The sequence below is a fragment of the Acholeplasma oculi genome, assembly GCF_900166985.1.
Taxonomy (GTDB): domain Bacteria; phylum Bacillota_I; class Bacilli_A; order Acholeplasmatales; family Acholeplasmataceae; genus Acholeplasma; species Acholeplasma oculi.
On the sequence record NZ_FUZK01000004.1, the window covers coordinates 1 to 57,671 of the forward strand.

Annotated in this window: 62 protein-coding genes, 1 tRNA gene, 1 rRNA gene, 1 other RNA gene, 1 pseudogene and 1 other annotated feature (1 of these 67 running past the window's edge); of the genes and pseudogenes, 4 read left to right on the forward strand and 62 right to left on the reverse strand. The window is 31.7% G+C overall.

What is annotated here, in order from left to right; all coding sequences use genetic code 11:
* From B5X49_RS06730 to B5X49_RS07630, 33 genes and pseudogenes are all read right to left on the reverse strand, one after another.
* Positions 1-216 (reverse strand): 16S ribosomal RNA (locus tag B5X49_RS06730); the annotation flags it as partial.
* 181 nt (positions 217-397) lie between these two features.
* Positions 398-481 (reverse strand) — tRNA-Tyr (locus B5X49_RS06735).
* A gap of 237 nt (positions 482-718) precedes the next feature.
* The gene (locus tag B5X49_RS06740; RefSeq protein ID WP_079560774.1) at positions 719-892 is read right to left on the reverse strand and encodes a DUF951 domain-containing protein; all 174 of its coding nucleotides are present in this window, start codon (positions 890-892) and stop codon (positions 719-721) included.
* A gap of 10 nt (positions 893-902) precedes the next feature.
* A complete protein-coding gene (gene rsmG, locus B5X49_RS06745) occupies positions 903-1,595 on the reverse strand; it encodes a 16S rRNA (guanine(527)-N(7))-methyltransferase RsmG (protein ID WP_045749865.1) in 693 nt (230 codons plus the stop codon).
* Positions 1,588-3,441: a tRNA uridine-5-carboxymethylaminomethyl(34) synthesis enzyme MnmG gene (gene mnmG / locus B5X49_RS06750; protein WP_045749866.1), complete on the reverse strand. Its 1,854-nt coding sequence runs from the start codon at positions 3,439-3,441 to the stop codon at positions 1,588-1,590. The genes rsmG and mnmG overlap by 8 nt, the downstream gene beginning before the upstream one ends.
* A gap of 26 nt (positions 3,442-3,467) precedes the next feature.
* Positions 3,468-5,423, reverse strand: coding sequence for a transketolase (tkt, locus tag B5X49_RS06755; RefSeq protein ID WP_045749867.1), 1,956 nt, complete (start codon positions 5,421-5,423; stop codon positions 3,468-3,470).
* An 8-nt stretch (positions 5,424-5,431) separates the two neighbouring features.
* Positions 5,432-6,094 carry a hypothetical protein gene (locus tag B5X49_RS06760; protein WP_045749868.1) on the reverse strand — a complete coding sequence of 221 codons (663 nt, stop codon included), beginning with the start codon at positions 6,092-6,094 and terminating at the stop codon, positions 5,432-5,434.
* 74 nt (positions 6,095-6,168) lie between these two features.
* Positions 6,169-6,262: signal recognition particle sRNA small type (gene ffs / locus B5X49_RS06765), an RNA gene on the reverse strand.
* 15 nt (positions 6,263-6,277) lie between these two features.
* Positions 6,278-6,733: a tRNA adenosine(34) deaminase TadA gene (tadA, locus tag B5X49_RS06770; RefSeq protein WP_045750099.1), complete on the reverse strand. Its 456-nt coding sequence runs from the start codon at positions 6,731-6,733 to the stop codon at positions 6,278-6,280.
* On the reverse strand, positions 6,723-7,313 hold the full coding sequence (locus B5X49_RS06775; protein WP_045749869.1) for a thymidine kinase: 591 nt from the start codon (positions 7,311-7,313) through the stop codon (positions 6,723-6,725). Before B5X49_RS06775 ends, tadA begins: the two co-directional genes overlap by 11 nt.
* 63 nt (positions 7,314-7,376) lie before the next feature.
* On the reverse strand, positions 7,377-7,631 hold the full coding sequence (locus tag B5X49_RS06780; protein ID WP_045749870.1) for a type B 50S ribosomal protein L31: 255 nt from the start codon (positions 7,629-7,631) through the stop codon (positions 7,377-7,379).
* Positions 7,632-7,760: 129 nt separating this feature from the next.
* Positions 7,761-8,276: a Gx transporter family protein gene (locus B5X49_RS06785; protein WP_045749871.1), complete on the reverse strand. Its 516-nt coding sequence runs from the start codon at positions 8,274-8,276 to the stop codon at positions 7,761-7,763.
* Positions 8,273-8,737, reverse strand: coding sequence for a NusG domain II-containing protein (locus tag B5X49_RS06790; protein WP_079560778.1), 465 nt, complete (start codon positions 8,735-8,737; stop codon positions 8,273-8,275). Before B5X49_RS06790 ends, B5X49_RS06785 begins: the two co-directional genes overlap by 4 nt.
* A gap of 3 nt (positions 8,738-8,740) precedes the next feature.
* Positions 8,741-9,832: an FAD:protein FMN transferase gene (locus B5X49_RS06795; protein ID WP_045749873.1), complete on the reverse strand. Its 1,092-nt coding sequence runs from the start codon at positions 9,830-9,832 to the stop codon at positions 8,741-8,743.
* Positions 9,833-9,853: 21 nt separating this feature from the next.
* Complete coding sequence (locus B5X49_RS06800) at positions 9,854-10,411, reverse strand: hypothetical protein (protein WP_045749874.1); 558 nt, start codon at positions 10,409-10,411, stop codon at positions 9,854-9,856.
* Positions 10,401-10,967, reverse strand: a complete 567-nt coding sequence (locus B5X49_RS06805) for an Rnf-Nqr domain containing protein (protein ID WP_045749875.1) — start codon at positions 10,965-10,967, stop codon at positions 10,401-10,403. Before B5X49_RS06805 ends, B5X49_RS06800 begins: the two co-directional genes overlap by 11 nt.
* Positions 10,967-11,884: a hypothetical protein gene (locus B5X49_RS06810; protein WP_045749876.1), complete on the reverse strand. Its 918-nt coding sequence runs from the start codon at positions 11,882-11,884 to the stop codon at positions 10,967-10,969. Before B5X49_RS06810 ends, B5X49_RS06805 begins: the two co-directional genes overlap by 1 nt.
* Positions 11,881-12,822, reverse strand: coding sequence for a hypothetical protein (locus tag B5X49_RS06815; RefSeq protein WP_045749877.1), 942 nt, complete (start codon positions 12,820-12,822; stop codon positions 11,881-11,883). Before B5X49_RS06815 ends, B5X49_RS06810 begins: the two co-directional genes overlap by 4 nt.
* Complete coding sequence (locus tag B5X49_RS06820) at positions 12,819-13,889, reverse strand: RnfABCDGE type electron transport complex subunit D (RefSeq protein ID WP_045749878.1); 1,071 nt, start codon at positions 13,887-13,889, stop codon at positions 12,819-12,821. The genes B5X49_RS06815 and B5X49_RS06820 overlap by 4 nt, the downstream gene beginning before the upstream one ends.
* Before the next feature lie 2 nt (positions 13,890-13,891).
* Entirely contained in the window at positions 13,892-15,190 is a 1,299-nt protein-coding gene (locus B5X49_RS06825) for an RnfABCDGE type electron transport complex subunit C (protein ID WP_045749879.1), read from the reverse strand.
* An 11-nt stretch (positions 15,191-15,201) separates the two neighbouring features.
* Positions 15,202-16,437 (reverse strand): serine hydroxymethyltransferase, encoded by a 1,236-nt coding sequence (gene glyA / locus B5X49_RS06830; protein WP_045749880.1) that lies wholly within the window; start codon positions 16,435-16,437, stop codon positions 15,202-15,204.
* 559 nt (positions 16,438-16,996) lie between these two features.
* Positions 16,997-17,485, reverse strand: a complete 489-nt coding sequence (locus B5X49_RS06835) for a hypothetical protein (RefSeq protein WP_045749881.1) — start codon at positions 17,483-17,485, stop codon at positions 16,997-16,999.
* A 3-nt stretch (positions 17,486-17,488) separates the two neighbouring features.
* Positions 17,489-18,127, reverse strand: coding sequence for a hypothetical protein (locus B5X49_RS06840; protein WP_045749882.1), 639 nt, complete (start codon positions 18,125-18,127; stop codon positions 17,489-17,491).
* Positions 18,128-18,243: 116 nt separating this feature from the next.
* Entirely contained in the window at positions 18,244-18,387 is a 144-nt protein-coding gene (locus tag B5X49_RS07865) for a DUF4368 domain-containing protein (RefSeq protein WP_079560791.1), read from the reverse strand.
* A 55-nt stretch (positions 18,388-18,442) separates the two neighbouring features.
* Positions 18,443-18,661: a recombinase zinc ribbon domain-containing protein gene (locus B5X49_RS07870; RefSeq protein ID WP_079560783.1), complete on the reverse strand. Its 219-nt coding sequence runs from the start codon at positions 18,659-18,661 to the stop codon at positions 18,443-18,445.
* Positions 18,662-18,747: 86 nt separating this feature from the next.
* Positions 18,748-19,137 (reverse strand): annotated as a pseudogene (locus B5X49_RS07615) (recombinase family protein); the annotation flags it as partial.
* 85 nt (positions 19,138-19,222) lie between these two features.
* Positions 19,223-19,624 carry a recombinase family protein gene (locus tag B5X49_RS07620; RefSeq protein WP_052670136.1) on the reverse strand — a complete coding sequence of 134 codons (402 nt, stop codon included), beginning with the start codon at positions 19,622-19,624 and terminating at the stop codon, positions 19,223-19,225.
* Positions 19,605-19,760 (reverse strand): hypothetical protein, encoded by a 156-nt coding sequence (locus B5X49_RS07695; RefSeq protein WP_159444503.1) that lies wholly within the window; start codon positions 19,758-19,760, stop codon positions 19,605-19,607. The genes B5X49_RS07620 and B5X49_RS07695 overlap by 20 nt, the downstream gene beginning before the upstream one ends.
* A gap of 398 nt (positions 19,761-20,158) precedes the next feature.
* Entirely contained in the window at positions 20,159-20,473 is a 315-nt protein-coding gene (locus B5X49_RS06860; RefSeq protein ID WP_045749883.1) for a hypothetical protein, read from the reverse strand.
* Positions 20,474-20,489: 16 nt separating this feature from the next.
* A complete protein-coding gene (locus tag B5X49_RS06865) occupies positions 20,490-21,152 on the reverse strand; it encodes an RHS repeat-associated core domain-containing protein (protein WP_143228548.1) in 663 nt (220 codons plus the stop codon).
* The gene (locus B5X49_RS07625) at positions 21,149-21,298 is read right to left on the reverse strand and encodes an RHS repeat-associated core domain-containing protein (protein ID WP_308506982.1); all 150 of its coding nucleotides are present in this window, start codon (positions 21,296-21,298) and stop codon (positions 21,149-21,151) included. Before B5X49_RS07625 ends, B5X49_RS06865 begins: the two co-directional genes overlap by 4 nt.
* Before the next feature lie 480 nt (positions 21,299-21,778).
* Positions 21,779-22,267 carry a hypothetical protein gene (locus B5X49_RS06870; RefSeq protein ID WP_045749885.1) on the reverse strand — a complete coding sequence of 163 codons (489 nt, stop codon included), beginning with the start codon at positions 22,265-22,267 and terminating at the stop codon, positions 21,779-21,781.
* On the reverse strand, positions 22,267-22,470 hold the full coding sequence (locus B5X49_RS07630; RefSeq protein WP_143228549.1) for a hypothetical protein: 204 nt from the start codon (positions 22,468-22,470) through the stop codon (positions 22,267-22,269). The genes B5X49_RS06870 and B5X49_RS07630 overlap by 1 nt, the downstream gene beginning before the upstream one ends.
* A gap of 334 nt (positions 22,471-22,804) precedes the next feature.
* Between B5X49_RS07630 and B5X49_RS07800 the strand changes: the two genes are divergently transcribed.
* A complete protein-coding gene (locus B5X49_RS07800; protein ID WP_281491757.1) occupies positions 22,805-22,930 on the forward strand; it encodes a hypothetical protein in 126 nt (41 codons plus the stop codon).
* A 311-nt stretch (positions 22,931-23,241) separates the two neighbouring features.
* On the opposite strand, the gene B5X49_RS06880 is transcribed toward B5X49_RS07800, so the two are convergent.
* The 6 genes from B5X49_RS06880 to B5X49_RS06905 all read right to left on the reverse strand — a co-directional run bounded on the left by B5X49_RS06880 (position 23,242) and on the right by B5X49_RS06905 (position 30,633).
* Positions 23,242-23,760 carry a hypothetical protein gene (locus B5X49_RS06880; RefSeq protein ID WP_045749887.1) on the reverse strand — a complete coding sequence of 173 codons (519 nt, stop codon included), beginning with the start codon at positions 23,758-23,760 and terminating at the stop codon, positions 23,242-23,244.
* Between the two features lie 23 nt (positions 23,761-23,783).
* Complete coding sequence (locus B5X49_RS06885; RefSeq protein ID WP_045749888.1) at positions 23,784-24,275, reverse strand: polymorphic toxin type 24 domain-containing protein; 492 nt, start codon at positions 24,273-24,275, stop codon at positions 23,784-23,786.
* Between the two features lie 196 nt (positions 24,276-24,471).
* Positions 24,472-25,035, reverse strand: coding sequence for a DUF6560 family protein (locus B5X49_RS06890; protein ID WP_045749889.1), 564 nt, complete (start codon positions 25,033-25,035; stop codon positions 24,472-24,474).
* Positions 25,036-25,046: 11 nt separating this feature from the next.
* Complete coding sequence (locus B5X49_RS06895) at positions 25,047-29,297, reverse strand: RHS repeat-associated core domain-containing protein (RefSeq protein ID WP_045749890.1); 4,251 nt, start codon at positions 29,295-29,297, stop codon at positions 25,047-25,049.
* Between the two features lie 73 nt (positions 29,298-29,370).
* Complete coding sequence (locus B5X49_RS06900; protein ID WP_045749891.1) at positions 29,371-30,087, reverse strand: YebC/PmpR family DNA-binding transcriptional regulator; 717 nt, start codon at positions 30,085-30,087, stop codon at positions 29,371-29,373.
* Between the two features lie 6 nt (positions 30,088-30,093).
* Positions 30,094-30,633: an inorganic diphosphatase gene (locus B5X49_RS06905; protein ID WP_045749892.1), complete on the reverse strand. Its 540-nt coding sequence runs from the start codon at positions 30,631-30,633 to the stop codon at positions 30,094-30,096.
* 258 nt (positions 30,634-30,891) lie between these two features.
* Between B5X49_RS06905 and B5X49_RS06910 the strand changes: the two genes are divergently transcribed.
* Positions 30,892-31,305: an OsmC family protein gene (locus B5X49_RS06910; protein WP_045749893.1), complete on the forward strand. Its 414-nt coding sequence runs from the start codon at positions 30,892-30,894 to the stop codon at positions 31,303-31,305.
* Positions 31,306-31,314: 9 nt separating this feature from the next.
* Here the strand turns inward: B5X49_RS06910 and B5X49_RS06915 are convergent, their stop codons facing one another.
* The 9 genes from B5X49_RS06915 to pflB form a co-directional block, all read right to left on the reverse strand.
* The gene (locus tag B5X49_RS06915; protein ID WP_045749894.1) at positions 31,315-32,436 is read right to left on the reverse strand and encodes a glycerophosphodiester phosphodiesterase family protein; all 1,122 of its coding nucleotides are present in this window, start codon (positions 32,434-32,436) and stop codon (positions 31,315-31,317) included.
* On the reverse strand, positions 32,433-33,269 hold the full coding sequence (locus B5X49_RS06920; RefSeq protein ID WP_045749895.1) for a bifunctional 5,10-methylenetetrahydrofolate dehydrogenase/5,10-methenyltetrahydrofolate cyclohydrolase: 837 nt from the start codon (positions 33,267-33,269) through the stop codon (positions 32,433-32,435). The genes B5X49_RS06915 and B5X49_RS06920 overlap by 4 nt, the downstream gene beginning before the upstream one ends.
* On the reverse strand, positions 33,266-34,852 hold the full coding sequence (locus B5X49_RS06925) for a formate--tetrahydrofolate ligase (RefSeq protein WP_045749896.1): 1,587 nt from the start codon (positions 34,850-34,852) through the stop codon (positions 33,266-33,268). Before B5X49_RS06925 ends, B5X49_RS06920 begins: the two co-directional genes overlap by 4 nt.
* Before the next feature lie 83 nt (positions 34,853-34,935).
* A complete protein-coding gene (locus tag B5X49_RS06930; RefSeq protein WP_045749897.1) occupies positions 34,936-35,634 on the reverse strand; it encodes a YaaA family protein in 699 nt (232 codons plus the stop codon).
* A 25-nt stretch (positions 35,635-35,659) separates the two neighbouring features.
* Entirely contained in the window at positions 35,660-36,406 is a 747-nt protein-coding gene (locus tag B5X49_RS06935) for an amino acid ABC transporter ATP-binding protein (RefSeq protein ID WP_045749898.1), read from the reverse strand.
* The gene (locus B5X49_RS06940) at positions 36,396-37,073 is read right to left on the reverse strand and encodes an amino acid ABC transporter permease (protein ID WP_045749899.1); all 678 of its coding nucleotides are present in this window, start codon (positions 37,071-37,073) and stop codon (positions 36,396-36,398) included. The genes B5X49_RS06935 and B5X49_RS06940 overlap by 11 nt, the downstream gene beginning before the upstream one ends.
* Positions 37,073-37,870: a transporter substrate-binding domain-containing protein gene (locus B5X49_RS06945; RefSeq protein WP_052670137.1), complete on the reverse strand. Its 798-nt coding sequence runs from the start codon at positions 37,868-37,870 to the stop codon at positions 37,073-37,075. The genes B5X49_RS06940 and B5X49_RS06945 overlap by 1 nt, the downstream gene beginning before the upstream one ends.
* A 57-nt stretch (positions 37,871-37,927) precedes the next feature.
* Positions 37,928-38,147 (reverse strand) — a binding site (T-box leader).
* A 199-nt stretch (positions 38,148-38,346) separates the two neighbouring features.
* Entirely contained in the window at positions 38,347-39,102 is a 756-nt protein-coding gene (gene pflA, locus B5X49_RS06950; RefSeq protein WP_045749900.1) for a pyruvate formate-lyase-activating protein, read from the reverse strand.
* Complete coding sequence (gene pflB, locus B5X49_RS06955; RefSeq protein ID WP_045749901.1) at positions 39,089-41,359, reverse strand: formate C-acetyltransferase; 2,271 nt, start codon at positions 41,357-41,359, stop codon at positions 39,089-39,091. The genes pflA and pflB overlap by 14 nt, the downstream gene beginning before the upstream one ends.
* Positions 41,360-41,551: 192 nt before the next feature.
* On the opposite strand from pflB, the gene B5X49_RS06960 reads away from it, so the two are divergent.
* The gene (locus B5X49_RS06960; protein WP_045749902.1) at positions 41,552-42,505 is read left to right on the forward strand and encodes an AAA family ATPase; all 954 of its coding nucleotides are present in this window, start codon (positions 41,552-41,554) and stop codon (positions 42,503-42,505) included.
* Positions 42,506-42,550: 45 nt separating this feature from the next.
* Entirely contained in the window at positions 42,551-43,207 is a 657-nt protein-coding gene (locus B5X49_RS06965) for a DUF2238 domain-containing protein (RefSeq protein ID WP_045749903.1), read from the forward strand.
* Here B5X49_RS06965 and cls read toward each other — a convergent pair.
* The 14 genes from cls to B5X49_RS07030 all read right to left on the reverse strand — a co-directional run.
* On the reverse strand, positions 43,199-44,704 hold the full coding sequence (cls, locus tag B5X49_RS06970; RefSeq protein WP_045749904.1) for a cardiolipin synthase: 1,506 nt from the start codon (positions 44,702-44,704) through the stop codon (positions 43,199-43,201). The two genes, B5X49_RS06965 and cls, sit on opposite strands and share 9 nt — an antisense overlap.
* A gap of 433 nt (positions 44,705-45,137) precedes the next feature.
* Positions 45,138-45,578, reverse strand: a complete 441-nt coding sequence (locus B5X49_RS06975; protein WP_045749905.1) for a hypothetical protein — start codon at positions 45,576-45,578, stop codon at positions 45,138-45,140.
* Between the two features lie 192 nt (positions 45,579-45,770).
* Positions 45,771-46,178, reverse strand: a complete 408-nt coding sequence (locus B5X49_RS06980; protein ID WP_045749906.1) for a hypothetical protein — start codon at positions 46,176-46,178, stop codon at positions 45,771-45,773.
* Positions 46,179-46,373: 195 nt separating this feature from the next.
* Positions 46,374-46,691: a hypothetical protein gene (locus tag B5X49_RS07640; protein WP_045749907.1), complete on the reverse strand. Its 318-nt coding sequence runs from the start codon at positions 46,689-46,691 to the stop codon at positions 46,374-46,376.
* Complete coding sequence (locus tag B5X49_RS06985) at positions 46,675-47,283, reverse strand: sugar O-acetyltransferase (RefSeq protein WP_045749908.1); 609 nt, start codon at positions 47,281-47,283, stop codon at positions 46,675-46,677. The genes B5X49_RS07640 and B5X49_RS06985 overlap by 17 nt, the downstream gene beginning before the upstream one ends.
* A complete protein-coding gene (locus B5X49_RS06990) occupies positions 47,276-48,466 on the reverse strand; it encodes a pyridoxal phosphate-dependent aminotransferase (protein ID WP_045749909.1) in 1,191 nt (396 codons plus the stop codon). Before B5X49_RS06990 ends, B5X49_RS06985 begins: the two co-directional genes overlap by 8 nt.
* A 9-nt stretch (positions 48,467-48,475) precedes the next feature.
* Positions 48,476-49,708, reverse strand: coding sequence for an adenylosuccinate synthase (locus B5X49_RS06995; RefSeq protein WP_045749910.1), 1,233 nt, complete (start codon positions 49,706-49,708; stop codon positions 48,476-48,478).
* A gap of 97 nt (positions 49,709-49,805) precedes the next feature.
* Positions 49,806-50,996 carry a coenzyme F420-0:L-glutamate ligase gene (locus tag B5X49_RS07000; RefSeq protein ID WP_045749911.1) on the reverse strand — a complete coding sequence of 397 codons (1,191 nt, stop codon included), beginning with the start codon at positions 50,994-50,996 and terminating at the stop codon, positions 49,806-49,808.
* Positions 50,993-54,418, reverse strand: a complete 3,426-nt coding sequence (gene mfd, locus B5X49_RS07005) for a transcription-repair coupling factor (protein ID WP_052670138.1) — start codon at positions 54,416-54,418, stop codon at positions 50,993-50,995. Before mfd ends, B5X49_RS07000 begins: the two co-directional genes overlap by 4 nt.
* A 38-nt stretch (positions 54,419-54,456) precedes the next feature.
* Positions 54,457-55,029 (reverse strand): aminoacyl-tRNA hydrolase, encoded by a 573-nt coding sequence (gene pth / locus B5X49_RS07010; protein WP_045749912.1) that lies wholly within the window; start codon positions 55,027-55,029, stop codon positions 54,457-54,459.
* Complete coding sequence (locus B5X49_RS07015; protein WP_045749913.1) at positions 55,026-55,994, reverse strand: ribose-phosphate diphosphokinase; 969 nt, start codon at positions 55,992-55,994, stop codon at positions 55,026-55,028. Before B5X49_RS07015 ends, pth begins: the two co-directional genes overlap by 4 nt.
* 300 nt (positions 55,995-56,294) lie before the next feature.
* Positions 56,295-56,579, reverse strand: a complete 285-nt coding sequence (spoVG, locus tag B5X49_RS07020) for a septation regulator SpoVG (RefSeq protein WP_045749914.1) — start codon at positions 56,577-56,579, stop codon at positions 56,295-56,297.
* A 104-nt stretch (positions 56,580-56,683) separates the two neighbouring features.
* Positions 56,684-57,472, reverse strand: a complete 789-nt coding sequence (rsmA, locus tag B5X49_RS07025; protein ID WP_045749915.1) for a 16S rRNA (adenine(1518)-N(6)/adenine(1519)-N(6))-dimethyltransferase RsmA — start codon at positions 57,470-57,472, stop codon at positions 56,684-56,686.
* Positions 57,459-57,671, reverse strand: partial view of a ribonuclease M5 gene (locus B5X49_RS07030; protein ID WP_045749916.1) — the end only. Its footprint extends 330 nt past the window's final position; the window shows 213 of its 543 coding nt (coding positions 331-543); its start codon lies beyond the right edge, outside the window — the gene reads right to left on this strand; its stop codon occupies positions 57,459-57,461. Before B5X49_RS07030 ends, rsmA begins: the two co-directional genes overlap by 14 nt.

Genomic DNA, 57,671 nt, shown 5'->3' on the forward strand with positions numbered 1-57,671 from the left:
CCCTCTAAAACCGATTAATCTTTAAATGTAAGAAAATCATCCTTACATCCTATCCAGTATTAGCACCAGTTTCCCGGTGTTATCCTCGAGTTTTAGGCAGGTTATCTACGTGTTACTCACCCGTTCGCCACTAACCACCGAAGTGGTTCGTTCGACTTGCATGTATTAGGCACGCCGCCAGCGTTCATCCTGAGCCAGGATCAAACTCTCCATTTAATGTTTTTGTTTGATTTTAGCTCTTTGCTTTTTGTTATCTCTTGTTCATCATCATTCAGTTTTCAAAGACTTTTTTGCTCACTTCTTTTGAAGCGCTTATTCATTCTATCATTATAAAATAACCTTGTCAACAACTTTTTTATAAATGAACAAGGTGTTCCTTTATGATAGTAAATTTAAGTGGTGGAGGGGGACAGATTCGAACTGCCGAACCGTTAGGAACAGATTTACAGTCTGCCGCGTTTAGCCACTTCGCTACCCCTCCGAATTTCAGTTGCTTATTTATTCTATCTTAAGCGATTTAAAAAAGCAACCACTTTTTTATTTTTTTAGTATAAATTGATTTTTTCAGGTGTGAATCATATATATTATATATATAGAACTTTTTTACCTGCTCAATTTTGTCCAATAAACATATTACGACAATTCAACTTATAAGTCAAATATTATTTTAACTTTTTTTAAAAATTGTGAAATCTCTGTTATATTTCTTAAAAAGCTCTTACTTTTTAATTAAACGTTTATCCAGTTCATACTTTAACATCATGATTTCTCTACCACATCCGACACATTTTAATTTAATGTCCACACCTGTTCTTAAAACTTCCCAGTCCTTAGAACCACACACATGTGGTTTTTTTGTTTGAATGATTTGGCCTAATACATAATTACCCATAAGTTACTCCTTATAATGGTTTTTTAATCATGACTGCATAAGGTCTTGGATATCCTGATGCATGCTTTTCTTTTTGAAATAACAGATTCATTCGAAATCCACTTTCATCAGGAAGTTCAACCTCCATAGATGAAATTTGTTTCATATGTAGCTTTCTTAATGCTTCTTTTGCTTGATCTAACTCTTCTTGATATTTAGAACCCTTAGGGGCGATAAAATATCCTCCCACCTTTAATAAGGGTACACCAAACTCAAGAATTAATCTAAGTTCACCTAATGCTCTAGCTGTTACGATATCAAATGTTTCTAAATGATTTTGTGCATAAACCTCAGCGCGCTCATGAACAACTTCAAAATCTAGATTAAGAACCTTTTTTAAATGTAATAAGAAATTGACTCTCTTAATTTGTGATTCAACTATGACTACTCTAAGATTCGGATAACAAATAAGTAGCGGAATCGATGGAAATCCTGCACCAGCACCCATATCACATAATCGGTAGGGTTGATCTAGGGGATAGAGCTTACTTAATAATAAAGAATCTAAAAAGTGTTTAATATCAGCATCTTGTCTGGATGTGATTCTGGTGAGGTTGGTATGTTCATTATATGATACAAGTGTTTCATAATATAAATCAAATAACTCAACTTCTTGATTGCTAAGTTCTTTATTTAAATGTTTTAATATGATTTCTTTAAGCATATTTAGACTCAAGATAAACCAATAACATCGAAACATCAGATGGACCTACACCAAGAATTCTTGCTGCTTGTCCTAAGGTTTCTGGTTTAATTTTTGATAATTTTTCTTTCGCTTCTGATGAGATATTGTGTATTTCTTTATAATTAATATCTCTTGGTATATATCTAGATTCAAATCTTAATAGTTTATCCGCTTCTCTTTTAGCTTTATCAATATACCCATGATATTTAATATGAATTTCTAATTGTTCATATACTTCATCACTATAATCACCTTTTAGGAAGTACTTTAATGTATCCATTCCTAATTCTGGTCTTTCAAGTAATTTAAAGATTGTAACACCTTCATAAATAGGTGCTGAATTCATTGATTTTAAATAAGAAAGCACCTCATCTGTTGGATTAATTCTTGTTGTTTTAGATAATTCAATTAAATGATGGATTGCTTCTTTTTTATTTAAGAAATTTTGATAGACAGAATCATTAATTAAACCCACTCTATGACCATAGTCTCTTAATCTTAAATCTGCATTATCATGTCTAAGTAAAAGTCTGTGTTCTGCTCTTGATGTTAATAATCGGTAAGGTTCTTGAGTTCCTTTCGTAATTAAATCATCAATTAAGACACCAATATATGCCTCATTTCTTTTTAAAATGAGTGGTTCTTTACCTAAAACATTTAATCCTGCATTAATACCTGCCATTAATCCTTGTCCTGCTGCCTCTTCATAACCGGATGTTCCATTAATTTGTCCAGCACAGTAAAGATTTTTAATAACTTTTGTTTCTAAAGTTTGATAGAGTTGTCTTGGGTTAATTGCATCATATTCAATAGCGTATGCATATTTAACAATGACAGCATCCTTCATACCTGGAAGTGAACGAACCATTTGTTCTTGTACTTCTCTTGGCATGGATGTTGAAAAACCTTGAATATAGACTTCATTTAACGATAAGGATTCTGGTTCAATAAATATTTGATGACGCTCTTTATCGCTAAAACGTACGAATTTATCTTCAATGGATGGACAATATCTAGGTCCAACCCCTTCAACAACACCACCATACATGGCAGAGTCATCTAAGTGATCAAAAATAATATCTTTCGTTTCAGGAGTGGTATGAATTAAATAACATACCTCTTGATGTCCAATTTCTGTTCTAGGAGATTCATAGGAGAAATTTTGCAAAATCATATCTCCTGGTTGAATACTTGCTTCTTTATAATCTATAGTGTCTTTTTTAATTCTTGGAGGTGTACCTGTTTTTAAGCGTAACATTTCAAATCCAACGTTTTTTAGTTGATTTGAAATACCACGTGTGGTTTTTTCGCCATTTGGGCCACTAGGTGTTTTTTCATGGCCAATTAAAATTTGTGAACCTAAATAAGTTCCTGTTGTAATAATAACTGTTTTACCAAAAACCTTCGTTCCATCCATCAAATAAACACCTATAACTTGTTGATCTTCAATAATTAAGGTATCCACCAATGCTTCAAGTAAGGTTAAATTCTCTTGATGTTCTAAAACATTTTTCATGATTTTAGGATATTCTAGTTTATCAATTTGAGCTCTTAATGCACGAACTGCTGGACCTTTTGATGAATTCAACATCTTCATTTGAATTTGTCCTAAGTCAGCTGATTTTGCCATTTGCCCACCTAATGCATCAATTTCTCTTACAACAATACCTTTAGCCGGTCCACCAATTGATGGATTGCATGGTAAAGTAGCAACCTTATTTAAGTCACCTGTAATTAAAATTGTATTGAGTTTCATTCTTGCCATTGCAAGTACAGCCTCAACGCCTGCATGTCCTGCTCCTACAATAATACCATCATAAATCATGTTTTTCTTTAACCTCTAAATTTTACTTAAATTTCTAAAAATCTCTTAGCAACATTTTCTTTAGTAAATCCAAAATGTGCTGTCACTTGTTCTAGGTTACCAGATATACCATATGTATCAATACCCATCACATGTTGTGTAAATCGATACCATGAATAACTAGATCCTAGTTCCACTGCCAATGTTTTAACATTTGCAGGTAATATTTGTTGTTGATATGCAGGATCTTGTAATAAGAATCGGTCCATCGATGGCATTGAAACCACACGAATATCTAATCCTTTTTCTTTAAGTAATGCTTTAGCTTCAACTGCAAGAGAAACCTCAGAACCTGCAGCGAGTATAATACCATCTAATCTAGATGTTTCAGCATCTATGATATAAGCACCTTTTAAAACACCTGATTTATGTGTTGTTGAAAGATTTTTTACAGATTGTCTGGTTGTTATAATTGCTGTTGGTTTATTTTTTGTTTCAAGTGCGATTTCAAGCGCTGCTTTAGTTTCATTCGCATCTGAAGGACGAATCAATTGTAATCCTGGAATTGTTCTTAATCCAATTAACTGCTCAATCGGTTCATGGGTTGGGCCATCTTCACCGACCATCACAGAATCATGAGAAAACACAAATAAACTCGGTATTTGCATCATGGCTGCTAATCGGATTGGTGGTTTCATATAATCTGAGAAGACAAAGAATGCGCCACTAAATGCTCTTAATCCTCCATGTAAAACCATACCATTAACAATTGCACCCATCGCATGCTCTCTAACACCAAAATTAATGTTTCGACCTAATCTTGTAGATTTAGAAAAATGTCCGTCTAAACCTTTTGCTTTAGTCGATGATGTTAAATCCGCTGAACCACCTATTAGGTTTAGATTTTGCTTAGATGCTAAATCGAGTGCTTTACCAAATACGTTTCTTGTTGCCTCTTTAGAACCTGCTTCATAGTTTAGACTACTTAAATCTAACTGGATGTTTCCTTTAACAAAATCGTTGAATTGTTGATAAAGTTCCGGATACTCCACTTTGTATTGTTCCATCATTTGATTCCAGTTTTGATATTGTTTTTTTCCACGATTAAATACTTTAGATTTGTAGTATTTATAAACCTTTTGATCCACTTCAAAAGGTGCATAAGGGTACTCTAATTTTTTAGCAAACTCATTTCTTTCATCAAGACCAATTGGTGCACCATGCACTTTTGAAGTACCTTGAAGTGATGTACCTTTACCAATGATTGTTTTAACTTCAATTATGGATGGTTTATCTAAGCATTGTTTAGCTTTTTTAATTGCTTTATCAACGGCGTTTAAATCATCACCATCTTTAACTAATTGATAATGGAATCCTTGGGATTCAAACTTACGTTTTACATCATCTGATATTGCTAAATGGGTTGCACCATCTAATTGAATATCATTGGAATCATATAAGACAATAAGTTTCCCTAATCCTAAATGTCCTGCAAGTGATATTGCTTCTAAAGCAACCCCTTCCTGCAAGTCACCATCACCTACTAATACATAGGTAAAGTGGTCAATGATGTTAAATCCTTCTTGATTAAAACGAGCACTTAAATGTGCCTCAGCAATTGCCATACCTACAGCATTAGAAATACCTTGTCCAAGGGGACCCGATGTTGTTTCTACTCCGTCGGTATGACCGAACTCAGGATGCCCCGGTGTAATACCTGGAAAACTTCTAAATTTCTTTAAATCATCTATTTTAATTTGATAGCCTGATAAGTGATTTAATGCGTAAAGTAACATAGAACCGTGACCAGCAGATAATATAAAACGGTCACGATTGATCCAATTTGAAACTTTTGGATATACGGATAAATGTTTAGTAAATAAGGCATGTGCCATTGGTGCTGCACCAATAACGATCCCTGGGTGACCACTATTTGCTTGATTAATAGCGTCCACACCTAATAAACGAATTGTATTAATTGAAAGTTGGTCCATTGGTTTCATATTGGATTTTACTCCTTATCCTTCGGTTCTTCTAATGTCTTAACTTCTTCTTCGTTGACTTCTACTTCAGTAACTTCCTCTGTGGAACTATCTGTTTCGGTTTTAAAGTATGCTTGGTAGTAAGCTTCTTGATTTGCAAGAATTTCTTTAAATCCTGCTTCTCCTACAACATCTTTAATTAAAGCTGTTGCTTTTTGGTTTTCTTCATTCACATATGCTTTTAATCTCTTTTGTTGTTGACCAGATGAATAGAATAATCCAATAAATAAGACAACCATTGAAGCTAGGAATACGTTATTTGCTTGTTCAGGAAATAACGCTTGAATCACATAAGATGCGATTAAAACGATTGCTAATACTGCAAATGAAATAAACATATATTTCTTAGACATCTTTTGTTGTTCTGCATAAATACTATTGGTAAAGTCTAACCAAATATCATTGACTTCATTGATGTATAATCCACTGACTGCTTGATAGTATCCTTTATCTACAAAAAGTCTATAATTGACTCCATCTGATGTCCAAACTGAAAATCGTCCTCTAGATGCGAATTTTCCATAGTCACTTCTGTCATCTAAATAAAACATTTCTAATTTTGCACCTTTATAATCTTCAACTCTAAACGGTTCACCTACTGCCTTAGCATATTCTTTAGGTAACATTTTCATAATTTTAGTCCTCCAACTTTGTTCGTCTATTTTTTATTATATCATAAGGATATAAGAGATGAATAAAACATCCCTTTAGGGTATCCTCACCCACACATCAGGTAACTTATGGCTGCTCCACTCAAGGCCTGACCAGGTTCGTTCCTTAATGTTGAATGAGAATACCCTAAAGGGACGTTTCTTTCAAGATCTTAATTTTTTGAAGAAATCTTTTAAGAGTTCGGATGCCGATTCAAAAAGAATATCTCCTTCATAATGAATTTGGTGATTAAAAGGGTTATCAAGCAATTTTAGCACACTACATACAGCACCTGCTTTAGGATCTTTGGCACCGAAGTAGAGATCTTTAATTCTTGATTGAATCATAGCTCCTGCACACATTGGGCAAGGTTCTAACGTTACATAGATGGATACATCTTCTAAACGCCAACTACCTAATTTTTTTTGTGCCTTTTGCATCACGATAAATTCTGCATGCGCTGAGAAGTCTTGTTTACTTTCACGCAAATTATGGGCTCTAGCTATTATTTTACCATGTTTTACTGCAATTGCACCCACTGGAACCTCATCTTTTAAAAAAGCTTTTTTTGCTTCTTTAAGCGCTTCGTTCATAAAGTAATTGTGGTCTTTATTTTTCATCTTTTCCAGGTACTTCATGTGCGTGTCTCGCACGTGGTTCATAGAATTCTGTTGCACCCACAACAATCAAAGGATCTTTATAACTTGCAGGTTTTCCATCAATGATTCTTTGCGTTCTGGTTGCTGGCATTCCTGTTTTAACACAGATTGCAGTAAGTTTAGTCACAAACTCTGCAAGTGCTAATAACTCAGGCATTGGACCAAAAGGTTCACCTTTAAAATCTCTATCCAGTCCACCAATAATCACTCTGAGCCCTCGGTCTGCTAAATCATCTGCAATTTGGATAATTGCTTTATCAAAGAACTGTGCCTCATCAATAATGACAGCATCTAAATCATATGTAATATATGGCAGTATTTCACTTGCTTCTTTAATTAATATCGCATTTTCAGTTAATAAACTGTGTGATACAATTTCAGGTTTTAAACTATAGCGATTATCAATAACCGGTTTAAAAACAAGATAATGCTGTTTTGCATATTTTAAACGCTTAGCTCTTCTAATTAGTTCTTCTGTTTTACCTGCAAACATTGGTCCACAAACAACTTCAATAAAACCATTTTTGTACGTATGATACATAATAACCCCTCGCTTTAATTTATTATAACAAAAAGCGAGACATTTTATCCCGCTTCTTTTAGATTATTTTTTACTTTTTTCTAAACGCTTATTGAACTTATCAACTTGACCTGCTTGAGCAACAAATGTTTGTTCGCCAGTGTAGAAAGGATGTGTTTCAGAAGTGACTTCTAAACGAACAACCGGGTAAGATTTACCGTCTTTTTCATATACTGCAGTTTCTTTTGAGTTGATGGATGATTCAATTAAAAACTGTTTCTTAGTTTGAGCATCTTCGAAGATAACAAGTCTAGTTTTTGGATGAATATCTGGTTTCATAATTTTCTCCTTCCGCCATGAGTGTTTCTACTCATAGTAAGTTTCGCCTATTTATTATATCATTCACATATCTTTTATGCAACTCCATAATTTCACAATTTCATTTGAAGATTAAGAAGTCGTTTGGATTTATGAAAAACGTGTATTTTGCTTATTTTTAGGGTTAAATATTTTAAAGAATCGAGTCGAGATGATACCAATTAAAATACCTGCTGGAATACTGATTAATAACATCAGTGGTAAATAAAGTATGAGTAGTTCCGTTTCTAGTAAATATATACCTACAAGTACTTGTCCAATGGTATGGGTAATTGCACCTAATACAGAGACTGTTACCATATGAACCTTTAAGAAATTCTTTAAAACACCCATAGTTATAATAGAAAGAACAGCTCCGCCTAACCCCATCCAAAATGTTACGGTAAAGGAACGGTAAAGTAATCCAATCAGTAATACTCTTAAAATTGTGACTAAACTTGCTTCTTTAAATCCATACATATATAAAATGATAACCGTTACTAAGTTTGCAAAACCAATCTTAGCACCTGGTACAGGGATGACATTAATAGACATCTCAATGACATTTAAAACAATCGCTCCTGCGAGTAACATCGATAGTGTTGTTAATTTTTTTATATCTTTCATATCACACCATCTAAGCCTTGGTCATCTTCTATTTCAAATACAATAAACACTTCAGATGGTAATGATATCGCCGGTAACCCTTTACCGTTATACCAATTTCTATTCACACCGATTTGTTTAGGTGTATCGTCTTTTGCGATACGAATACTGGATGTATCAAAATCAATTTCTACAATCACTTCCGTGAAGTTTCCATCTATTTGATATGAACCCAGTAATATAAAAGCTACATCTCCACCTTCACCTGCTATAGGTTCAGTCGTTTTGGGATAATTTGAATCTTTTATTTGTGGGGTTACTTCATATGTCTTTTTTTCAAAATCAACTGTAACTACAATTTGATTTCCTTGATAAATATGTGCAACCGTTGATACTTCTGGACCAAAGAATGTAAATATCACATAAGCAATACTTACAACCAATAGTAATCCCCCAATAATTAAGTAATCTCTTAGTTTCATAGCTTATAAGATCCTAATACGTTCAGTTGGGTTTACTCGAATGATTTCACCTTCAAATGTATAAATGATTGCCTCAATATCGGTATCTTTTAATACCTCTTTAATCATCTCAATTGGCATTGAAAATAATGCTGTAGATAACCCATCCATTAAACCTGCATCATTTGCTGTAACGGTTATACTTAAATAATGATTTTCAGGTTTTTTAGTGATTGGGGAAATAATATGGTGAAACCAAGTTCCTTGATGTTTGATAAATTGTTCATAGCTTCCACTTGTGGTTACATTTGAATTGATTCCAGAATAGATCGCATATAATTTAGCTTCATGTCCAAAGATATCTAAATTTTCTACCACATCTAGTGGGTCTTTTAATCCGAAATTAAAGACACCTTCTTCATTTCTTCTGTTTCCTTCGCCAAAGACTATAGAGGAGGATCCTCCATTAATTAAAAACTCTTTATATCCCAACTCGTTTAAATAATTTGCAACCTTTTGTGTTGCAAAACCTTTAGCAATCGCGCCTAAATCAATTTTAGCTCCATATTTTAATGTCACGTAATACTTGCCATCAACTTGACTTAATGATAATGCATCTTCGATAATGGGTGTTTCATTTGCAAGATTTGTAACAAGTGAAACCGCCTCACTACTTACCTCTTCAGCAACATCATATTCATCAATGAAGTTTTTCCATACATCAATGAGTTTACCTTGTGCCATATCAAAATAACCACCGGTTAACTCACGTATATATAATCCTTGTTCTAATAGTTCATATAATTCATATTCAATTTCAACTGTTTTTGCTTCTTGGCTTTGATCAACTAATTGGTTGATATAATAAATTCCTTTAACCCCATCCTCTTGCGGTATATAATTATCCGTTAGTACATGGTATGTTTGATAAATATCTTTAATATGTTCAAAGACTTCAGGCCATTTATGGTTTTCAACATAAACATATCCTTCGATAAATGTATTCATCGTAGAGATGGCTATGGTTTTTCTAGTAAGATTTAAAGGACTTTCCTGACATGCAGATAAAAGGATGCTTACCATGATGAAATTAATGATTAAAAAGATACGTTTCATATATAAACATCCTCATTTTGTTTAAAATATACCGGATAATCCGTTTAGAATTAATGCAATTAAACCTAGAATAATTAAAAGGATTGGTAATCCTTTAAATGATTTGATTAAAGGATTTACTCTCATACGAGATTTTATCATAGTTAATAGTAAAGTGAAACCAATAAACCCTAATAATGAACCAATCACTTCAATAAATGCTAAATCAAAGGATTGTTGTCCAAGTGCCATAAACCCAACTAAGAAGACAACAGAGTGAAGTGAAAAGTATGTATCTTTTGGTAGGTTGAATTTGATTTTTGAGACAACATATTGATAAGCCTCATTCATCAAGATAACTAACACAGTTAAGATCACAAGATTTAAATAGTCTAAAGATAATGGTTTTAAAATAAATGTAACAACCAAATAATCTATTAGAAAGATGAGTGTTGCAATGATACTGATGATTCCTGCATGAATCCATGCATTTTTAACTCTAATCTCTTTTTGGCTAATAGATTCAAGTCCAATACCTTGTAGGATGACATTTGAAACAATTGTTGCACCTAAAATACTTGATAATAAACTAAACAACATCGTTTCTCACCTCTCTTTGAAAAGGAATAACTTGGATAAATGCAAAGATAAATCCTGCTAAGATAAATCCACCGGAATTATCTTTAAAGAATGTAATTGCATACTTACCATCAAATATTTGAATATTGGATTCAAATAGATTGATAGCACCCGTACTTAATACTTCTCTAAATAATCCAATAAGGATTAATGTCAGTAAGGATACACCTAGCATAAACAATTGATTCCATACACTGATGGGTTCTTTTTGTTCTTTTAATGTCGGTATTAAGAATAGTGTGAGTGCAACATATATACCAATCCATTGATTGATTTCAACATAGGCAGTTAGAATTGTCATGGTGATGGTAATGATTGCTGCCATGAGTATTAAATATGTATAAATACGTATACGTCCATTTAGATACTTATCAATTAAGATACCCAAACCTATAACGACAAGTGTTAATACTGAATATATTAATCCCATCCATAGTGCAATACTTAGTTGTGTTGAAAGATATATCAGAGGCAATAAACTTAATAAAATAAACGGTTTTAAATCATTTCTTTTCATCATGCAACCTCCTGAATATCTTTAAGTAGTAAGTTCACTAAGAATTGTGAACCATTTGAATTTGCTGTTGGACCTGTTGTTGAGTCTGGCATATTACTTGATATTTGTTGATCTAAAACAGATTCTAAGAATGCTTTTGTTTGATTATAGAAATTACCACCTGAGTGACCATAAAGTGTTTCAGGCATTGAAACAAATTTAATTGTTCCTGTTGTATCGATTGCAACATAGATTGTAATTTCACCTTCATTGGTACTTTGGAAATCATAATATGTTCCAGAATCCTTAGCCTCAAAGACTCTATAACTAACGCCATCTACTGAAACATTATATAGATTCACATGACCAAAGGTTTCTGTGGACACTAAATCATAATCCTTACCAAATAATTCTTTAACATAGTCTACTGGCTCACCTACATGGAATAAAACCACTCTGCTGACTGTATTTTTAATAATAGATCTTGAAACGGTAATGGTGGTTGCACCTGCAGCACCATCAATGTATTTAATATTTTCGTAATATAACCCACTATAGTTTTTAAGTAGATATTCTCTAACGATTGGGAAATAACTTTGTGAAGTTGAATCCTTTGTACGTACGACTTTATCTCTTGCATAAACTTTACCTGATGCATCAATGGCAACATATAGTTCCATATAGAAATAGGTGTGATCAACTCTTACTGTGTATAAATCCGCTAACTTAGCACCACCTAAAGTAGATACATCTGCTTTCGATACGATGTTTACAAACTCAGGGTCTACGACTGCTTGTTCGTTGCTTACAACAACTTTTTGGTTAAACATTTTATCTAGTTCTGTTGTAGGGAAAAATCCTTGAATACCTAACATAATGATACTAAGAATAACCATCAGTCCAAATGCTAACACTAAAATTATATTTTCTTTTTTCATGCTAAGTAATCCCCCTTAGCGATTAGAAGTATATCTAAAATTAAACTTCTTGAATTAAATGCACCTGGATCAGTTGTTGCTCCAGCTTGACCATCTAAGACGTCATCAAATGTTTTACCAACAAATGATTGTGCAAATTCTAACGCATTATTATAGAAATTTCCTTTTGTATGTTGGTATAAATCAGTCGGTAATAATACTGCAAGTATTTGTCCTTCTGTATCTAAAACAACAATGACTGTAATCTCTTTTTCTGTAACCACATCAGAATTATAAATACCTGATTTAGAGATTGTATAAACGATTCCTTTGTTGGTAACTGTTTCTTTTTTAACTTGAGCACCATCAATTGTAAGATTAGTTGAATCCTCTACAACATAACCTTCACCATAATAATCTTGATAAGGTAACTTAATATCAAATTTATCGGTTTGGTCATGATGACTGCCAATCGTTTGAATCATTGTTACAAGTGTTTGAATAGAGTAAGATGTTGCACCCGCACTTGCATCGGTGATGCTTCCCTTTAATTTTTGGAAAACATATTGTTCTGCTATATTTTTGGTTTGTTGTTGATACATGGTTTGATTTAACTCAACAAATATAACTTCTGCAATCGTATCGTTTGCTTCAACAACTAAGCGAATACGAATGTTACCAAACGCATTCTCCATATTTGCTTCATATAAATACCCTAATGGTTCAACATCATTATAAACTCTAACTGATCGTGTAATTTCTACACCATCAATTGTTTCTAATGTGTTTGTTTCAAAATCTGTTGCTTGATCAAAATAAATTTTTAATGTGGATAATGTTTCTTGTTTTAAACGTTCATTCTTAATTGGGTTAAAGATTAGTTCAGTTCCAACTACAAGTCCTAATAAAACGATAAGTGCTGAAAAGAATATGATTAAATTTTTATACTTTAATATCATATCAAGTAACCTCCTACAATCATATAGGTAATAACTATTAAACAGATGACTGATAAACTTGTTATTGCTATAAATTTCTTAGTGATGCGGTTACTTGCCCATGCTGGATAATCAAGTAATGGAACCATCAAGTTACCAATTAATAATGCAAAGGCAACACCTTCAGGTAAACTACCAAACATACGAATCATAAAAATTAATGTACCAATAATCAGACCAAATGTAACTCTACCTGTACGTGTAATTGGTGATGTTGCAGGGTCTGTAATCATAAAGGTTAATCCAAATAATAATCCACCTGATAAAAGTTGGAATATAACATATTCAAATAAATACTGTGGATACATGATAAATCCTGCAACAAATGTTAATGCTGTAAATATAAGTAATGCAGATACGACTGGACGATAATCAATAGTTTTTCTTACGAGTAGATAAACTAAACCAATAAGAATTGCAAAACTATTAATTTCACCTAGTGAACCTGGTATATTACCCACAAATAAATCAATTAAAGAATAACTGTTTAATACATTAGGAAATGTGGTTGATAGCGCAGTTGACCCTGCTGCTGCATCGATGAATCCATAGCTTCCTTGGAAAAAGGAAGTAAATGCGATTGCAATAAATACACGACCGATTGCTGCTGGATTAAAGAGATTAAACCCTAAACCACCAAATATCATTTTTCCGATGAATGCTCCAAATAAAGCACCCATAAATACAACATATAAGTCTAATTTATCAGGAAGTATCATCGCATATATGATTGCAGATACCGCTGGAGCACTAAAATGATTGATAGAATATTTCTTCAGTTTGTTTGCAAACTTTTCTGAAAAATTATATCCTGGTGCTTTCGTAACTGCTAAGAAATAAATAGCTTCTACTAAAACAAATACAATTAAACTTAATAAGATTTTTATTAGTGCATCGACTCCAAATTTGTAAATAGAAAACAAAACGGCTGGAGTTAATGCAATTAACACATCAAACATCATACGTTTGGTTGATGTTTCTTTACGAATATATGGAGATGTCTTTGAAACAAATGTCATATTTTGCATAATTAACCTCTCAGCATGCGTTTACCTTGACGCATGTAATCTGTTAAGTGAATCTTAGATGGACATACAAATGAACAAAGTCCACATTCAATACATTTATTCACTGATAATGTCTTTAGGAAATCTTTATCTTCTGCTTTAATCGCATTCATAATTTGAACCGGTTGAATTTCAACTGGACAGCTATAGACACAACTTGCACAGTGAATACAAGGATCCTCATCTAATAAGACTGTATTTTGAACAATTAATGATGTTGCAGTATGTGTTGTAACAATATCATCATTTGTTACGTTAGAACCCATCATAGGTCCACCCATAATTAAGGTTTTAGGAATCATTTGATCCACATAACCACCTGCTAAATCAATTAAACTTTGAATTGGTGTACCGATTCTTACTTTAAATGATTTATTAACAACTCCATCACCAGAGATTACAAAATATCTTTCTAATACAGGTAAGTTAAACTTCACTGCATGATATAAAGATTGCAGTGTGGAAACGTTAAATGGAATAATACCAAAATCTGCTGGTAGTTTTCCTTGTGGTACTGTAATACCGGTTGCTGATTTAATTGCTTCTAATTCCCATCCTTGTGGATAGTAATTACCAACAGCAACCACTTTAATGTCATACTCTGAGTATGAGTTTAATGCAAATCTTAGACGTTCCACTAATTCATTGTATTTTTTCTTGACTGCAATAATACCTGTTTTAGCTTCAACTGCTTGCATAGAGTAAATTAAACCTTTAATTAATTCATCCGGGTGGTCCATCATCAATTCATAGTCAGAAATTAATTTAGGTTCACACTCTACTCCGTTTGCTAAAATAATATCAATTTTATTTTTAGTGTTTAATTTAATATAGGTTGGAAATGCTGAACCACCTAAACCGACTAAACCAGCTTGTTTAGAAATCTCAACAAAATCAGATTTTGTTAATCTTTTAATTTCCTCATCTGTTCTAGATTGAATCGATTCATGTAATTCATATTTGAAATCATTTTTAACAATCATACAGTTTACGCGTTTACCAGATGCATCAAATTTCATTTCATGTCCGACAACTTCACCACTGACTGTAGCATGAATCGGTTGTTCAAAAAATGCACCCTTTCTCGTACCAATGACTTCTCCTACTTTAACAAATTGTCCAAAGACAACACACGTTTCCCCTTCAGGGCAACGTTGATTCGTAATTGGATAATATAAATATGGTGCTTCTAAATAATGGATGAGTGGTAATTTCTTTAAAACGTTTTTACCATCTGGGATTATTCTAGTTTTTGTGATCAAAAGAATCACTCCTATTCTTTATTTTTTTCTTGAATTAAGTTGATAACTTGTTGTTTAATTTCTTGATATTTTTCTAAATCATTTTTATGTGAGAGCGTTTCATGAATTAGTTGAGATAGTTGGACAAAATCTGCTTCTTTAAATCCTTTTGTTGTCATGGCTGGAGCACCTAAACGAATGCCTGATGTATAATTCGGTTTTTCTTTATCAAAAGGTAGCTGATTCTTATTAATTGTAATATTGACTTTATAGAGTAAATCTTCCGCTTCTTTTCCTGTAATACCTAACTTAGATTTTACATCGATTAAAACTAAATGATTATCTGTTCCACCGGAGACAACATTATATCCAAGTGATTGAAATGTTTTAGTCATAGCTTGTGCATTTTTAATCACTTGTGCCTGGTATATTTTAAATTCAGGTTCTAATGCTTCTTTAAAGGCAACAGCTTTTGCTGCTATCACATGTAGTAGTGGTCCACCTTGTTCACCAGGAAATACTGCTTTATCTATTTTTTTAGCAATCTCTTCGTGATTCGTTAATATCACACCTCCACGAGGTCCTCTAAGTGTTTTATGTGTCGTTGATGTAACCACATCTGCAAACGGTAACGGCGAAGGATGTAATCCTGCTGCAACCAATCCAGCAATATGTGCCATATCAACAAATAGGTAAGCACCTACTTCATCAGCTATATCTCTAAATTTCTTAAAATCAATAATTCTAGGATATGCACTTGCTCCTGCAATAATCATTTTAGGTTTGACTTCTAATGCAATCCTTCTAACTTCATCATAATCAATGCGTTGATCTATTGGAGAAACACCATATGCAAATGATTGATAGAACTTTCCAGAAAAGGAAAGTTTATATCCATGCGTTAAATGTCCGCCTGCATCTAAACTCATACCAAGAACTCTATCTCCTGGATTGAGTAATGCATGATAAACAGCTGCATTTGCTTGTGAACCTGAATGGGGTTGGACATTGACAAATGCTGCTTGGAATAGCTCTTTTAATCGATCTATAGCTAAATTTTCAATCATGTCAACAAACTCACAGCCTCCGTAATATCTTCTCCCTGGATATCCTTCGGCGTATTTATTTGTAAGTATCGATCCTTGAGCTTCTAGTACCGCTTTAGAAACAAAGTTTTCTGAAGCAATCAACTCAATATGATGGTCTTGTCTTTCGGATTCTTTTTGGATGTAATCAAATAGTGTTTTATCGTATGACTGTAGTGACATTCTTATAATCCTCGCATATGTTTTATTATATCTATTTTACCATGTATAAATACGTTTATATGCGGATTACTTTATTTTATAAATAAAAGGAAAAAAGAGTGTATGTGTTATGACTCTTTTATTTTAGGTATTTATGTCTTTAATTGCAAACGATTCTATAATTGATAACGCTTACATGAAATTATGAAAAATGATACCATAATTCATTCTTATTTGTACTTTTTACGGTAAATTATCTGTATACTGGGGTATATATATAGTCTACTTCATTATACCTTAAACTATACTAAAAGCCCTAAATAATTGGCTTGTATAATTATAAAGACAATTTATCAAAAAAGAGTATACTTTAGATTCTTATTTTACCATTGATAATGTTTAATAATGTAAACTCTTTAAAACACAATCTATCTCCTATATAGAAAAAAGAGTGTTTTTATACACTCTTAGACTAAATATTTTATGAAATACGGTTTATTACACGATAACGCAGTTACTAGTACAACCACATTCTGTGTAACATTAAAACTAAACTTCATTATTCTATATGATAAACCAATTAATCCCAGAAATTTGGATGTTTATCACCAATTTCTTTTATCAATCTACTAATGTCAAATTCATTTAGTGATTTCTGATTTTTAGCGCATTTTTTTGCTTGTATATAGACAATGATTATGCCAAGTATCCATATTATCATTCCTACAATAGCACTTATGGAAACAAAACTGAGAGTTAGTTTCACGATCACTTCTTGCATAGTTATAGTTCCTATAAAGGCAATAATTATCATCAGAACAACATCTATAAATAAAATCATTAATAGCCATGCTATTTGTTTAAATCGAGGAACTTGTAGTGTGTTTCTTTTAGTAAAATACATCTTGTTCAATAGACTTTCTTCTTCTACCAAATATTTATGATAAAACAAGATTGAAACATCAAATATATCTATGGCTCCTCTAAAAACTAGTCTCCAATAAGTGAACATGAAAACAATAACACTTATTAAAAGTATCAGCCAATATCTAATAATCATTTCTAACATGACTCAGAATTCCCTTCTATAACAAAATAACCAACCCATAAATACATCTACACCACCGGATACTCCAATACCAATAAATGAACTCGTAATTCTATTTGCCATTACCATAGGCATTGCATTAGTCATTGACATTGCCAGAGTGTTACCATAAAGATTCATGACCCCTTGAAATCCTCGTTGTGACATTTGTCCAGCACTATATTTAGCTGCAGATGATTGAAATATACCACCAACCTTAGTTTTACTCACGGATTTCCAAAGGTCTTTTCCTATGGCTTTTGAATTTTGAGCGCCTGCTCCCCAGCCTAATCCAAAGTTGACAACTGTCATAACACCAGCTTTTACCCAGTTAACTTGATTCCAATCCCCACCCGACGCAATTAAATCTCCTCCAACACTTCCAATAAAGCCGAGTCCACCACTAATAAATGCTGACCCTAATGCACCTATGCCAGTAAAAGCTAAAAGTCCACTAATTCCACCAATACTACCGTCTAACAAAACTTGCCACACATTAATTCTATCCCATCCATTCGTTGTTCCTTGGCTAATAACACTTGCCGTGGATGCAACTAATGCTCCCACTATAAAGCCAGCAATTAGTAATGAGATAGCAACTCTACCACTAGGATCAAAGTACATCACTGGAGTAATGCTCCTATAGAGCACCAAACTAGATTGTTACATGCTTATACACTGATTATACCTAATTTAGCCTTCTTTTAGACCAAAAACGACAAAACCATTAATAGATTCTGTCATTTTGAAATTAAACCTATAAATTTATAATGTATATCTATTTTTTGATTTCGATTATTTTCCTCATGTGTTACTTCATGAACATAGATTTTTTCGATAAACTCATTTAATAGACCTGCATCTAATGCTTCTATTTTTTGTATTTTCTAATAATGCCCATGAATCTATTTGTATCATCTTTCTTTTCATTAAATGTTTCTATTTCACCTTCATGATGATACTTAAAAGTTCTTGTTCATTTAGATTTGCTTGTACTAAATGTTTGTTTATATCATTTAGTACGGCTTGATATAAATTTTCATAAGTTATGTAATGCATCGTGCAATACTTTTTACCAAATTTTCTATATGTAGAACATGCAAATGTGCCAAAACTGTTTCTTGATTGGGTTCTGGAAAATGATAAGTTTTTTGACATTTAGGACACCTTAGTAAACCAATAAATATTTGATTAACTTTAGTTTCCTTAACTGCTTTTCTTTTTACCGCTATCATAGGTTGAATGATATTAAAGGTTTCTTCATCAATTAATGCTTCATGCGTATTTTTAACAATAATCCAGTCTGTCTTATCTACATTGATTAAAGTTCTATCTTTAAATGATTTAGATCTGTTTTTATTGCTTACAAGATGACCTAAGTACTCCATATTAGTAAGCATAGAATATATCGTTCTATTACTCCAATCATAAGGATATTTTACAAAGTTATCCATAATATACTTACCATGATCTTTGATGATTTGAGCTCTTGGTTTTAATACACTTTCATTTTTTAGTATCATCGATATTTTAAATGTTGTAAGACCTGATTTTGCCAATTCAAATATTTTCTTAACTATGGGTCCAGTTTCAGGATTAACAATTAATTTATGTTTATTATTTGGATCTTTCATATAGCCATATGGCGCATATGCACCTGTAAACTTTCCTTCAAGTGCCTTGATTCGATAAGCAGACTTTATTTTTTTACTAATATCTTTAACGTACCATTCTAAATGGTGTAAACTCTTGATGTTCTTTACTACTATCTACACTATCGTTAATTGCTATAAACCTTACCTTATGATTTGGAAAGTAATTTTCCAAATAATACCCCGTCTTTAAGTAATCTCTACCTAGTCTAGATAAATCTTTAGTGACAATTAAATGTATTAACCCTTTTTCAATATCAGAGATTAATTCTTGAAAGCCTGGTCTTTCAAATGTTGTACCTGAATAGCCATCATCAATGTAGAGTTTTGTGTTTTGAAAGTGATTTTGACTGGCAAATAATTCTAACATTTGTTTTTGAGTTTGAATGCTTGAACTATCCCCGTTATAGTCATCGTCTCTTGAGAGCCTACAATACAGTGCTGTAATTTTATGATTTATACTTTTCATTAATCGTTAGCCTACTTTCGATTTCGTTTTGAATCATGCTTATAACTATTTTTTGAATAGTATGATTGCTTTCTACTTTATAATAGGCAGAAGTTGAAGTTTTGACTTTTATTTTATTTAATTTTTCTTTTTTCATGTCTTTAAACACCTCTTATGCCTTAAGTATATGAATGACTAACGACATAAAATGGCATTTGATGATTCAAAATTAAAAAAGAGTGCATTTTTACACTCATAGACTACATATTTGACGAAATACGGTTTAGTGGCACTTAACACCAACACAGTTTAGTACGCGATAACGTGGCTATTAGTATAGCCACGTTATCGCGTAACAGTGAAACTAAACTTATTCGGTGTTATTTGGTGCTGTTTGTTGCATGAAACTGATCGAGAAAATCATTACCAGCTACTTTAAAATCCAAAAGTTTATCATAAATATCAAATACCTTTGATACCAAATGTACCTTTTTTCTTATATTATATCTACTGAAACTATTTTTCTATACATTTCATTAAAAAGAATAAAATCACTTAAATTACATCAATTTTTACATTGAATTTTTGTTTTAATATTTCATATTCATCCTTCTTTAATTTAATACTTATATATTTGGGTTTTGATTTAAGAAGTATAACTAAAGCTTTAGGAAAATTATTATACGGTCTTACATTTCCAAAAAATATCATGATAAAATCTATAAGTCCAAATTTTTCATTATATGTAGCTTCAACTATATCTGCCGTAGTGATTTGTCTAACAACTTCACTATTTTTTTTGATTATAATTTGATTTGAATAAAAAACATATTCATGTTTAAGTCTTTTTTTTCTTAAGATAATATCCATAATTATTTCTCTTTTCTTAGGATAGCCAAATAGCTGCATAGTTTGTTGCTAATTCTTGAGCTGTCCACGGACTTCCTATTGCGTAACTTGTTATTAAATCTACAGCAAAACCTATATGACCTGCATAAACTTTTGATAAATAAGATATTGTTAGTTTAGTTACTAAGTCTACTTTACCTCCAATATTAAATAGTTTCCCAACTCCAAAGGACAGCATTCCTTGGATTGACGTTGATCCACCAACAATTAACATGTCCCCTAGATTAAATGAGTTACCATTTCCAAATCTATCTATAGCATAGGAAGCACTTCCTGCAATAAATGTTGTTCCGATCATAGTTCCAAAGCCTGCTAACCCAAATCCAGACAATGGTGCTGCAGCTCCCAATGCAGCTCCCTTAATTGCACCACTTAAAATTCCGGTTGAAATATCCGTACCATTACTTACTGCGATTGATGCTCCTGTAAGGCCACCTAAAATTGCTCCTGCACCTGCACCAATTAATACTGCGCCAAGTCCACCAGATATAATGATACCTGCAGCGATTGCTCCAACTGCAAGAGCACCAACTACACCTACAGCTACCCATCGAGTTACTTCCCAAAATGATTCCCAAGAATGTCCGCTGCAATCCAGGTACATGACTGGATTATTCCCACAATAAGCATATAGGTTCAATCCATTGATATTTCAACACTTAAATAGCTTGGATCATCTGGTGTAATAAATCTTCCGATTCTAGGATCATAATACCTAGAATTTAAATAATACATCTTTGTATCTTGATCATATATATAATCCTTTATAGATATATATATTATGATCTTTTAATTTGGATGCTACGACCAAGTCATTTAATGTCATACCTTCTGTTTGAACATCAATACTTGGTTCACCAAATCCATTATAGGTATAAGAAACAAATACCTTACCTTCTAAATCAATTATACCTATAATACTACCAAAGCCGCCTATCTCTTTGGTCTATATAATCTACTTAATTATACCTTAATCTAAATAATTGGCTTGTATAATTATAAAGCTAATGTATCAAAAAAAGAGTACACATCACTGTTAAGAATTTAGGATTCTTATATGCACAGTATTGTGTACTCTTATGTTGACATTTATATAAGGCCAACAAGTCACCTTTTTAGGTACAGTTTAGTACAAGATAACGTGGCCATTAGTATAGCTCCGTTACGCACACTTGAAAACTAAATTTATAGATCCTCAAAAATAACGTCTTAATTTGGGCTATTTTTTTATTCGTTCACACAAGCAAGTATTCAAAAATTTATTATTCATTCTACAATGATGTTTTTTAATATCAATATATCAAGCATGTGCTTTAATTCTTGTTCTTTTTTTGTGATAATCATAATTTTTATTTGATTTGCAAAAATCAATACATACTCTTTATAGAAAACATATTTACCAACAATCTTATATTCTATCAAATTAGATGTTTCATACTTGGTTATTTTACCTTTTAAAGAGAATTCAATTTCGTTTTCTGTGATTTTAATATAGTAATTAAATCTCTCTGATTTTACTATAATAACGTTAAATATGATTGCAAATGATAAGCAAACAATGGTATCAATAATATCCCACCCACTAGGTTGATAATAATCTAATAATTCAGTAGGTGAAATAAAGTGATAAACAACTATTGCACATGTACCAAAAATGAAACCCACATAGAAAAGCATTGTCACTATTAAATAAGTATGCTTTAATCTTTTTGTGTCTTCATAAAATGAGTTGATTTGTTTCTTATTTTTATTCATTAAAAGTAATGCCCTCCATCTCCATATCTGAACCATCCAACAAGGAAGATAACCGCTGCTACGGTAGCAGCTGCAGCTCTTGCCCCAGGAATTGGTATCATTGATAGTGCAACTAATCCTGTTGTTCCCCAACCAATATTAATGGATAGATCGTGAGAAATTAAATCAGCATCCATACCGATTGTCATTCCTATTCCACTCAAACCAATTTGTGCTCCTCCATGAACCCATGGCGTTACCTGCAGACCAATACCAATATCTCCTGGAGTTGCTGCAAAAAATTCTAATCCTAACCAACCACCTACGTTAACACCGGCTCCATATCCAACGCTGTCAAACCCATAATTTGAATATGAGTAGAATAGTCCTGGATTATTATCAGATGCCGTAACGGTATATGATATATTTCCTATTAGCAGACTTGCACTCAGATTGTTTATCAGTTTGAAAGAATAATTTGTTTTATTAACATGGTTGGCAAATAGCCTTAATGAAGCCATACTCCAACTTGGATTCACCCCAGTACCAGTAGTAGAAATGCTTGTACTGACTAATGCTCTAAATCGACCAGCTGAGTTATTTACACTTACAAATTATATCCGACGCTATTTAGGTACATCACTGGATTATTCCCACAATAAGCATATAGGTTCAATCCATTGATATATATAACTATATATTATTTACTTCATTATACCTTAATCTAAATAATTGACTTGTATAATTATAAAGGTAATCAATAAAAAAGAGTACAGATTACTGTTAAGAATTTAGGATTCTTATTTATACAGAATTATGTACTCTTTAGACGTTCTTCATTTTAAATACCATATTAAATACAACTTGTTCATACTTAACACCAGAACAGTTAAGTCCGCGATAACGTGACTATTTATATAGCCACTTTCCGCATAATAAGAATACAAACTTCTACCATCCTATAATTCTCTTTTTCTTAAACGATATCTGGTGCTTTAAACTCGATTTGGATTGTTGGAGTAAACATACCTTTTTTTATTCATTTCTTTGAAAAAGTTGTATGCAAAGGATTCCGAACTCCAATCAACTTTTGTATAGTCTATCAAGTATGTGTTTGAGCCCAACTCTGTATTAAATATTGTTATTTTTTCTACATTATCAATTTGTAGTAATTTATCAAATATCCGTCTTAAACTGTTTAATCTTTCATATAATTCCACACTTAAAATCGGTGTCTCTTTTTGTTGATTCAGCTTAGTATACTGCAATGAAAAGAAAATATCGTTATGCATATAATCATCCGGACGTATATTTGGATTTATATCATAATGCAAGCTAAAATCACATAGAATGTCAAAAAAAATCTCATTTGATTCTAAAGGTGAAACATGAAGAGGAAAAGGTACCTTATCATCAGGAATATCAAATATAACCCATATCTTCTCCTGTTCAAAATTATTAATTTTAGATGGTTTATACTTAAATTTAAGTTTTCCCCATGTGAGCACACCCATTTCCGTCTCCCACCTATTCTTGTCTATATATACCACCAGTGAATTTTCTTAGTCCAGTTTATATATCTTATCAAGTTTTTTACTGGTTGTCCGTTCTTATTATACGCATAAATGACTTTATGCGGTGTTGAAAAACCCCCATGTGATCTCCCAACGTAGTCTATACGCCAACTTTGATTTCCTTTACCGTTGTATTGAGTAACTCTCATTGGTGACCCATCATTTGAATTTTGAATATATCTTGTATATTTTTTTCCTGTATTTGGTGTACTTGATGTTCCAGTTCTAGTCATATGTTTTTTATAAATATTCCCACCAACAGTTGTAATTGTTGACAGAATATTGACCCCAATATACAATCCATTATACAACTCATTGTCCCATCCAGTAGAATCTTGAATCCAATTATCACTAGTAAAATGCTGTAGTATCTCTGCACCACCAAATGCAATAGTCGCAATTCCTGCTATTATGCCTACTGTACCAATAATCCATCCGACCGGACCAAAAGCCATTAAACTAATTCCATTGTTGATTGCACCAATGCCATTAGCACTTGTTCCAGCACCACCAACAAGTTGATGTCCAAATATTTCTTAGTATTCTTTTAAAATCTACAATTGTATAACCAATCATAGTATGACTTGATTTTCGTATCATCTTTTCTGTGAAACATTAGGTACAAATTGTAGGTATTTCTGGTACTATTACCTATAAGCGATTTTTATTCTTGCTTTTTTTGTTTTGTGTTTGGTCCAAGGCTGATTCAATTTTAATATTCATTTCTCTTATTCTCTCCATAAATAAATTATAGCCTGGAACGGAATTAGAAACTGAAAACAGTTTTTTGTCTTTGCATACCTTGTATGATGTTGTCCCATTCGACCAAGTAACTTCTTGCAGTTTTTTTATTTCGAAAAACGTGTAACTTCTTGTCTTTCCAAATATCGGAGTTACGGTTATCGTATCTTCTTTAACTACGATCTTTTCTCTGATAAAAGCATAAACACCGAAAAGAAATAGAACTATAAAAGGTATCACTAAAATATTAACCCCCAGTCTCACTTCGTCAAAAATATTCAACAAGACTAAAATCAAAATCAATCCTATTGAAGTAAAAAGTGAAACCCATGCCCAAGTCAACGAATAGCACATGATAAAATCTTGCTTGTTCATCTTTACTTCTTTTTTTAAGTTAGATTTTCTCAATAACCCAAACACTAGTGGAGTAACTATACCAACCATTAAGGGAACTATTGTTAAACTCAAATACATCATATTACCTCCTAAACAAAGATATACGGAAAAGTCGACATCGCTGCAGAATTAATACTTGAATAGATTCCATATCTTATAAAAGGATTTACGTTTGTTATTAAATCCTTTATAGTTGCAAGCGAAGTACCCTTAAATGCATTCCTCATACTACCTTTTAACGCGGTCGATCCCATGTTTCTTGCATGTCCTTGCAATTGCTGTACTGCCAATGATTTAGCCTTACTACCTTGATTAAAAATTACCTCGGCTTTATTACTTAATATTGCATTGCTTATTCCTCGCGCTGCAACGTTAGCAAATCCACCAATTCCAATAGCCAAGGCTATTGACCACGGATTACTAAAATCAACTGTACCTGTAATTGCTCCTGATGCCAAACTTCCGGCAGCACCTAGCGCAAAGGTTCCAACCCAACTTAGAAAACCCGTTCCAGGTATCGGTATTGCTGTTAACGCTCCTGACACAGCTCCGCTTAATGCTGCTAATCCAACTTTGTTCCAGTCGTTTAAGTCACCTTCAAAAATAATCTGCCTACCTATTTCAAATCCTCCGCCGACAACACCACCAATCAAAGCTCCAATTAAAATAGTTCCTAGTAAGACAGATACCGCAATGGTTCCGTTCCCATCAGAATACATCACTGGATTATTCCCACAATAAGCATAAAGATTTAATCCATTGATACTTTCAACACTTAAATAGCTTGGATCATCTGGTGTAATAAATCTTCCTATGCTTGGATGATAATACCTAGAATTTAAATAATACATCTTTGTATCTTGATCATATATATATCCTTTATAGATATATATATTATGATCTTTTAATTTGGATGCTACGACCAAGTCATTTAATGTCATACCTTCTGTTTGAACATCAATACTTGGTTCACCAAATCCGTTATAGGTATATGAAACAAATACCTTACCTTCTAAATCTATTATACCCATAATACTACCAAAGATATCTCTTTGGTATATATAGTCTACTTCATTATACCTTAATCCAAATAATTGACCTAATTCATCATAATGATATTGAATCGTTACAGTATCTTCAGTAGCACTATCATGATACTTAGATTGTATCACCTTGTTACCTTCCAAGGTGTATACAGTTGATAAATTATAGAGTTCTTTCTTTATACGTATCCCTTGATCGTTATATGTATATAGATGATTTCCATAACTAGATACTTCTCTTCCTTTATAGGTAATTACTTCTCCATCTATTGAAGATGGAAAGAATGGCGTTTGAGTACTATAAGATAAATTACTTTCTTTTTTAAATACAGTTCCTTCAAATTCAGTTATTTTATTCAATCGATTTTTAATACTATCTGAGTATGTATAAACAAATCGATTTACTATACCTGTATGATCTTCAACTGATTTCTCTAAGATGTTTCCATCCATGTCATATGCATATGTATATGACTTCAAACACTCATTTTGATTGTTATAAAAACTTTCCTTAACTAACCTTTTAAAATCATCATAAACATATGATTTCATTTCTAGTATATCATTTTCATTTTCAATATGTACAGAAAAAATAAGATTTCCTAATTCGTCATATGAATAAATATATTGAGTACCATCTATCATTGTTTCAATTGTTGGTGTTAAATTAAGTTTGTGATCTTCTTCATAATATTGATATTTTTGTTGTAGGTTATTGTATGTTTTGGATTTGATTCTCCCAACATCATCATAGATCTTACGATAATGTATGGGAGCTACACTAGAATAAACTGATGTTTTCAATTCCTTGTCATCAAGTTCATTGATCTTATCTTGCTTATCATATTTATAATTTATTAGGTTGGTTCCTATTAAAACATCTTTTTCTTTAGGTACGCCTAAATCAGTATGTTGATATGATAATTTGCTATCTAAAACTCCATTTTTCATGGTTTCTATTTTTGATAGATGATTTCTGGTATCGTAGTCCATGTTTAAAATCATATCTATGTGATGATTTTGAACTTTTGTTAAAAATCCATAATCATCATATGTATACTTACTTTCAAGATTCTGATTATAAAATACATCCGTTAATCTTCCTTCTTCATCATATACATAATTATGTTTGTTGCTTGAAGATAAACCACCATACTGAATTTCACTTACTAAATCTGTTATATGATTATTGATGAATGTTTCATACTTGTATTTTTCCAATATTTGATCATCAATTCGAATTAAATTGACTAAATCATACATCGTATAGCCATACTCAACCATTGGTTTGTATACATTTGAAATGGTTTGAATTTTATCTGTGTTGGTATACTTAAATCTAATATCTTCCTTTAGATGATTCAACTGTTTGGTAAGTTTAGACAATCTTCCTAGTTGATCATATGCTTTATATTGTCCTAGACCGCTTGGATCTACAACATCTACCAAGCGATTGAATCGATCATAAGTATATAGAGTGTGTTCACCCAACTCATTTATACTCTCACTTAAAAGATTCGTATTTGGAGTATATAGATACTCTTGAGTTTTAATTCTTCCTTTTACATCAATAAATGTTTCTTTAATGACATTTCCTGATTCATTAAATTCCTTGATTGTTTTACTACCCTTTGATAATGACTCCATACGTGAAGGTTGTCCATCTGGATAATATTGAAACTTAATATAATCCCCTGATGGATATGTCACTTGGTCAATTGAGTTATACTGATTATATTCAATCACCGGATTTCCGTTTGCTGCAATTATCTCATTAAGTTCTTGATTGACTTTATAGACTCGTACATCATGAACTAAGATAGCATGTGTTTGATTATGATAATTTATACTCAGTAAAATACTGTTGTAGTTTATGTTTGTTTCAAACTCAAATGTAAACACTTGCCATCCATTGTCATATGGGATTATTTCCTTGGTTAAATGATAATCACTTGCAGTATCACTTATAAATGTCATAGAAAGCGTCATCCTACTTCCGATTAACCCATTGATCCAAAGAGATGCAACAAAACAATCATTTTTACTTCCAAAAACTTGCATTGTTTGACTCATTCGTTTAAGGTTACTACCTGGTTTAAATTCAAATGCATGTTGATTGGCTATTCCATTAACTGTCTGATTATGAATAACACGGTCATTTTGCAAATCAAACACTTGCCAGTTTAATGGAATACCATTCACATCTATTTCTTTAAAGTCAGCATTTTTTATATAATTATACCTATTATCTGAATGATACTTAGATTTGTTGTTATCTTTATGGAGCACCGTGAAACGTTTACCATCCATTACTCTGGTCATATGATTTCTAGCATCTAGGTAACCCGTTGTTTGTCTATTAAACTGATCATTAATTATGAACTTTTTCTTAACCAGATCAAAATTATAAACGCGTGTATACGTCAATTTATCTATATGTTCAATTCTTTGTACAATGTTTGTTGTTGTATTTGTGTAAAATATTTTAATTTTTTCTTGTGTAATTAAGTTATTTATCTCACTTACTCTATATGTATTTAAAACAGTTTCATAGGTAAAAACTAAATGATTCATCAGTATTTTTTCATCGGATGTTACGATACTCTTATCCCAAAGATATACCTTGAATTCAGTCAATCTGTTGGAAACATATGTGTTTTCAACATGTATTTTTTCATTAAGAAAATACAATGTTTTGAGTTTTTGATTTTCTTCAACAACATCTACTTGATCCGTTTTAATCGTATTCAATGTGTATTGTCCATTACTACTCCAATTATGGATAACTCTATGAGTTTGTTGATGCATGCTATGCATACGAATAACCCAATGATTGTAATGTTTTACATAAGTTATGAAGTTTGAGCCTGCATATAGATCGTATTTGTCAGAGAATTCTACAAGCAGCCATCTTTGATTATCAACATACGCCAGATATCCATAACTAAATGGTGCAATCTCAGCTAATCTAAAACAAATCTTATCCCCATTATAGTTTATTAGAGTGATCGTATCTTTTACTTTAATAAAGTCATATTCATATATGGATTTAAACTTGTAACCTAATAATCCCTCACCATTTCTCCCTAATTGTCCTCCAAAAGTAATAGGTGTATAGTTACTTGAGGAACTAAATTTCGGTAGTTCAAATGTAAACTCTCCTGTACTCAAGTTCACATTACCAAACGAGCCATCCTTAAAATGAATGGAGTCATTAACATCTTTAGATACATATATGTTTTCATATTCAATCTCAATACACTCTATACATTTTGATAAATACACAATAAATTTCAAATAAAAAAACTCCTTTTTAAGTCTCTAATCTTTCTTTAGGTAACTTAATCCAGGAGTTTTTATTTATTGTTTATTAATTTTCTATCACTACATTATGGTAAACGTTGCTGACATCATCTAATTCGTCCAGTCCATTAACTAGTCTTTCGAATTTAGCAAACTCATCAGCATCTTTGATTTCTACTGTTGTCATAGGTAGAAATGCAATCATTTCTTGAGTTGGTTCTAAATTTACTTCTTTTAAAGTGTCACCAATTTTTCCATACTCGGATGGTTCTGCATAAATAGTAACAAACTCATCTTCCACTTCTACATCTAAAACGTTAATATCATTTTCAAGTAAAACTTCTAAGATTTGATCTTCGGTTGCTTTTACTTCAAATACTGCACGGTGTTCAAATTGGTGTAGTACAGAACCAGAAACACCTAACTTACCATATGCTTTATTAAATAAAGTTCTAACATCGGATAATGTACGGTTTGTGTTATCTGTTAAACATTCAACAATAATTAAACTATTACCAGGTCCAAATCCTTCATATCGGATTTCAGTATAGTTTTCATCACTACCACCTTTTGCTTTATCAATCGCTCTTTTAATAATATCTGCAGTGACTTGTTCTTTTTTAGCTCTTTCAATCACACGTTTTAATGTTTGATTGGTTTCAGGGTCTGGTGTACCTGACTTTGCAGCCATATAGATTTCTCTTCCAAATTTTGAATAGACTTTAGATTTGGCAGCTGCTGTTTTTGCCATTGCGACTTTTCTAACTTCAAACGCTCTTCCCATAAACTTTTACTTCTCTTTCTTTGATATATAAACTTGATACTGTTCAATAGATTCTTTAATCACTTTAATAGCTTCTTCACGGCTTTCAATATCTAAGATGTATGTTCTTTTGCCTTCAAGTGATTTATACACTTCAAAAAAGTGTGAAATTTCTGATAATAAATGATGTGGTAAACCTTTTAAATCTTGAAACTGAGTCATGGATGGATCACCAAATGGTATGGCAATGATTTTTTCATCAACTTCATCACTGTCAATCATTTTAATAACACCGATTGGATAACATTCAACCAAAGACATCGGTTCAATGTCTTCTTGACATAGTACGAGAACATCTAGAGGGTCATTATCTCCCGCATATGTTCTTGGAATAAATCCATAATTTGCTGGATAATGTGCAGATGTATAGAGTACTCTGTCTAGAATAATCATTCCAGTTTCTTTATCCAATTCATATTTTTTCTTACTTCCCTTTGAAATTTCAATACAGACAACAAAACGCTCAGGCGTTATGCGTGATGGATTGATATCGTGCCAAATATTCATATTATCACCTTTTTTTATCTCGTAGCAAACTTATTGTAACACTATTTTTATGATTTTTCTATCTCTATTACCCATTATCTTTATTCAATCGTGTTTTTCATGATGTTTTTATGGTTGTATCAAAGAAAAGAATCCCGGATTCGTCTATCAGATTTTCTTTTATATTTATATAAATCCCACCTATTAATGATGTGATTCGCTCTAGTTTTTTATAGAGTCATGATATAGTAATACTATATTTATTTAAGGAGTTTAGCGATGAAAAAAATATATGAAACAACGCTTACAAATCACCAAGGCACAAGAGGTCAAGTTGATGCAGATAATGGGTTTAGTGTTTTATTATCCCCAGTTTTAGAAGCGGATAAACATCATACAAATCCAGAACAACTTATTGGTTCTGCTTGGGCAACCTGCCTAAATGCAACCATTATATCCATCTTGAAAGCTAAAAATCTAAACTCAAAATCTAAAGTGGACGTGACGGTAAAACTCTTTTTCGATGAAAAAACACGTTATCATTTTACGTTGGATGCGGTCGCATCCATCGAAAATATGGACTTATCCGAGGCAGAAAAAATTGTTCAAACTGCACACCGTTTTTGTCCTGTATCTAAACTGATACATGATAATAAAGGTGTAACAATTTCTGTTACACCTTATCTGATTTAAATTATTGATTTATGTGTTTTGTTCTAGTTCTTGAATTACTTGGATTAAGTAATCTGGTCTATCTGTAATGATACCGTCTGCACCATTTTGGATTAATAACTTCATGGTCTCTTTATCATTCACTGTCCAGTAAAGTACTGCCATATTTTTTCTATGCGCATCATTTATAATTTGTTGATGCATGAGGTTTGCTCTAAACACACCTTGATCATCTTTTATAGCAATACTATCTCTAATAAAGCCTGGTAACATAGATAAAAGATTTGCAGTTCCACCTGTTATACTCATAGATTCAGGAATTGGTAGAATTAATACCTCTGATTTAACACCCCAGAAGAAATCTATATGGAATGCACTAAAGATTGAAAACATCGTGACTTCAGAAGTTGCAGCATTGATGTATAAATCTGGTGCATTTTCTTTAAAATAAGTTGTTACATCATCAGAAAATGATGCAAGTACCACATTAGCTTCCAATTCATAGAGTTCAACCAAATCTATGAGTGTTTGAGCAGCCAGTTCAAAATCATGTATATTTTCATCATATCCTTGTGAAGACGGTGAATCCTTGATTTCTAATATGTATAATACATCACTACCAACATTCATAAAGATATCTTCTAATTTAGCAGGTATCATTTTAGACATAATTTGTTCGTCTGTTTCGTTTTTAAATGGTTCTATACCTTTTAAAGGATCATAATCATAATCTGCTGGATACATAAAGTTTCTTGCAAGATAGTAATCATCGGTTTCATATTCGGTGATAATCTCTTGATACGTATAAAGTCTAATAAGTTCATCATTTAAATAAGAATCATCTGACATCTCAAGTTCTAAATCATGGTGTGAGATTAATATGTTATCCTTGGTCAATGCTAAATCAATTTCAAGCACGTCTGCTTGAAATTCCTGAACCAACATATCATATGCATAAATTGTATTTTCAGGTGCTAAGTCTTTAGCGCCTCCATGCGGTATGATTAAAGGATATTTTCCATCTTTTCTAAAAAGGTTTGTTCCTTCAACATTAGAAAACGTCCATGGTGAAAAGTTAAATATTGAAATTGTTACAACAATTGAAAGTATCACAATAAGTGTGATTTTTAAGAATCTCCAAATAAACTTCATGTATTTTTATCTCCCTTTAAATATAATTCATATAAATTATGAGCCAGTGCTGAAATCGTCATCGGTCCAACCCCTTTAGGTACTGGTGTGATATAGGATGCAATCGGTGCTACTTCATCAAAGTCCACATCACCTACTAATTTGTTATCCACTCTATTTATACCTACATCAATAACTACAGCACCGATTTTAACCATGTCTTTAGTTACAAATTTAGGTTTTCCTAATGCTGCTACTAAAATGTCTGCTTGTTTCGTTAGCTCTTTTAAATTCTTAGTTTTAGAATGCGTTACTGTAACGGTTGCATTTCGGTCAATAAACATTTTAGAAAGCGGCATACCGACAATTTGACTTCTACCAATAATGACAACATGCATACCTTCAATGGGTATATGATAATGATCTAATAACATCATAATTCCTTTAGGTGTTGCAGGTCTTATACCTTCTCTTTTTTGAAAGAGTAATCCTTGATTCATCGTATGAAAACCATCGACGTCTTTATTAAAATCAATCAACTCCATCAGTTGAACTTCATTTAAATGTTTAGGTATAGGAAGTTGTAATAAAATACCATCTACTTGATTGTTTTGATTGAATGAAGTGATTAACTGAATCACTTCATCTTCTAATACAGATTCATCCATATGGTTTATATGAACTTCCATTCCCAATTGACTTGCTTGTTTCAGTTTTGAGTTTACATAAGTATGACTTGCTGGGTCATCTCCAATAAGTATAATTTCAAGTCTTGGTTTTCTATTTAATCTTAAAACCTTTTCTTTTAATTGTTCATTTAAAATGTCTGCTGTTTTTCTTCCGTCTAGGATCATGATATCAATTCTCCTTCATCATTTATTTTAAAATCTAACGCTCTTGGATGTTCATTTAGACCAGGCATAGTATTAATACCTTTGGTTAAACAAACAATTTGCTTAGCACCATTTGAAATTTTAACATCACTAATTTCTAATATAAAGTCTGAAGGTCTTCCTTTAAGAAGTGGGTTTCCCGATAAAGAAAGTGGTGTTTTTGCAATACAAACAGGGTAATTAAAATCTTTATACTGTTTGAGTTTATTGATCGCTTTTTTGGAAAGTTCAACGGCATTTGCACCATATAGTTCTTTTGCAATTTGAGTTATTTTTTCTTGATGCGGTATGTTGTTATCATAAAGTGGTTTAAAATGACTTTTTTTACTTAATGTATCTATGACAAGTTTTGCTAACTCTTTTGTCCCATCTCCGCCTTTCATAAATCCTTCTGAAAGGCCTATTGGAACTAGCATTTGATGTGCCCATTCATATAAAATATCAATTTCACTATCTAAATCATTGGGGAATTTATTGATAGCAACCACTGCATTTAATCCAAATTTTTTGACATTCTCTATATGTTTTTCTAGGTTTGTTAAGCCTTTTTTGAGTGCTTCTATATTCATTTCGTCTAAATTAGATTCATCGACTCCACCGTGAAGTTTGAGTGCTTTAATGGTTGCAACTAATACAACAACACCTACCTGTTGAATGAGATGAGGCTGTTTGATATGTAGAAATTTTTCCATACCTAAATCTGCACCAAATCCAGCTTCTGTAATGACATAGTCTGAAAGTCTTAATGCAGTATTGGTTGCAATAACACTGTTACATCCGTGTGCAATATTTGCAAATGGTCCAGCATGAACAAGTGCAGGTACCATTTCTTTAGCAAATACTAAGTTTGGCTTTATTGCATCTTTTAATATCATTGCGAGACTATCCATACATTCTAAATCTTTAACAAATAAATCCTTACCATCTTCATCAACACCAATTAAGATGGAATTAAGTCGATCTTTTAAATCTTTAAAATCTTTTGCAAGTGCAAGTATTGCCATCATCTCAGATGCGGCTGTTATATTAAATTTATCTTCTCTTTGTGTCGTTACGACCGTTCTTAATGAGCGGTCATTACAATCTAAAGCTCTTTGCCAGTAAATGGTTTTAAATTTAAGTTTATTACCAAAATAAATATGATTATCAATGAGTGCTGATAATAGGTTATTCGCTGCAGTAATTGCATGTAGATCACCATTAAAATGCATATTAATATCCAGTGCAGGTTCTAACTCAGACATACCCCCACCTGTTGCTCCACCCTTCATACCAAAGACTGGCCCCATTGAAGGTTCTCTTAATGCCAGCATAACGTTTTTACCAAGTTTCTTAAATCCTTGAGCAAGACCTATAGAAACCGTTGTTTTACCTTCTCCACTTGAAGTTGGATTAATTGCTGAAACCAATATCAATTGTCCAGGTTTTTGATTGACGAGTCTTTGATTGATTTTTAAATCAATTTTAAATTTATCAGAACCATAGATAATGATTTCATTTTCTAAAACATTTAAATTATCTTTTAAGTATTGGATTTTTGTCATAAAAATCCTCCTACAGTTATTATCATACTTATTATACTAAAATAATAAGAATTTATTTCTACATACACAATAGAGGATATAATTTATTCGTTCTTCTTATAATCCACATGATATCCATGGACAAACTTCCTATATCCTTCAAATTGTTCAGGTAAATCACTTACCTTATGTATTTGATGACTTGCAAGATATCTTAATAATTTTCCTCTGAGTTGTTTATTTAAAACACTAATTCTTTTACAAACTCCTTCCTTACAGTCTATAAAGGAAAGTTCATAAAATGGAACTGTATTTGCGTCTATTAAGTTATCAAACTCTCTGGATGTTAAGCTTAAAACCTCTTGATTAAGGGATTTTAAATACTGATTAACTTTATGTTTCCAAATGTTTTTATACTTGCTATCTATGTGAAAATCCAGTCTGTAGGGTTTAATACCATCCTGTGGTCTGATGATTCCATAGAGTGCATCAATAACATACACATGTCTATGAATATAGGATTTTTCTATTTCATTTAAGGACATGTAGTCTAATGATTTATATGCTTCTCCTTTAAATAAAGAAAAGGACTGAAGTGGTGCATTATCGTCAAAAGAATGATAATAATCATATGCAGTTTCTAATAGATTAGAACTAAGTTGAAAAGCCTTTTGAAATTGAGATTTCGAAAGGCTTTTGATTTCATTAATAATAGATTGAGTTAATAATTCATCAAAGAGTTTTAAAGGTTTTTTTACTGCATCCCTGTGAAAAGTCTTGGATGGTGCAAATAATATCAACATGTTATCACCTATACTCCATTATACACTAAGGACGTTCAAATATTCTCTTTAGAAATGTCTTTGTACGCTCTGATTTTGGATTTGAAAATAATACTTCTGGTTCATTTACTTCAATAATCTCACCTTGATCCATGACAACAATCTCATCTGCAAATAATCTTGCAAACTCCATTTCATGTGTCACAAGAATAATGGTCATATGTTGATTTTTAAGTGTTTTCATCACACTTAAAACCTCTCCTACCATTTCAGGGTCTAACGCAGAAGTAGGTTCATCAAATAACATAACCTTAGGGTTCATTGCCAGCGAACGAACGATTGCAATTCTTTGTTTTTGACCCCCTGATAATTGATTAGGATATTGATATGCTTTTTCTAATAAACCAAATGTTTCAAGTAGTTTTAAGGATGTTTCAGTTGCTTCTGATTTAGATTTTTTTAAGACATTTGTTTGTGCTAAGTTGATGTTATCTAAAACAGATAAATTAGGAAATAAGTTAAAACTTTGAAATACCATACCGACTTCAGTTCGGTGCTTAATCATATCGTATTTAGGATTTAAAATAGACTCACCTAAATAAAGAATATCCCCTTCTGTAGGCGTTTCTAGTGAATTGAGTAATCGAATTAAAGTTGATTTACCACTACCAGATGGTCCAATTAATGCCGTAAAAGTTGATGCTTTAAACTGGATGTTAATATTCTTTAATGCAACCGTTCCATCTTTAAATTTTTTATGAATGTTTCTGAGTTCAAATACGTTATTTTTCATCACTTCTTTTCAACCTCTTTTCAAAGTAACTCATCAATCGACTCGTCGGGAATGTTAATGCAAAATAGAGTACTGCAACAACAATATAAGCTTCCTTAACTTGGTAGGTTTGACTTCTAATGATTTGTGCACTATACATTAACTCTGCTATTCCTAAATACATAAAGATAGAGGTTTCTTTAATGATTGTAACAAACTCATTACCTAATTGAGGAATGATGTTTTTAATGGCTTGAGGCAATATAATAAGTCTAAGAGTTTTTTGTTCCGATAACCCTAAACTTAATCCTGCTTCTCTTTGTCCTTTATCTACAGATAAAATACCACCACGAATAACCTCTGAAACATATGCACTACTATTGATTAAAAGTGCCAACATCCCTGGAATAAAACTGGATAATTCAATTCCTATAAATACCATGGTTGGTATTTTAACAAAAGAATAAATAAGTAATACTTGAACCAATAAAGGTGTTCCTCTAATTAATTCAACATACGCAGTTGCAACAAAATTGAGTACTTTATTTTTACCTATTCTCATAAAGGCAGGAATAAATCCTAAAAGTGTCCCTAATACTACTGCCATGACTGCTAATAATAGCGTCATGGAAAGACCTTTTAAAAATATTTCCCAATAATAAAACTCTAATAAAAAACTAAAATCCATTAACTTCCACTATTGAGTAGAATCATTTCCTCAACAATTCTATCCATTTCTCCACTTGTGATGAGTTCATCAATCACATCATTGATAACTTCTAATAATTCACTATTACCTTTTTTAACTGCAACAGCTGAACCTCCATCAGGATCCCCTATAAGGAAATCTGCAATATATAACCCTTCTATATTAGAAATATATCCATCAGCTACCGGTTTTTCAACAATAAGTGCCTCAATTTGTCCTTCACTTAATCTTAAGACTAAATCAGGAATCGTTTGGATATATTGTTTTGTTGCATTTGTAAATGTTTCAGCTAAATCTTTTTGAATAGAACCTGTTTGTGCACCAATTCTAATCGTAGATTGATTTAAACTATCAAATGACGTATATAAATCCTTATTTACTTCTTGAATGAGTACAACCTGAATTGCTTCATAATACACCTTAGAAAAATCAACGATTTCCATACGTTCTTCAGTTGGTGTCATACCTGCTAAAACAAAATCAACTTTACCTTGATCAAGATCCTCTAATAGAAAATCAAATCCTTTGTTGACAACCTTTAAGTTTTTATTTAATGCAGTAGCAATATGTTTAGCAATCTCGATATCAATACCAACAATCTGTTGTTTTCCATCCACATTCATTGGCCATTCATATGGAGGATAATCCGCAGATGTTCCTAATGTAATAAATCCATCATAGGACTCATCAAGGATATATGTATAGACATTGGATTCAGAACATGCCACCAATAAAAATACAGCTACCATCATCATACTTAATAATATTTTTTTCATTTTTTAATCTCCTTTTTCTTTTTTGTTTTTTTAAATAAAAAAGTCCTTAGCATTGCTGCTAAGGACGAATTTAATATCCGTGGTACCACCTTAATTCTAGATAAAAAGATATCTAGCTTATTATCGTTAACGCCTGATACGTTTAGACTTACTAAATGTTTTAGAACATGCCTAAAGGCTCCCAAGCACGTTCATTAGATATCTAATACTGATTTACACCATCCATCAGTTCTCTAGGATTATCCGTCTAATTACTACTCTTGTTCATCGCTTTGATAGAAATTATAGCGTAATTATGAATTATTTCAACATATTTTTTTAAGTTTATTATTGAAAACGTTTTTATGAATTTTTTCACATGATTCTCATATGTTCAAAAGACATTATGTCTATCGTATAAAAACTTGATATATTTAAGTTGTATCATCTAAAAAGACTTATACAAAAAATAAAAAGGGTTATACATTTAACCCTTTTCATTTCATAAATTTATAATTGTTTTTTAGAATGTTCTCAGCATGACTGATCAGTTCTTCAGTAGGCTCTTCAATATGACCGAGTTCATATGGAATGCCCATTTTTTCCCATTTCATAATACCTTTTTTATGATACGGTAAGATATCAATACCAACTACATTTTCCATTGTGTCAATAAATGATCTTAATCGGTATAAATCTTCATCACTGGAATTAATCTCTGGAAGTAGCACATGTCTTATGACTGTAGGAACACCTAAATCACTGGAATATTTTGCAAATTTCAAAATATTTTGATTGGTAGCACCTGTTAGCCATTTGTGTTTCTCATCATCAATATGTTTAATATCTAATAAAACTAAATCTGTATATTTAAGTAATTCATCAAACTCATCTATTCTGCTTTCTCTAAAAGTTCCAGCTGCTGTATCTAAGCATGTATGAATTCCTTCCTTTTTAAATGCTTTGAATAACTCTATTAAAAAAGGAAGTTGGAGAGTGGCTTCACCGCCTGATACAGTCAAGCCACCCCCTTTATAGAAGGCTTTGAAACGTTTGTAATCCTTAAGTATTTCATCAACTGTCATTAATTTGTTTTCTTCTGTTCCCCATGTGTCTCTATTATGGCAGAACTTACATCTTAATGGACAACCTTGTAGAAAGAGTACATATCTTAATCCCGGTCCATCAAAGGCACCAAAATTTTCAATGGAATGTACATTACCTAGGATTTCTGTTACATTAGAATCCTTCATGGAAAGTACGTTGCATAACTTCTAACTTTTGTTCATTGGTTAAGTTAGAGAAGTTTACAGCATAACCGGATACTCTAATTGTTAAGTTTGGATATAAATCTGGGTTTAAATAAGCTTCTTTTAACATTTCTCTTGTAAAGACGTTAACATTTAAATGATAACCGCCTGAAGTGAAATATCCATCTAATAAAGAAGTAAGGTTTGTTACTTGAACGTCATCAACAAGTTCAACAATTGAACCTTCTACTTTAATCTTTTTACCAAGAGCAGCTGGAATGATTGTAAATGTATTTGAAATACCATCTTCACATTCAGAATAAGGGATTTTAGCAACACTTAATAATGATTTTAATGCACCAGATTTATCTCTACCGTGCATTGGGTTAGCACCCGGTGCAAACGGTTCACCTTTACGACGACCATCTGGTGTATTTCCTGTATTTTTACCATACACAACATTGGATGTAATGGTTAATACAGACATTGTAGGAACTGAGTTTCTATATGTATAATTCTTTCTGATGTATGACATGAATTTTGTAACGACTTCTACAGCTAGATCATCTACTCTATCATCATCATTACCAAATTTAGGGAAATCACCAACAGTTTCAAAATCAACGATTAATCCTGTTGCTTCATCATAAATTGGATGTACTTTAGCATATTTAATTGCAGATAATGAGTCAGCAACAACGCTTAATCCAGCTACACCTGTAGCAAATAAACGTTTTACATCTCGATCATGAAGTGCCATTTCTAGTTTTTCATATGCATATTTATCATGCATGTAGTGGATGATATTTAAAGCATTCACGTAAACTTCTGCAAGTTCTTCAAGTGTTGCTTCATAACGTTTCATCACTGTATCGAAATCTAACACATCAGCTTTTAAAACATCTTGTTTTGATTTTTCAAATACTTGGTCTCCGCTTAATTCATCACGTCCACCATTTAATGCATAAAGTAATGCTTTAGCAATATTTGCTCTTGCACCAAAGAATTGCATTTCTTTACCAATTGCCATTGGGGATACGCAACATGCGATACCATAATCATCACCGTGATATGGACGAATTGTATCATCACTTTCATATTGAATACTTGATGTATCAATAGAAACTTTTGCACAGTAATTTTTAAATCCTTCAGGAAGCTTTTCACTCCATAATACTGTAAGGTTTGGTTCTGCAGATGTTCCTAAGTTATAAAGTGTATGTAATAATCTAAATGCAGTCTTTGTAACTAAAGAACCACCTTCATTATTTAATCCACCTAATACTGCAGTTACCCATGTTGGGTCACCTGTAAATAATTGATTATATTCAGGTGTTCTAGCAAAACGAACCATTCTTAATTTCATGACGAAATGATCCATGAATTCTTGAATTTCAACTTCGTTATATTTGCCTTCTTTTAAGTCTCTTTCGATATAAACATCTAAGAATGCATCCACTCTACCTAAACTCATTGCAGCGCCATTTTGTTCTTTAACTGCAGCAAGATATGCAAAGTATAACCATTGAATTGCTTCAAATGAGTCATTTGCCGGTCTTCTTAAATCAAATCCATACATATCACCTAATTCAATCAATTCATTTAATGATTTGATTTGATCAGCAATTTCTTCTCTTAAGCGAATAACTTCTTCAGTCATAGGGAATGTAAGGCTATTTTGTTGATTGATTTTGTCTTTAATTAATTTGCTTACACCGTATAAAGGTACACGTCTGTAATCACCAATAATTCTACCTCTACCATAACCATCAGGTAAACCTGTTACGATATGAGAACGTCTTGCACGTCGAATCTCATTTGTATATGCATCAAACACACCTTGATTATGTGTTTTTCTAACGTTTGTATATAAATCAATTGTTTCTTGTTCAACTTTAAAGCCATAAGATTCAGCAGCTTTTACAGCAACATTAATTCCACCTTCAGGGAAAAAACCTCTTTTTAGTGGTGCATCTGTTTGAAGTCCAACAATTTTCTCAACATCTTTAATGATGTATCCTGGTTTGTGGCTAACGATTGTAGATGCTACTTTAGTATCTAAATCAATAACGCCACCTTTTTCTCTTTCAAGCTTTAAAAGATCTTTAAATGCTTCATTGAGTTGGATAGAACTTTCCATAGCTGGTGCTAAGAAGCTTCCATCTCCTAAATATTCGCTGTAATTTTTATGGATAAAATCAGAAACGTTGATTTCTTTCTCCCAAACTCCAGCTTTAAAACCTTTCCATGATTCACTCATTTATATTTCCTCCTATAAAAATGATTGTTTTAACCGAATGTATAACTCTATTTTAGTACTTCAATTTAAAAATTGCTTGGTATTCTATAAAAGAAAACGTTTTCTAAAAAATTTATTAAAAATATGGGATTATTGCGTCAAACCATAGGTATCTATGATATCATAGATTCATGTATGAAGGAGAGAGTTTTAATGAAGACAGCAATCATTCTATCCGGTATTCCCGGATCTGGTAAATCTACATATGCAAAACAACTTGGATTACCACATTTCTCATCTGATTTTATTAGATTAGAGTTATTTCAAACACTTAGAAAACACCATACGAAAGCAGACGATCAATTGGTGTTTGATATATTACATGAGCGTGTCTTTTCATGTGATACTTCTTTAATCTATGATGCTACCAATATATCAAGAAATATGCGTGGCGAATTATATCAAAAATTCAAATCTCGAGGATATCATGTTGAACTTCATATGATATTAGAACCCTTAATGTTTGCTAATTTCCAAAATGAACGACGTAGTTTTGAAAAAGTTGTTCCTTTTTATGTATTAAATGACATGTATAAATTTATGGGCGCTCCTAGAGTAGGTGTGGATTGTGATGCCTATAAAATAATCAGTCAATCCAAATTTTTAAATCCTAATGTAAATTACTCAGATTTTGTTTCAGTTGCAGAGGATAAAGGTATTAATCAAGCTGTTAAACAATTTATCAATGCAGCTTATTTACCAGAATTTATTAAATTAACTGAAAATCATGAGTCCCCTTATCATCTAGAAGATATTGATGAACACATCAATATGTGCATTAAAAATGCACCAACAGATGTGTTAAAAATCGTATCTATCTTACATGATTTAGGTAAGTCACAAGCTAAAGAAAACGGTCATTATAAAGGCCATGATATGATTTCTAGTATGTATGCATTACGTTTCTTTGATGAAATTAAAAATGTTCCAAAAGAAATTATTCCAAGAGACATCATTGAAATTGTATATCATCATATGACTGCACATCAAGGATTATCTGAAAAAGTAATTCAACAACATAAACTAGAACCTCATGTTGTCGCATCTATTCAAGCATTTAATGATATTGATGAAAAAAGTAGATTTTCAACAGTATCTAAATCATAGCACTTTACGAATCTTCGTCATATAATATATCCAGGAGGATTTGTTATGACAAAAAAAATTACGCGTGGTTTCATTTATGGATTATTAGTATCCATGATATTGATTGCACTTTATTTATGGATTCAAATTCTAATTACCGGAATCGATCCAACCAAACGACTAACAAGTCATATTGCGACGATGGTGTTATCACTTTCTACACTAATCTATGGGGTTTATTTAAAAAAAGGATTACATAGATTTGTCTTCACATTTTCAACCATCTATATATTCTTTGCAGTATTTTTAGGTTCTACACTCAACTTCTATAACCTATATGAATCCATTCATTATGATAAATTAATCCATGTATATTTTGGATACTCAGCAACTTTAGTAGGACTTGTATTTATTTCTAGACTTGAATTTTATCAAGCAATCAAACTAAAACATGTCTTAATATTTATATTTAGTTTTTCATTAATGATTGCTGCTTGTTGGGAATTATTAGAGTTTGCTTCTGATCAGTTGTTCTCTACAACCACTCAAGGAAGACCTCAAATGACACTGGAAGGTATCTATTCAGTGGATGTAGGTGAAACGATGTTTGATATTATTGCTAATCTTATAGGTACACTTATTTTTATGGCTTCTTATTCTATAGAAAAGCGCTTCAAGAAGACATTCTTCATGAAACGCATACTTTCTATATTATCAGAGTAATGGTGAGAAACCTTTAAGTATTGTTTGTATCATACGATAGAGTATAGATTTCTTTTTAAAGTGTTTCGGGGTGAGCTTAATGCTCACCTCTTTTGTTTCTTCAATATATGAATTCATTTTTTCGATTGTTTGAGTATCATTGAGCCAAAGATTATTCTCAAGATGCATATATAAACTTCTAAAATCTAAATTACTAGAACCTATCATTGCAACCTCTTTATCACAAATAATCATTTTAGAATGAATAAACCCTGGTACATATTTATACACATTGACACCATATAACATTAATTCTTCTACATATGATTCGGATACCATATAAACCAGTTTTTTATCTGGAATACTCGGTACAATAATATTGACATCAATGCCACTTTCAGCAGCTAGTTTCAGTGCTGTTTTAATTTCATTATCTAATATTAAATAAGGAGCTGTTATATCAATTGAGTGTTTAGCATCGTTAATTAAATGTAGATACATACTTTTAGCTGTTAAATGGTTATCTGTTGGTATATCACCAAATGGTATATAAATAGCATCATTTTCTACTTGATGTGTTAAATTGAAACGGTTAAAATCAATTTGTTTATCTTTAGATGAAAAACTCCAGTTCTCTAAAAATAATAACGTCATTCCCCAAACTGCTTTACCTTCAATCATAATACCTGCATCATTCCAATGACCAAATACTTTCTTTTTATTCGTGTATTCATCACCAATATTAAATCCACCTGTAAATGCGTATTTATTATCTATGACGACTATTTTTCTATGATCTCTGTAATTCATCGCATAATTAATATGTAATTTCATAGGATTAAAACGTATAACTTCAAAACCTAATTTTTTCAAATACTTGTGATAATGAAAAGGTAGTTTCGTTGCTGATCCAAAATCATCATACATAATACGAATCAAGACGCCTTCTTTCACCTTTTCTTTTAAAACATTCAAAATATCATTCCACATTTTAGATTCTGTAATGATAAAGTATTCCATGAATATAAAGTGTTTCGCTGCTTTCAAAGCTTTTAAAAGGTAGAATAATTTAACTTCACCATTTTTCAAAAATATAGATTTTGTATTTCTAAATGATGGATAATATAATCCTCTTAAATATTCTTGATGTTTTCTATAGTCATCTGTTTCATGATGTTCGATTTTTGCCATTTCTTGTTCTCTTAATTTTTTATAATAAATCATGAGGCTGTGTCTAGAAAAAGATAACTTTTCTGTTCTTGAATAAATATAGAAGATGACTCCAAAAAGAGGTAGTATTAAGATAAACACAACCCAGATTAATTGAAACATAGGATTTTCATCTTTGGTAATGATATATAAACTAAAGATTGCACCAATAATAATTGTTGCAAAATGAAAGTAATACCATGTTTGAGTAAATTGATATAAAAACCACACAATAAATATGATTTGTGCAAGTAAAAGTAGTCCAATAATTGTTAATCGATTGGTTAATAAGTGAATCAGTTTTCTCAATTTAAACACCTCCAACATCTATGCTCATTCTATCACAAATTAACTTTTTAAGCCAAAAAAACTTTCATAATCATTTTCCAACATTTCCCTTAATAAAGGCGTATAATTATAAATGAAATAGGAAATTGTACTTGTTTATAACAATTTCTCTTATGATGAATGCTTGTTTGTTTCTGTGGAGAAGTAACCATTGACTCGCATTTATTTGACCTATCAAAAACATCTAGAAAGGGGATTTAAATATATGGCTGCTCCAGTTAAACCAGCTCCTAAAAAAGAAGCTCCAGCTCCTAAAAAACCTGCTGGCAAAAAATAAGTTTTGCTGATTACAAATGTTTATAAATATATAAGCGTATACCGTTTGGTATATGCTTATTTTATTTTTTATTTTTGATTTCTATATGATTATAAAAATATTTACAATATAAATGATTCATTTGCCTAGAAGTCTATGGATATCCTCGGTTGAATATACTATTTTATGTTCATAATTTGATTTTATATCGTTGAATTTATTCATAAATTCAGGATAGTTATCTTCATATCCACCATTAACAAATTGACCACTTTGTTTATTGACCAAATATCTTGTTGTTTGATCTATATCTTGATAATGATAGTCATAAACAATTTCTAAATACGTTTCATTTTCATTAATGTATAGAGTTGCTTCAATGAAAGATATATCTGATGCACCTTCATCTAAATACATCAAATGATGTTTAACAAAATCTTCATCGGAATTTAGTGTGGCTAGATGATCTCTTATTAATATACTTACCACAGCAATCAATAAAATTATAACTAAAATGGTAATACCAATTATATATTTAGTGCGTCTTTTTATACCTGTTGTTGGTTTTACTTCTTCCATGATAATTCTCCTGTTTTTAAATTTTTAAGTACTCAATTGGCTTCTTATAAGACAATTCCATTTTTGGGATAAAAGTTATTGTCAAGTTCAGTGTGATGATAGATGCCAAAATTAACGCATTTATCATAGGTTCATTATTAACATGAAAATTGTTATCACTCAATATAATCAGTTTATTGTAATCACTTATTATTATACATAAAAAATGGCATCATTTGCATTTATCATAATATCTAACTCATTTCCAATAGGAATATTTGAAAAAACTAATTTAACAGGTGTAAAGAACATCCCCTCCAATGGTTGACCGTTGAGTTCTAATGTCTTTTCTACATCAATTGAATATACATTACCGTATTTTGTTACAGAAAATAGACTAGAATCAAATGGTAATTCCTCCGCTACATTAGTTATACTAAATGTAATGGTAATTTGATAGTAATCATCTATCACAATTGCTTCAACGTCTGATAAAGTAATATCATAATTTGAGGTAGTTCTTGTGTCACCAATAGAATATACTCTTGTGGGTTTTACATCACAACTAAAAAGTATCATTGTCAAAGTTAGTAAAGAAATACTTAGTAAAAATTTATTCATTTTTGCACCTCATTTATTTGTAAACTTTTAAAAAGGTTCCAAAAGTTCCCCCACCAAAGATTGATGCATATGCATCATAATCAATTTATCTATTAGAAGAGTTCCAATTATCATTCATTTCCATAAACATGTAAAAATAATTACTTATTTTATATGTCTACTTTGAGAGAATTATATTCAATGTGTTTTATATAATTAAATCGCTATAAATATATAGGTTTCAAGAAGGGGTAATAACATCATGATCATTAATGTAATTACCATATAATACATATAAGAAAGTTGATACTTCTTAGACACTTCTATATGTTTAAATATAGTTAACTTTAAAATAACAGGAATGACACAACATAATCCAAACAAGAAATTAAAATACAATAAAACGACAGAAAATGCTCTTTGTACTTCAATCATGCGATTGAAGTGACTGAGTACATATACACCTAAGCACATCACACTTAAAATGATTCCAATGATGTGGACGACAAAGAGTATTTTATATGTTGTTTTCATAGGCTAATTTTTGAGCTTCCCAATAGATTTTGTCTGCTTCTGTAATTTTTCTTAAAACTCTACATGGATTTCCGACTGCAATCACATCACTTGGTATATCCTTTGTTACAACACTACCTGAACCAATAATGGATCTTGCACCAATGGTTACACCAGGATTAACTACAACCATCCCACCAATCCAGCAGTCATCTTCAATGACTATAGGTAATCCGTATTCAAGTTGAGTTGCACGAACACCTGCATCAATTGGATGTGTTGCTGTTAACAAACTAACTCTTGGTCCTAACATGACTCTATCTTTGATAATTATTTTATTAACATCTAAAAAGATACAGTCTGCATTGGCATAGAAATCTTTACCTACATAAGTGTTTTTTCCATAATCAAAATAGACAGGTGGTGTGATTTTCAAAGTATCTTGATGTCCACCAAGTATCTCTTTAATTAACACATCTCTTTTTTGATCTTCTAAATAATCTAAGTGATTATATACATGTAATTTTTCTAGCATTTGTTTTCTGATACTTTTAAGTTTTTCATCATTTGCCATGTAAAGTTTTCCACTTAACATGCGTTTAAGTTCAGTCATTTGATTCACCAATAATTTTCTTTATTTTTGCAGCTAAGCCATAAACTTCATTTGTTGTAATACCACAGATTGCAATACGTAAGCCTGTTTCCATAGGAATTAAATAAATACCCTTTTGAACCAATAATTCATAGTCTCTTTCAGGGTCTTTAGAATGAACTAAAACGAAGAATCCTCCGCTATAAGGATAAATATTGAGTTGAGCATTTTTAGCTTCTTCTACAAAAATATCGCCTCTAACCTTTAATGTATACGTCAGTTTATTGAGCTCTTCAATATATTGATCTTTCTTGGTTGAAAGTGCATTAAATATACCAACACCCACAGAAGGTGCTGTACTCCATTTACCAAGTGCATCATCTACAACAAATTTTTTAAAGTATTTATATCCTTCTTCAGTTGGATGTAATCCAATTAATCCACCTAATCTCACGCCGTATATTGCAAATGATTTAGATGCACTAAAACAAATTAAAACTTGTACATGTGATTTTAACTTTAATAAGTATTCAAAAGGTTTTCTTGCTTCTTTAAATCCTAGTGGATTATAGTCAAAATATGCAATATCATAAGCAAGGATAATTTCATTTTGGCTAAACTTATTCAATACATCGATTAACCCCATCCATTCAAAATCCGTTAACTGATAACCTGTTGGATTATGGCACGGATCGTTTAAAACGAAAATAATACGTTTTTGATTTTTTGAAAGCATGGTTAATTGTTTTTCTAAATCCACTAAGTCAAATGCACCATTTAAAAATAATCGATGTTCATGAACATCCATTTTAGCTGATTTAATAAAATAGTCATAACGCCATCTTAAATCTGATACTAAAACCTTTTCACCTGGTTTACCATAACTATTAAAGATAAGTGATAATGCACCACTTCCTCCAGGTGTAGATAATCCTGTAATTAAGTATTTTTCTTTAAGCAGTTCTAATTTTTCATCCAGCACCCATGAAATGACATTATCCTCAAAGATTTTCCCACCATCTGTTGCACCATATTTAAATGTCTCAAAAACATTTAACTGGTGAAATGCTTCTTCTACCATTGGTATAATTAATTTTCTTTCATCATTATAAAACATACCGATGGTTGCATCAATAATCGATGGATTGATCTTTTTTTGTTCTTGTGCGATACGTGCTATTTTTAAAATATCAATTTTACCCATAAAGCCTCCTTATAATACCGATTTTCGTAAGATGGTTTGGTTTCTTTCTGGTCCTACTGAAAATATTGCAACCTCTGTAGCGGTAAGTTTCTCGATTGTATTTAAATACGCTTTACACGCATCCGGTAACTCATCAAAAGATGTCACCTTCGTAATATCTTCATTCCAACCCTTTAGTGTCAGATAGACAGGTTCAACACGTTTAAAGTCATTAAAATCTGCAGGTATATCATCGATTCTTTTACCATCTAATTCATAATGGGTAACGACATTAATCGATTCAACACCTGATAATACATCCAATAATGTTACAGCTAAATATGATAAACCAGAGACTCTTTTAGCATAATTAATCACGACTAAATCTAACCAACCAATACGTCTTGGACGTTTGGTTGTAGTACCATATTCGTGACCTCTTTCTCTAATTTCATGCGCTAAAGTACCACTGATTTCACTAGGAAATGGACCTTCACCGACTCTAGTGGTATATGCTTTAGTTACACCGATTGCCCCTTTGATCAACCATGGTGCCAATCCTGTATTTAAAGGAACCGATGCTGCTGTGGGTGATGAGGATGTGACAAATGGATAGGTACCATGGTCTAGACAAAGCATCACACCTTGTGCTCCTTCAAATAATACTTTTTTTGTATGGATATGTTCATTTAATAATCTTGATGTATCTGTTACCATAGGTTTTAAAAAATCACTATATGCTAAATAGTCTTTAATTAAAATTTCTTTTTCTTCCTGACTAACCTTAAGTAACTCCATCTTTTCTCGAATGATTGATAATCTATCTCTTCCGATAAAATCAATCATTCGAACACCTTTACGTCTAGATTTATCGCTATATGCAGGACCAATTCCTTTTTTAGTTGTACCTATTTTATCTTGAATCTCATTTTCAATATCCATCTCAATATGATGTGGAAAAATAACATGACTTCGATCTGAGATAAATAACTGGTATGGACGGTTCAGTTGTTTTAATTCTGTCATTAATGCCCCAGGATGTATAACCATACCGTTTGCAAGTACATTCATACATTTAGGGTTTAAAATCCCAGAAGGTAGTAAATGAAATGCATATTTCACACCATCTACATATACAGTATGTCCTGCATTATTTCCACCTTGATACCTAACAACAATATCTGCATCTTGAGCAAGAAAATCTGTAATCTTTCCTTTTCCCTCATCGCCCCATTGTGATCCTACAACAACAATATTCTTCATAAACCCTCCAGATAAAAAAAATAGAAATTGGTTTTTAAAACCAACTTCTATTTTATCATGTATTTACATCTACTTTAAAAAACTTTACCTTATTTATTTAGGATTCATCTGCAATATTTTTAAAATAGTTCTTAATATATACAACCGGCGTACCTCGGTCTCCACTACCACTCATTAAGTCACAGAGTGAACCTATTAAGTCTACATATCTTCTTGGCGTTGTTCCAAGCTTAGAATCATCTGTTGCTTGATTTGATTTTTTTCTTACCTCGTCAATAACTGCTTGTCGTAGTGCATCCCCACGTAAATCTTTAAATAAATCATCTGAAATGTATTTTAGTTTTAACTCATTTGGAGAACCTTCTAATCCCTTTGTATAAGATGGACTTACAACTGGGTCAGCTAATTCCCAAATTTCTCCAACTGGGTCTTTAAATGCACCGTCACCATAAATCATCACTTCAACATGTTTACCTGTTAACTCATATATTTTTTGTTGAATGGTATAAACGATTGGTTCTTCCATATCAGGAAATAATTTAACGGTTTCTTTGGTTGCAGCATTTGACCCATACAAGCCAAATGTCTGGTTTATTGCTCTAAATTTACCAGGATCATTCATCAACTGATCTAATGAAAGTACTGTTAAGGGGAATTCTTTTAAGAGAGTTTGTTTCGTTTTATGGCGTGTATGGATATCACATACCAATACTTCTTTTGTATAATTTAATATTTCTTTTGGCTGATTAGAAAATATAAAGTTTACTTTACATCCTTCACCTTCAACAACTTCTTTATAATATGCAACCATATTAACACCTGTAAAAGGATGTTTAAAATGACTCATTTCTTGTTGATAGGTTGCATAGGTAATCACATCTGTAAACGGATTAATATGAAGTCTTTCTATGTCTGAATCCATCATAATACTATTTCCAACTTCATCCTTAGGATAACTTAACTGAATGGTTATTTCATCCATCGCTCGTGCGAATGCTCTTAATAGACTAGAAAATCTATTTCTTGAAAGAATTGGATATACCAGCCCTAAGTGTCTTGTTTTAAACTTGGATGAAACATCACTTGCAATATCGTCTAGACTTGCATATTTACCTTGACTAATACCTACAACCGCTTCTGTTACTGCAATAATGTCTTGATCATCTATTTGAAATCCATCTTCATTGGATGCATTCATCAAAGATTCAACAACAATCGTTGATAAATCATCACCTTCTTTAATAATAGGTGTTTTAATACCTCTTGAAATTACGCCAATATGTTTCATGTTTTATATTCTCCTTCAAATGTTAAGTATGCTTCTAATAATTCACATGCAATATATAACCAATGTTTTTCGATATCTTTAGTTATAATATTTATTTCGACATGACCTTTAAATGTTGCAAGTGTAACCTTTGTTTTAAATCGAGACGCTACATACAATAATTTCATACCATCTAGAATTTCGCTTTTTTCTAGAGACAACATGAGTTTAACAGAATCCTTTTGTTGTACAGTTTTTTCAATACCGATTTTAGATCCTAATTTTTTGAATAGTTTCTCATACATATAAATTAATACATCAATATCCATTTCACCAAATCGGTCGATTAATTCTAATTTTAAATTCTCTAAATCCTCAATCGAGCTGAGTGATGCAATTCTTTTATGAATTTCTATTCGAACAGGGTCATGTTGTATATAAGTATCTGGAATATGTCTTTGAGAAAACACTTGATCCACCACTTCCTTTTTAGGTGGTTCCTCAGTGATTCCTTCCATAACTTCATTCAGTAACTTCATATATAAATCCATACCCACAGAATCAATGAATCCAGATTGTTCATCCCCTAGTAAATCTCCAGCACCACGAATGTTCAAATCTCTTAATGCAATTTTAAATCCGGATCCTAAATCTGTGAAATCTTCAATGACAGATAATCGTTTTCTTGCCTCATCGTTAATGTTCTTATATGCATCAAACATTAAATAGGCATAAGCAATACGGTCACTACGTCCAACTCTTCCTCTTAACTGGTATAATTGAGCAAGACCTAGTTTATCAGCTTCATGAATGATCAATGTATTCGTATTAGGAATATCCACACCTGTTTCAATAATGGTTGTTGAAACTAAAATATCAAACTCTTTTTCAATAAAACTTTCAAGTACATCTTCTAATTTTTGTTTGCTCATTTTCCCATGAGCAAAAGCGATTCTTGCTTGTGGAACAAGTTTATTAAGTTTTAGTACCATGCTTTCCATACGGTCAGTATGATTAAATAAATAAAACACTTGACCTGCTCTTGCAAGTTCTCTTTCAATAGCTTCCTTAATAAGTGCATCTTGTCTTTCAACCACATAGGTTTGAACAGGATATCGATTCAGTGGTGGTGTATCAATCATCGATAAATCTTTTAACCCATACATTGCCATTTGAAGTGTTCTAGGTATTGGTGTTGCAGATAATGTCAATGTATCTACATGGACCTTAATCTCTTTAATTTTTTCTTTATGTTCAACACCGAATCTTTGTTCTTCATCAATAATGAATAATCCTAAATCTCTAAACTTAACATCTTCACTTAATAATCGATGTGTTCCAATAACAACATCGATATAACCTTTTTTTAGTTTTTCAAGCGTTTCGTTTTGTTCCTTCTTGGAAACAAATCTTGAGAGTAAAGCAACACTCGACCCGTACTTTTCAAATCGTTCTTTGAAGGTGTAGTAGTGTTGTCTTGCAAGTACAGTTGTTGGTACTAAATAAGCAACTTGTTTCGCATCTAAAACTGCTTTAAATGCCGCTCTTAGAGCAACTTCTGTTTTACCAAACCCAACATCCCCTGCAACTAGTCTATCCATAGGTTTAGAGCTTTCCATATCTTGCTTAACAAGGTCGATTGCCTTTTTTTGATCTGGTGTTTCTTCATATAAAAAGTCATTTTCAAATTGTTCAAGTAATTCACTATCTGGTGAAAAACTAAATCCTTGAGCTTGGTTTCTATAGGCATAAAGTTTAAGTAAACGATCGGACAAGTCTTTAATTTTCTTTCGAACACTAGCCTTTGTTTTACTCCATTGTTTAGAACTTAATTTAGAAAGTTTAGGTGTTAAATCATCATGGCTTCTATATTTTAAAACCAATTCTATTTGATCGGTTGGTACATATAAAGCTTCTTGGTTATCATAAATGATGTGCAAATAATCTCTTTTATCTCCACTTAAACTCATGGTTTTTAATCCAATATATTGACCAATACCAAAATCATAATGTACAACATAATCACCATTTTGAAGTTCAGAAACATCTCTAACTTTTACACTTTGATTAATAACAGAGCGATATCTTATACGGTTTCTTTTTTTAGAGTGGAAAATGATATCTTCGCTTAGAAGAATCAATTTTTCTTTTAAGTCAATAAAAGAACCTAATCCCTCTTCTAAAACAATTAAACAGTTTTCCTTTTTCCATTCATCTTCATCGTAGGCTATATGTTGATCATCTAAAAATGCTTTCAATCTTTCGTAAGAAACTTTTTGATTAAGTGCGAAAACAAATTTATACCCGGCATATTGATTCATAAAGATAACGAGCTGTTCTAAATATCCAAAAAGTGGGTCCACTTCAATCACTGATAAGTCTTCATAGGATATGGATGGTTGATTAAAGATTTCGATTTCAATCGAATCTTTTTCCATTAGATAGTTTAAAGGTGCACGATTGGTTAATTCACTATAAACTGAACCCTCCATCGTTTCACTATATGTTTTTAAATCAGAAATTGTTGTTTGTTCATTAATAAGCATTTTAGAAGGTTCTACTAAAAAGAGTTGATATCTGACTGCAAAATCAAGTAAGGTTGTTGTTGCTTCATTAAAAAACTTTAGATAAGGTGTTAATGTATCTAACTTCTTTCTTTCTTCTAAATAAATCATATCTTGATTAAACTTACTCAATTCTTTTTCAGAAAGTTCAAATGATTCAAAATATTGATTGATTCTTTCCATAGCATCTAACTTTTGTTTATCTGTAAAAAATAGTTCATGTAAAGGTGCTATGGTAATCACAGATTCATTTTGAATAGATTTTTGAGAAATCACATCAAATGTTTTGATATATTCAATTTCATCTCCAAAAAAATCTAGTCTAAAAGGATATTGATGATCATGTGTAAAAATATCAACAATAGATCCTCGAATAGAAAATTCTCCTGGTCTTTCAACTGTATAATTAAATTGATATCCATCATATATTAATTTTTTCGTTAATTCATTTAATGGATATTGATCGCCTGGTTTGAGTGTGAGTACACTCTTTTCGTAATCGATTGGACTTAGTTGTCGGGTTAATACTCCTTCTTGGGTTGTCACAACTACATAATATTTTTTATGATCTAAAAGGGTTCTTAATGTATATAAACGTTCATTTTTAAACTCAGGAGAACCTAGTGCCATTAAGGAGGTGAGTGTTTGATCACTTGGATAAAATAAACAATTCTCATCTCCAATTAATTGACTTAATGCATCATAATATTTTTGAGCCTCATAAAGGTTCGGTAAAACAACAATCATATGCTGATATGTGTCTTGATATCTTTTAGCAATCATCATTTGAATAAATGCATGATTGGTATGTTTGAATTTTCCTTTAGAAACATTTATTAATTTAGAATTTTTGTAAAATGGATTTAAAAAGTTAAGCATATAGACACCTTCTTTATAACTGGGAAAGCCCCAGGTGGTTACACCTGGGGGGTATTGTAATTTGTCATAATCTGATCGAAACTCATATTTTTAATCCATAAGTCGATACTTTCTACCGCTCTTTGGATGGTTTGTTCTAAAACTTCTTTTTCTTGTTTTGTAAATTTACCTAAAACATAATCTTTCATATCGATATGTGTCTTCATACCAATACCAATTCTTAATCGTTTGAATTGATTACTAGATAATTTTAGGATAATATCTTTTAAACCATTTTGTCCACCATGGCTACCGGATTTTCTATAGCGCATACGACCGGTTTCTAGTTGAATATCATCGGATATTATCAATATATCGCTAATATCTACTTTATAATAGTTCATCAGTAAGCTCACCGCATCTCCTGATAAATTCATATAGGTTAATGGTTTAGCAATGATAACATCTTCTTGGTTTATTTTAGTTTTTACAAGTGCTGATTTAAGTTTTTGATCTACTTTGAGTTCCAATTGATATGTATTTAATAAGTTGTCGATTGTAATAAATCCGATATTGTGTCTAGTTTCTCTATACTCAATACCTGGATTTCCTAATCCAACTATCAATTTCATTGATTGTCCTCTTGGATTCTGTTAAATATTTGTGAGATTGGTTCATCATGTAAAATATGAATAATTGCTTCCCCTAATAATGAACCAATGGATAATTGTTTAATTTTTGGTCTCATTTTTGATGGGTCTAAATAAATGGTATCTGTAATAACAATTTCATTGATGACGGATTCATTGAGTCTATCTGTTGCTTGATTGGTAAATACGCCATGTGTTGCTGCAGCATATACTTCTTTAGCACCTGCTTTTATCAGTGCATTTGCACCTGCAATTAATGTACCACCTGTGTCAATAATGTCATCAATCATGATACATGTTGCATTTTCAACATCCCCAATAATATTCATAACTTCTGCTTTATTAGGTTCGGGACGTCTTTTATCAATAATTGCTAATGGTGCATTAAAGAATGAGGCAAACGCTCTTGCACGTGTCACACCACCGTGGTCCGGTGATACAACAACTACATTATTTAATTTCTTTCTTCTAAAATATGAGGCAAGTAAAGGTGCTGCTGGAAAGTTGTCAATTGGAATATCAAAGAAACCTTGAATTTGAGCAGCATGTAAGTCAATACTTACAATACGGTCAACACCTGAAACCGTTAAGAGATTAGCAACTAATTTTGCTGTAATCGGTTGTCTAGACTTAACTTTTCTGTCTTGTCTAGAGTATCCAAAATAAGGCATAATTATGGTAATGGAAGCTGCAGATGCTCTTTTAAGTGCATCGGTTAAAATCAAAACTTCCATTAAGTGATCATTTGCAGGTTGACTGGTAGGTTGTACAACAAATACATGGTTTCCACGAACCGATTCTTCTATATTTGTTGAAATCTCACCATCAGCAAATCGAATAACTTCAACATTCGATAGTGGTATTCTTGCACTTTTGGCAATCATCTCTGCAAGGGGTTTATTGGCAGAAAGTGTAAATAATTTTGCTTTTTTATCATCAATATTCATATCGTATATACCTCACTTTTACTAATCTCATTATAACATGATTTATAGTCTAAATGAATCTATTGAAGTGTAAAATCACTTTTTTGGAAAAAAGTGTTTTTTATAAAGAATATGAATGATAGATTTGAATCTTAAAATACTTTATTTTGATTGCTTATATGAAAGATTTCCACCTACTATGCTTCATATTATATAAAAACTAGATTGCTCTAGTTCTTGTATAACCACTAAAAAAATATCTAACTTGATATTTTTTTAATCATTTATATGGTTTAGGTGCTTTATCCCTTAAAATACCCTTTAATCTTCGACGGTTTCTGGTACTTGATTTAAAAGCGCTTCATGATAAGCTTTAATGATTGCTTCCTCGATTTGCTTACGCATTTCTTGATGAATTGGATGTGCGATATCTCTAAAGCCGCCATTTGGCATTTTCTTGCTTGGCATCGCAACAAATATACCGTTTTCCCCTTCAATGACGCGAATATCATGAACTACAAAAGCATCTTCAAATGTAATAGTTACCACACCTTTTAAGCGTGATTCACTAGCTACAAGTCTTACTCTCACGTCTGTTACTTTCATTTTGCCCCTCCTGGATGATTTGATACTAAACCCATTATAGCACATTTTTATTATTTTCAAGCGCTTACATTCACATTTTTCGGGCAAAATTAGAAAAGGACGCGTTATTTTCGCATCCATGTTTTAGTAAGTTCAATAAGTTGTTCAATTGTAAGGGATTCTGCTCTTGTAAATTCGTCCATCCCATTTTGATGAAGGACCTTCATAATTTCAGATTTATCAACAAGATAGCCTGTGGAAAGATTATTTAAAACAGTCTTTCTCTTATGTTGGAACACTATTTTTGTAAGTTCAATGAATTTTTTTTCTAATTCTTCGTCTAAGTTTCTATCTATTTTTTCTAACCTGATCACCGATGAATCTACATTGGGTACAGGATGAAACATTTTTCTATTCACAGAAACTTCTAACGTGACTTTTGTAAAATACTGTAGGATTGCTGAAAATGCGTTATAGCTTTTAACATTTTGTTTACTGACCATACGGTCTCCCACTTCTTTTTGAACCATAATGGTTGCAGTTTTAAGTGCTTTAATTTCTAAAAATTTAAAGATAATCGGTGTTGTAATGTAGTAAGGTAGGTTACCTACAAGATGTATATCTTCACCTTTAAAGTAGTTTTCCATAAAACTTAAATCAGTTTCCATGAAATCTTCAAATATAAACCTTGATGTATCACTTTCAAAGGGTTTTAATGTATCCATTAAAGACGTATCAATTTCATATGCTAAATATTTTTTAGAATCATGAACTAAAAATTGAGTAAGTGCGCCTAATCCCGGACCTATCTCTAAAACATTTTTATCTTTAATTTGCGCTTGATTGACAATTTTTTTTAAGAGGTTTGTGTCTCTTAAAAAGTTTTGTCCATACTTCTTTTTAGCTTGATGCATCAATAATCTCCTTGCATGCTTCTTTAGTAATTCCTAGCCATGTTAATCGCTTAATCAATGTTTTAGAATTCGCATGCCCTAATTTCAGTTTTTTTGAAAGTATATCTCTATGTTTTTTTGCATCTAAATGGTGTGTTAATTTAAGATCTACTAAATCCTTAAGTGTCCAAACTACCGGACTCTTTTTTTCTACCACTTC

Coding starts and splice junctions, on each gene's coding strand:
- B5X49_RS06740 (WP_079560774.1), bottom strand. CDS start 892: ATGGGTAATTATGTATTAGGCCAAATCATTCAAACAAAAAAACCACAT.
- rsmG (WP_045749865.1), bottom strand. CDS start 1,595: ATGCTTAAAGAAATCATATTAAAACATTTAAATAAAGAACTTAGCAAT.
- mnmG (WP_045749866.1), bottom strand. CDS start 3,441: ATGATTTATGATGGTATTATTGTAGGAGCAGGACATGCAGGCGTTGAG.
- tkt (WP_045749867.1), bottom strand. CDS start 5,423: ATGAAACCAATGGACCAACTTTCAATTAATACAATTCGTTTATTAGGT.
- B5X49_RS06760 (WP_045749868.1), bottom strand. CDS start 6,094: ATGAAAATGTTACCTAAAGAATATGCTAAGGCAGTAGGTGAACCGTTT.
- tadA (WP_045750099.1), bottom strand. CDS start 6,733: ATGAAAAATAAAGACCACAATTACTTTATGAACGAAGCGCTTAAAGAA.
- B5X49_RS06775 (WP_045749869.1), bottom strand. CDS start 7,313: ATGTATCATACGTACAAAAATGGTTTTATTGAAGTTGTTTGTGGACCA.
- B5X49_RS06780 (WP_045749870.1), bottom strand. CDS start 7,631: ATGAAACCAGATATTCATCCAAAAACTAGACTTGTTATCTTCGAAGAT.
- B5X49_RS06785 (WP_045749871.1), bottom strand. CDS start 8,276: ATGAAAGATATAAAAAAATTAACAACACTATCGATGTTACTCGCAGGA.
- B5X49_RS06790 (WP_079560778.1), bottom strand. CDS start 8,737: ATGAAACTAAGAGATTACTTAATTATTGGGGGATTACTATTGGTTGTA.
- B5X49_RS06795 (WP_045749873.1), bottom strand. CDS start 9,832: ATGAAACGTATCTTTTTAATCATTAATTTCATCATGGTAAGCATCCTT.
- B5X49_RS06800 (WP_045749874.1), bottom strand. CDS start 10,411: ATGTTGTTTAGTTTATTATCAAGTATTTTAGGTGCAACAATTGTTTCA.
- B5X49_RS06805 (WP_045749875.1), bottom strand. CDS start 10,967: ATGAAAAGAAATGATTTAAAACCGTTTATTTTATTAAGTTTATTGCCT.
- B5X49_RS06810 (WP_045749876.1), bottom strand. CDS start 11,884: ATGAAAAAAGAAAATATAATTTTAGTGTTAGCATTTGGACTGATGGTT.
- B5X49_RS06815 (WP_045749877.1), bottom strand. CDS start 12,822: ATGATATTAAAGTATAAAAATTTAATCATATTCTTTTCAGCACTTATC.
- B5X49_RS06820 (WP_045749878.1), bottom strand. CDS start 13,889: ATGCAAAATATGACATTTGTTTCAAAGACATCTCCATATATTCGTAAA.
- glyA (WP_045749880.1), bottom strand. CDS start 16,437: ATGTCACTACAGTCATACGATAAAACACTATTTGATTACATCCAAAAA.
- B5X49_RS06835 (WP_045749881.1), bottom strand. CDS start 17,485: ATGTTAGAAATGATTATTAGATATTGGCTGATACTTTTAATAAGTGTT.
- B5X49_RS06840 (WP_045749882.1), bottom strand. CDS start 18,127: ATGTACTTTGATCCTAGTGGTAGAGTTGCTATCTCATTACTAATTGCT.
- B5X49_RS07870 (WP_079560783.1), bottom strand. CDS start 18,661: ATGTCAAAAAACTTATCATTTTCCAGAACCCAATCAAGAAACAGTTTT.
- B5X49_RS07620 (WP_052670136.1), bottom strand. CDS start 19,624: ATGAAAAGTATAAATCATAAAATTACAGCACTGTATTGTAGGCTCTCA.
- B5X49_RS07695 (WP_159444503.1), bottom strand. CDS start 19,760: ATGAAAAAAGAAAAATTAAATAAAATAAAAGTCAAAACTTCAACTTCT.
- B5X49_RS06860 (WP_045749883.1), bottom strand. CDS start 20,473: ATGGATATTATCTTAAGAAAAAAAAGACTTAAACATGAATATGTTTTT.
- B5X49_RS06870 (WP_045749885.1), bottom strand. CDS start 22,267: ATGAATAAAAATAAGAAACAAATCAACTCATTTTATGAAGACACAAAA.
- B5X49_RS07800 (WP_281491757.1), top strand. CDS start 22,805: ATGCTTGTACTGACTAATGCTCTAAATCGACCAGCTGAGTTATTTACA.
- B5X49_RS06880 (WP_045749887.1), bottom strand. CDS start 23,760: ATGGGTGTGCTCACATGGGGAAAACTTAAATTTAAGTATAAACCATCT.
- B5X49_RS06885 (WP_045749888.1), bottom strand. CDS start 24,275: ATGGCTTTTGGTCCGGTCGGATGGATTATTGGTACAGTAGGCATAATA.
- B5X49_RS06890 (WP_045749889.1), bottom strand. CDS start 25,035: ATGTATTTGAGTTTAACAATAGTTCCCTTAATGGTTGGTATAGTTACT.
- B5X49_RS06900 (WP_045749891.1), bottom strand. CDS start 30,087: ATGGGAAGAGCGTTTGAAGTTAGAAAAGTCGCAATGGCAAAAACAGCA.
- B5X49_RS06905 (WP_045749892.1), bottom strand. CDS start 30,633: ATGAATATTTGGCACGATATCAATCCATCACGCATAACGCCTGAGCGT.
- B5X49_RS06910 (WP_045749893.1), top strand. CDS start 30,892: ATGAAAAAAATATATGAAACAACGCTTACAAATCACCAAGGCACAAGA.
- B5X49_RS06915 (WP_045749894.1), bottom strand. CDS start 32,436: ATGAAGTTTATTTGGAGATTCTTAAAAATCACACTTATTGTGATACTT.
- B5X49_RS06920 (WP_045749895.1), bottom strand. CDS start 33,269: ATGATCCTAGACGGAAGAAAAACAGCAGACATTTTAAATGAACAATTA.
- B5X49_RS06925 (WP_045749896.1), bottom strand. CDS start 34,852: ATGACAAAAATCCAATACTTAAAAGATAATTTAAATGTTTTAGAAAAT.
- B5X49_RS06930 (WP_045749897.1), bottom strand. CDS start 35,634: ATGTTGATATTATTTGCACCATCCAAGACTTTTCACAGGGATGCAGTA.
- B5X49_RS06935 (WP_045749898.1), bottom strand. CDS start 36,406: ATGAAAAATAACGTATTTGAACTCAGAAACATTCATAAAAAATTTAAA.
- B5X49_RS06940 (WP_045749899.1), bottom strand. CDS start 37,073: ATGGATTTTAGTTTTTTATTAGAGTTTTATTATTGGGAAATATTTTTA.
- B5X49_RS06945 (WP_052670137.1), bottom strand. CDS start 37,870: ATGAAAAAAATATTATTAAGTATGATGATGGTAGCTGTATTTTTATTG.
- pflA (WP_045749900.1), bottom strand. CDS start 39,102: ATGAAGGATTCTAATGTAACAGAAATCCTAGGTAATGTACATTCCATT.
- pflB (WP_045749901.1), bottom strand. CDS start 41,359: ATGAGTGAATCATGGAAAGGTTTTAAAGCTGGAGTTTGGGAGAAAGAA.
- B5X49_RS06960 (WP_045749902.1), top strand. CDS start 41,552: ATGAAGACAGCAATCATTCTATCCGGTATTCCCGGATCTGGTAAATCT.
- B5X49_RS06965 (WP_045749903.1), top strand. CDS start 42,551: ATGACAAAAAAAATTACGCGTGGTTTCATTTATGGATTATTAGTATCC.
- B5X49_RS06975 (WP_045749905.1), bottom strand. CDS start 45,578: ATGGAAGAAGTAAAACCAACAACAGGTATAAAAAGACGCACTAAATAT.
- B5X49_RS06980 (WP_045749906.1), bottom strand. CDS start 46,178: ATGAATAAATTTTTACTAAGTATTTCTTTACTAACTTTGACAATGATA.
- B5X49_RS07640 (WP_045749907.1), bottom strand. CDS start 46,691: ATGAAAACAACATATAAAATACTCTTTGTCGTCCACATCATTGGAATC.
- B5X49_RS06985 (WP_045749908.1), bottom strand. CDS start 47,283: ATGACTGAACTTAAACGCATGTTAAGTGGAAAACTTTACATGGCAAAT.
- B5X49_RS06990 (WP_045749909.1), bottom strand. CDS start 48,466: ATGGGTAAAATTGATATTTTAAAAATAGCACGTATCGCACAAGAACAA.
- B5X49_RS06995 (WP_045749910.1), bottom strand. CDS start 49,708: ATGAAGAATATTGTTGTTGTAGGATCACAATGGGGCGATGAGGGAAAA.
- B5X49_RS07000 (WP_045749911.1), bottom strand. CDS start 50,996: ATGAAACATATTGGCGTAATTTCAAGAGGTATTAAAACACCTATTATT.
- mfd (WP_052670138.1), bottom strand. CDS start 54,418: ATGCTTAACTTTTTAAATCCATTTTACAAAAATTCTAAATTAATAAAT.
- pth (WP_045749912.1), bottom strand. CDS start 55,029: ATGAAATTGATAGTTGGATTAGGAAATCCAGGTATTGAGTATAGAGAA.
- B5X49_RS07015 (WP_045749913.1), bottom strand. CDS start 55,994: ATGAATATTGATGATAAAAAAGCAAAATTATTTACACTTTCTGCCAAT.
- spoVG (WP_045749914.1), bottom strand. CDS start 56,579: ATGAAAGTAACAGACGTGAGAGTAAGACTTGTAGCTAGTGAATCACGC.
- rsmA (WP_045749915.1), bottom strand. CDS start 57,472: ATGCATCAAGCTAAAAAGAAGTATGGACAAAACTTTTTAAGAGACACA.